The organism is Actinoplanes sp. NPDC051537 (assembly GCF_055586105.1).
Genome location: NZ_JBVJIU010000005.1, coordinates 293,617 through 346,813 on the forward strand (window position 1 = coordinate 293,617; position 53,197 = coordinate 346,813).

Consider the following 53,197-nt stretch of genomic DNA (forward strand, 5'->3'; position numbering starts at 1 on the left):
CCGGCCGGAAGGTACGCGCCCGGCCGGAAGGAACACCCCCGGCCGGAAGGAACACGCCCGGCCGCGCGGATCAGGTGTGCGGCACCCGCCCGGCGGGGATCACGCCGAGCCGGCCCTTCTGGAAGTCCTCGAACGCCTGCTTCAGCTCGGCCTGGGTGTTCATGACGAACGGCCCGTAGTGCGCCACCGGCTCGCGGATCGGCCGGCCGCCCATGATGAACAGCTCCATGGCCGGGATGTTCGAGTCCTGGGTCGCGTCCGCCTCGACCCGGATGGCGTCGCCGGCCCCGTGCGCCGCCAGCTGGCCGACGTGCAGCGGGCGCTTCTCGACGCCGACCGTGCCGCGGCCGGCCAGCACGTAGACCAGCGCGTTGTAGTCGGGCTGCCACGGCAGATCGAGCCGCGCCCCGGGCTGGAGCGTCACGTGCGCGAGGTTGATCGGGGTGAACGTCGAACCCGGACCCGCATGACCGTCCACCGACCCGGCGATGACCCGGATCAGGCTGCCGCCGTCGGGCGAGGTCAGCAGCGCCGCCTGCCGGCCCCGGATGTCCTGGTACTTCGGCTCGATCATCTTCGCGGCCCGGGGCAGGTTGACCCACAGCTGCAGGCCGTGGAACAGCCCGCCGCTCGCCACCAGATGCTCGGGCGGCGCCTCGATGTGCAGGATGCCCTGCCCGGCGGTCATCCACTGGGTGTCGCCGTCGGTGATCGTGCCGCCGCCGCCCAGCGAGTCCTGGTGGTCCATGATCCCGTCGATCATGTAGGTCACCGTCTCGAAGCCGCGGTGCGGGTGCCAGGGCGTGCCCTTGGGCTCACCCGGCGCGTAGTCGACCTCGCCCATCTGGTCGAGGTGGATGAACGGGTCGAGTTCGTTGACCGGCACCCCCGCGAAGGCGCGCCGGACCGGAAAGCCCTCGCCCTCGTAACCCGAGGGCGCGGTGGTGAGCCGGCGAACCGGCCGAAACGCAACATCGGCCGCCAGAAGCGGCAGGCGGGGCAGAACCAGGACGTCGTCGACGGTGATGGCGGGCATCTCAGGCCTTTCTGACTTTGTCGAAAACCCGGTGGATGACCTCGAGCTCGTCGGGGTCGAGACGATCGATGAAGCGATCCCGCACGGTGACCAGGTGCAGCGGCGCCGCGTTCACGAGGGCGGCCATGCCCTCGTCGGTGAGGATCGCCTCCTGGCCGCGCCCGTCCTCGGGACACGGCTGCTTGCGCACGAACCCGCGCTTGACCATCGAATTGATCTGGTACGTGATGCGGCTGGGCGAGAACACCAGCCGACCGGCCAGCTCGCCCATCCGAAGCCGCCGCTCGGGCGCCTCGCTGAGCACGACGAGAACGTGGTAGTCGTTCATGCTGAGCCCGGTCTGCGCGCGCAACTCGTCCTCGAGGTGCGTGTGCAGAGCCCAGGAGCTCTCGATGAACGTGCGCCAGGCGACCTGCTCGTCGTCGGTCAGCGGTTCGGCCATGACCGAACTCTAACTCTTTCAAATCTTAAATAACAAGGTGCCGCCGGTCACGTCGGGTCGGGCGCGGCGGCGGGGCCTGGCGGCGGGTTGGGCACGGCGGCGGTTGGGAGCGGCGGCGGTTGGGTGCGGCGGGCCGGGTGCGGCGGCGAGGGCGGGGTGCGGCGGCAAGGGTGGGGTGCGGCGGTGAGGGTGGGGTGCGGCGGCAGGGTGGGGTGCGGCGGCGAGGGTGGGGTGCGGCGGCGGGGCCTGGCGCGGGTTGGGCACGGCGGCGGTTGGGTGCGGCGGGCCGGGTGCGGCGGCGAGGGCGGGGTGCGGCGGCAGGGTGGGGTGCGGCGGTGACGGTGGGCTGGGCGGGCCGGTCACGGTGTGCTGCCCGCGGCGGTCTCGGTTCGGACTCGGGCCAGCACGGCGGCGAACGCGGCCGGCTGGTCGAACATCGACCGATGGCCCGCGTTCCTGAGCGTCACTATCTCTTTGTGGGGCGCCGTCAGCACCGCGAACCAGGCGTTCTGGTCGCGCACGCGGGCGGGCACCTCGCGGTCGCCGGCCACGAGGTAGACCGGCACCGCCAGCGCCGGGACCTGCGACACCAGGTCGACCGTGCGCAAGCGGGGATAGAGGGCGTCGAAGGAATCGAGGACGCTCGAGATCGCGTGGACCTGGTCGAGGGGCGACAGCTCGGGAGCCCGGGCATTGGCGAACAGGGCCTCGACGTTGCCCGAGCCGTAGATCCGGTCCTCGCCGGCCAGCATGGGCTCGTATCCGTAAATATTGGTGTAAGGCGGGCGGCCCACCGCCGTGAGGCGCGCCAGGAGGCGGGCGTCGTTGTGGTCGCGCGCCCAGGCCAGCATGTCGTCGTACTGCGCGCGGTCGCTCGCGGTCGGGTTCGCCACCTGCGCCACGCCGACATAAGCGGCATAAAGGGCAGGCTCATCCTGTACGGCGAGAGCCGCGCCGATGGTGCCGGTGGCGTGTGCCATCAGGTAGATCTTGTCGCGGCGGAACCGGGTTCGCAGGTAGTCGGTGGCGTTCAGGACGTTGCGCTTCTCGTCGTCGACCGTGAACGTCGGCGTCGGGTCGAGCGCGCCGAACGACCGGCCGCCGCCGCGCCCGTCCATGGTCACGACCACGAAGCGCTGCTCGAGGGCGCCGAGCCGCTGCCGCATGGCGGCGAGCTCGGTGCCGCCGGGTGTGCCGGGGACGAACAGCAGGATGGGGAGATCGGTCCGGGCGCCTCGGATCATCAGGCCGAGCTTCCCGGCGTACGCGAGCTCGGAAATGCCCCCGGGAATCGGCGCGACGCGCCCCGGGAGAGCGACCACCACCGCGATCGCGAGAACCACAACGGCCAGGACGCCGGTCAGGAAGCGCCCCACCCACCGGAAGGGGTTGCGGCTGTGCCGACGGGAGCCGGCGCCGTACGCCGCGGCGACGCCCATCGGCAGCAGCGTGAGCAGCGCCAGGACGCCCCGCCCGGCGATCAGCGCGAGCAGGCCGAGATCGGTCGGGCGCGGATAGTCGACGGTGGGGCCGGTGAAGCCGACCCGGGTGACCTCGGCCGCCACCGCGAACAGCAGCGGCGCCAGGAAGATCGCCGCGCGGGAACGGTAGACGCGACCGGCCATCGCGCCGACCGCGACACTGGCCGCCATGATGATGAGGGCCTCGTAGCCGAAGATCGGCCCGCGCGGGCGCCAGAAGGCCGCGAGCACACCCCAGACCAGCGCCGGAAGCAACCCCACGCCGCGGACCATGCTGGGACGCTAATGGAAAATCGATGCCGGGCGCTGCCCCCGGGCGGTTAACGTCCGTGCCATGATTGCGCGCGCCGCCGGCCCCGATGACGCTGATGAGTTGGTCCGCCTACGGGCCGTGATGCTCGGGAGCCTGACCCGCGAGACCTGGAGCGACGACTGGCGCGAGCCGTCCCGGCAGATCCTGGCCGAGCGGCTCGGCGATCCGTCGCCGTCGATGGTGGCGTTCGTGGTCGACCGGCCGGACGGCGCGGGGCTCGCCTCCTGCGCGCTCGGCACGGTCGAGCAGCGGCTGGGCCTCCCGGGCGACCCGTCGGGCCGGGGCGGTTACATCTTCAGCGTCGCCACCGACCCCGACATGCGCCGGCGCGGCTATTCGCGGCAGTGCATGACCGCGTTGCTCGACTGGTTCCGCGGCGCCGGGATTCACAAGATCGACCTGCGCGCCTCGCGGGACGGGGAGTCGCTCTACGAGTCGCTGGGCTTCAAACGAACCCCCGACCCGGCGATGCGGCTGCGGCTCTGACTCTGGGCGCCGCCCCTCCCGGCCCGCGGCCCGCTCTCCGGCCGCGGCCCGCCATCTCCGGCCGCACCTCACCGGCCAGCCGCACCTCGCCCGGCCGGCCCCTGGCACCTTCCGCGGTTTGCCACGCCCCCGCGTACCGGAAAAATCAGCCTTTCGCCCGTTTTATACGGAGAGCCTTCCCCGATTGAATAAGGCCGCTGACCTGGGACCTTGGGGGATGTGTGCGAGGGCGTAACAGTTGGCGGTCGCGGCTTGCGGCCAGCGCGGTGCTATCGGTGCTCGTCGGAACGGCGATCGTGCTCCATCAGCGATCGGCCCCGGCAACGGACGACGCCGCCGCCGACCCGCATGCCGGACACGTCATGCCCAGCGCGATCCCGGTCGCCGTCACGCAGGCCGCGCCGCTGCCGACCACCGGCTGGACGGTCACGGCCGACAGCAACAGCGCGACCGCCGCCAACGTGCTCGACGGCAAGACGACGACGCTCTGGCGCACCGCGAACACCGCCATGCCGCACCTGCTGACGATCGACACGCACAACCGGATCGCGTTCAGCGGTTTGACCTATCTGCCGCCGGCCGACTCGGCCAACGGGCGGATCGGCCGGTACGAGGTGCTGGTCAGCGACGACGGGACGACCTTCAAATCGGTCGCCACCGGGACGTTCGCCGACGACGCGACGCAGAAGTCGGTGACGACCGCGACGGTGGTCACCCGCTATGTCCGGTTGCGGGCGCTCACCGAGGCCGGCAAGCGGGGACTCTGGAGCGCGGCCGCGGAGATCAACCTGCTCGGTGGCACGGACCCGGCTCTTTCGCGTACGGGATGGACCGCCGTCGCCGACAGCCAGGAGACCGCGGACGAGGACGGCAAGGCCCAGAACGTGCTCGACGGCGACACCAACTCGATCTGGCACACGGCGTACAGCGCCGCCGAGCCGGATCTGCCGCACACGCTGACGATCGACATGAAGAAGGCGTACCTCGTGTCGGGGCTGAGCTACCTGCCGCGGCCGGCCGACAGCGCCAACGGGCGGATCGGCCGGTACACGATCTCGACCAGCTTCGACGGTAAGAACTGGGGCGACCCGATCACGGCCGGCGCGTTCGAGGACACCGGGGTCGTGCAGTCGGCGACCTTCGCCCCGCAGGTGGCCCGTTTCGTCCGGCTGACCGCGTTGTCCGAGGCCGGCGACCGGGGTCCGTGGTCGTCGGCGGCCGAGATCAACGTGCTCGGGCGCACCGACCCGTCGCTGGTCCGCACCGGCTGGACGGCGACCGCCGACAGCCAGGAGACGGCGGGCGAGAACGGCAAGGCGCAGAACGTGCTCGACGGCAACGCCGCCACGATCTGGCATACGGCGTGGAGCACGACCAACGCCGCCCTGCCGCACACGCTGACGATCGACATGAAGACGACCCAGGCGATCGGCGGCCTCACCTACCTGCCGCGCCCGGACGACTCGTGGAACGGTCACATCGGCCGCTACTCGCTCGCGATCTCGGCCGACGGCAAGACCTGGACCAGCAAGATCGGTGATGCGGCGTTCCCGGACACGACCACCGTCCAGACCGTGGTCTTCCCGGCGGTCACGGCCCGGTACGTACGGCTGACCGCTCTCTCCGAAGCCGGCGGCCGTGGGCAGTGGTCCTCCGCCGCCGAGATCAACCTTCTCGGCCCGAGCGGCTCGGTCGTCGCCGGGCGCGGCAGCTTCAGCGCGCCGGTCGGCTTCCCGCTCGTGCCGGTGGCCGCGGCCCAGCTGCCCAACGGCAAGATCCTGACGTGGTCGGCGTTCCAGACCGACGACTACGTGGGCGGGTACGGCCGGACGGTCACCGCCACCTACGACCCGGCCACCGGCGTCGTCACCCAGCGGACGATCACCAACACCGGGCACGACATGTTCTGCCCCGGCATCTCCACCCTGCCCGACGGCCGCATCCTGGTCACCGGCGGCAACGACAGCGAGAAGACCAGCATCTACGACCCGGCCACCGACGCGTGGACCAGCGGGCCGGACATGACGGTCGGTCGCGGCTACCAGGCGAGCACGACGCTCTCGGACGGGCGGGTCTTCACCATCGGCGGCTCGTGGAGCGGCGGCTACGGCGGCCAGAACGGCACCCCGCACAAGAACGGCGAGGTGTGGTCGGCGACGGCCGGGTGGACGGCGCTGCCGGGCACGAACGTGGTGCCGATGCTCACCGCCGACGCCAACCCCAACGGCGACTACCGCAAGGACAACCACGCGTGGCTCTTCGCGTGGACCGGCGGGTCGGTGCTGCAGGCCGGACCTTCCAAGGCGATGAACTGGTACGGGACGACGGGCACCGGAACGACGACGGCGGCCGGCACGCGGGGCGACGCGGGCGACCAGATGAACGGCAACGCGGTCATGTACGACACGGGGAAGATCCTCGCGGTCGGCGGGTCGCCCAGCTACGAGCAGAGCTATGCGACCGCGGACGCGTACGTGCTGACCATCAACGGGGTCAACAAGGCGGTCACCACCAAGAAGGTCGGCTCGATGGCCAGCACCCGGGCGTTCGGCAACGCGGTGGCGCTGCCGGACGGCACCGTCGCGGTCTTCGGCGGGCAGAACTACGCGGTGCCGTTCTCGGACAACACCTCGGTGCTCAACGCCGAGCTGTACGACCCGGCGACCGAGAAGTTCACGACGATGGCCACGGCCACGGTTCCCCGCAACTACCACTCGGTCGCACTGCTCATGCCGGACGGCCGCGTCTTCACCGGCGGCGGCGGCCTCTGCGGCACCGGGTGCGCCACGAACCACTTCGACGGCCAGGTCTTCACCCCGCCGTACCTGCTCAACGAGGACGGGTCGGCCGCCACCCGCCCGGTCATCACGTCGGCCCCGGCCACGGCCGCGAACGGCGCGAAGATCACGGTGAAGACCGGCAGCGCGGTCACGCAGTTCGCGATCATCCGGATGGGCACCGCGACCCACACGGTCGACACCGACCAGCGCCGCCTGTCCCTGACCCCGGCCGCGGTCGCCGGCGGCTACCAGCTGACGATCCCGGCCGACGCGGGCGTGGCGCTGCCGGGGTACTGGATGCTCTTCGCGATGAACGACAAGGGTGTTCCCAGCGTCGCGAAGACCATCAAGATCGGCTGAGGGGCCGTCAGGCGGCGTGCTCGAAGGAGCGGCCGGCGATCGGCTCGGCCGGCGGCTCGGCGACGGCGAGCCGGGCGACGACGGGCGGCTCCTCCGGGATCGGGATCGCGGCCGCGCCGGCGCCGGCCGGGCGGGGCTTGGGCTTCGGGGCCCGCGCCGAGGAGCTGCCGCCGCGGCCCGGGTAGACGTAGAGCCCGTTGACCGGGTCGGGCGTCGCGTCGAGGGCGGCCTGCACCACCGGCAGCGCGCGGAAGCGGTCCCAGTCGTCGGTCTCCTTGAACGCCACCTCGAGCACCACGCCGCCGGGCATCAGCGTCCACTCCCAGCGCTTGGCGCCATTGGTCACGGCGGCCTCGAGAAGCGCCTCGCCGTAGCCGTCCTTCCACCGCTGCGCCGGCAGGACACCGTCGCGCACCTCGATCGTCCACCACCGCATGCTCATGAATCGAAGGTACGCCCCTCCGGCGAGCGCTAGGGGGCCTCGATCGCGCCGTCGGGCCGGCGGACCGTGCCGGCCCAGCGCTCGTGGTTGCCGGTCACCGGCGGATGGGCGGCGGCCAGCTTCTCGTTCAGCTCGATGCCCCAGCCCGGCGCGGCCGACGGCTGGGCGTAACCGGCCTGCACCACGGGCGTGCCGGGGAAGATCTCGTGCACCAGCCCGGGATAGACGTGGCCCTCCTGGATGCCGAACGCGGCACTGGTCAGGTCGAGCGCCAGGTTGGCGGCGGCGCCGACGGGGGAGACGTCGGCGGGCGCGTGCCAGGCGGTCTGCACGCCGCTCAGCTCGCACAGGCCGGCCAGCTTGCGCGCGGGGGTCAGCCCGCCGATCGCGGAGACGTGGCAGCGCAGCAGATCGACACCGCCCCCGCTCACCAGGCGGGCGGCCTCGGGCACCGAAACCGCTAATTCACCACAGGCGATGGGTACGGGCGAGGCCGCGCGCACCTCGGGCAGGCGGTCGTAGTGCTCGGGCGCGACCGGGTCCTCGAGGAAGAAGAGGCGGTGGGGCTCGAGCGATCGGGCCAGCACCACGGCCTGTTTCGGGGTCAGCCGGCTGTGCACGTCGTGCAGCAACTCGACGTCGTCGCCGAACCGGTCGCGGGCGGCGGCGAACAGCTTCGGCGTCCGGGACAGGTAGTGCTGCACGCTCCAGCCGTCGGGGTAGGGCGCCAGCGGGTAGCCGCCCGGGCGGCCGGGGGCGCCGTAGGTGCCGAGCCCGGGCTGGCCGGTCTGCAGCCGTACGTGCGAGAAGCCCGCCGAGATCAGCGACTCCGCGTGGTCGAGCGTCTCGGCGATGGTCGCCCCCGAGGCGTGCAGATAGACCGGCACGTCCCCGCGCAGCCGCCCGCCCAGCAGCTCGTACACCGGCATGCCGGCCCGTTTGCCGGCGATGTCCCACAACGCCATGTCCACTCCGGACAGCGCGCTGTTCAGAACCGGCCCGCCCCGCCAGTACGCCGAGAAATGCAACAGCCGGCCGATTTCCGAGATGTCGGAAACGTTGCGCCCGACGACCAGGTCCGCGATGTGCGTCGTCAGCGCGGCCACGACCGCCGCATGGCGCTGGTGGAAGGTGGCGCAGCCCAGCCCGTACAAACCCGGGACCGAGGTGTCGAGACGGACGACGACCAGGTTCACGCCCTCGGGCGCGGTCACGATCACCCGGAGGGCGGTGATCCGCACGTCCTCCCGGGCCGGCCACGGCGTCACGCCCGTACCTCATAGGGATGGTGGGCTTGGAATCCGAGCAGGTCCACGGCCGGCCGCAGATCGATGGGCACGCTTCGCCCGGGAAACGCCGGCCGCGGCACCCCGGGATGGAACGTCTCCACCAGCCACTCCGTCGGTTGCGGCGCCAGCGTCTCGGGCGCCGCCACGTAGACGACGTGACAGCCGGGCGCCTTCGGCCGCAGCGCCGCGACCAGCGCCGACGCCGCGTCCCGGTCGTCGAGGTAGCTCCACACGTCGGCCGCGCCCACCTCCGGCGACTCCGCGAACCGGGCCGCCTGCGCCGGCAGCCGGTCGGCGGCCGTTCCCACGAAGGGCAGCCGCAGCGCGACGACGCTCATCCCGTACTGCCGATGGACCATCGCCGCCGTCGCCTCGTCGACCTGCTTCGACAACGCGTACGGGTCGCTGATCTGCAGTGGCAGTTCGGTGTCGATCGGCAGGTAGGGCATCCGCACCGGGGTCCGCGCGAACGGCAGCCCACAGATCGCGTAGCTGCTCGCGATGGCCGCGCGCTCGATGCCGGCCTGCCCGGCCCGGTCCAGCACCGTGAACGTCGCCAGCGTGTTGCGCCCGAAGACCACCTCGCCCGGATCGTTCGCCGGGTTCGGGATCGCGGCCAGGTGGATCACGTCGGTCACGTCCCGCAGCGCCTCGTCGACCACCGCCGGATCGCCCGCGTCCCCGATCACCACGCGGTCGGCGGTCAGCGACGCCGGCGCCAGCGCGAGGGCCGTGACCGGCACCCCGCGCGTGGCGAGCAGATCGAGGACGGCCGTGCCGATCAGGCCGGCCGCGCCGGTCACGAGCACACGCATGCCCGCAACCTACTACCGAGATCACCATCGCGGGATTGCCATTATCATCGAGCGGGATTCGGCTGGCTGGAGCGGCGCCATGGCGTACCGGGTGGAGTACAACGGCGAGAACATCGAACTCGCCACCCTGGATGACGCCCTGGACTGTGCCCGGACGGCGATCGCCAACGACCTGGACCGCTTCGACGGGTGGTCGGTCGAGCGCGACGAGCGCCACGACGACTGGTTCGTCCAGGCCGTGCGCAACGGCCGCCGGGTCGGCCCGACCGCGCTGATCACCGGGCCGCGGGCGGGCGTCGTCGAGGACTGGGAGCGGCGGGTCGCGTTCGTGGGCCGCACCCCGGCCGAGGCGTTCGCGATGGCGGCCGACTGGCTGGAGCGGCGCCCCGACATCGAGGTGCTCGGCGACGTCGGGTGGCACCACACCGCCAGCGGCCACCAGCTGCGCATCTATTACAAGGGCTAGGCCGCCTCCGTCTTCAGCGACGCGGTCAGGTCGGCCCGCAGCTTCGCGAAGTCGACCTGGTGGTCGGCCAGCACCCGCGCGCCCAGGCCCTCGCCCTCGCGCAGCATGCCGAGCATGACGTGCTCGGGCGCGATGTAGTTGTGGTGCAGGTGCAGCGCCTCGCGCAGGGACAGCTCCAGCAGCTTCTTGGCCCGCGGCGAGAACGGGATGTGCCCGCTCTGCGCGTAGAAGCGGCCGAACAGGCCCTTCTTCTTCGGCGCCGGCTTGGGCAGCCGCAGCGAGCCGGCCCCGAAGCTCTCCTCGATCGCGGCCCGCACCTTCTCGAGGTCGATGCCGATCGCCTTCAGCGCGGCCGCGTCCTCCTCGTCGGCCTCGGCGAACGACAGGTCGGGCTCGACGTCGCCGACGTGCCGCAGGATGTCGTCGGTGGCGGTCTCGGTGTCGATCCCGTACTCGCCGAGCAGCCGGGCGACGTTGCCGTCGCCGGCCAGCAGCGCCAGCAGCACGTGCTCGGTGCCGATCAGTGGATGGCCCAGATCTCGCGCCTGCTCCTGCGCGTCGACCACGACCGCCCGCGCGGCGGTGGTGAACCGTTCGAACATGTCAGTCCTCCCGTGGGTCGCGCGCCGGCATCAGGTGCGCGTGCTTCTTGTGGACGCCCTGGCGAGTCACGTCGAGCGCGTCGGCGATCTCCTGCCAGGACCAGCCCTTGCGGCGGGCGTTGCTCACCTGGAGGTGCTCGAGCCCCTCCAGCAGGCGGCGCAGCGCCACGACCGCGCGCAGGCCGACCCGTGGATCGGTGCTGCCGGCGGCGGCGGCGAGGTCGGTTGCTTCAGTCATGCTGTCAACTTACGTTGACACTGACCCGATCGTCAACCCCGGTTGACACGCCGGGCGCGAAAAAAGGGGGGCCATCGTCTGGCCCCCCTTTCCAAAACCGATCAGCCGCCGTACGTGAGCTCCAGCCCCGTGATGTCGTTGTACGCGACGGAGAGCTCCACGGCCCGCGGCACCGGCGCGGTGATCGCGAACGGCGCGCCCATCGGGTCGAGGATCTCGACGTACCGGCCCAGGCCCATCTCGACCGGCCCGGCCGTGACCCGCCCGCCCAGCCGGCCGACGTGGCCGGCCGGGTCCGGGCCGTCGGCCACCTGGAACGACGGCTGCCAGCGACGGTCGTACCGCCCGGTGATCAGCCCGGCCACCGAGTCGTGCGCCTCGGTCAGCCACTCGCCGCTGCCGAACTCGTGGGTCAGCGTCCAGCCGAACACCGAGCCGTAGAACGCGGTCGCCCCGGCCGCGTCGTCGGTCAGCAGATCGGCCCACGCCATCGTGCCCGGCTCGCCCCGCAGCTGGGCGCCGCCGAAACCGGCCGCCTGCCACAGGCCGAACATCGCGCCGTCGGCGTCCGCGACGATCACGCTGCGCCCGCCGGGCCGTTCCTCGGGCCGGGTCAGCACCCGGCCGTACGCCGATCGCACCCGTTCCGCCGTCGCCTCGAGATCGGGCGCCGCCAGGTAGGTCAGCCAGCCCTCGGGCCGGTCCGGACGGCTGCGGATGATGCCCGCGACCGCGCGTCCGTCCACCATGAACCGTTCACCGTCGACGTCCCAGCCGAACAGGCTCGCATAGAACGCTGCCGCTCGCGCCGGATCGTCGGTCGCCAGCTCCACCCAGCAGGGTGTCGATGGCGCAAAGCCCCGAATTCTCATGTGCCGCTCCCACATGGATGTCCCCGAATTGCTGAACACCTTACGGCACCCAATACGCTTCGTCACTAGTCGAGGGTTCAATGTCCGTTTTAACGCGTGTTGCCGCTACGGAAAGTAATCGACCGAGGGGGCGAATGTAACGTGATAGTTAAACAGTTGATCAGTCGCAAATAGACTCGCGGCCGCCCGGGATCAGCAGCTCGAACCACACGGTCGTGCCCCGCACGGACGGATCGGTGCCCCACGAGTCGCTCAGCTCGTCGATCAGCCCGAGCCCCCGGCCGCGGCTGCTGAGGCTGCCCATCGACTCGGCGCGGGTGCGGATCACGCCGCCCCGGGTGCCGGTGTCGGAGACCGCCACGAGCAGCCGTTCGGCGTTCAGATCCACATCTACCTGGGCCGGAGTGCCCGCGTGCAGCAACGCGTTGGTGGTGAGCTCGCTCGTGCACAGGACGGCCGACGAGATGACCGCCTCGGGCACCGACCAGTCCCGCAGCCGCGCCGTCATCCAGTGCCGCACCCGGCTCGGCCCGGACGGATCGGCCGCCACCCGCATCGTGTCCGACCGGCTGCGGGTCACCGCCCGCTCGACCGCGAGCACCGCCACGTCGTCGTCGGTCGGCGGGCCGGGCACGGCCGCGGTCGCCAGCGAGCACAGGTTGCGCGGGTCGCCGCTGTGCGCCGCCGCGGCCGCCGCCACCAGCGCGTCCAGCCCGTCGTTCAGCGGCCGCCCGCGCCGCTCGACCATGCCGTCGGAGAACATCAGGATCGTGTCGCCCGGCTCGAGCCGCACCAGCCCGGTCTGCCACCGGCCGCTCAGCCCGAGCGGCGCGCCCGGCGGCACCTTGACCAGCTCGGCCGTCGGCGGCCCGCCGGCCAGGCCGGCGCGGCGCAGCACCGGCGGCGGGTGCCCGGCGCTGGCCAGCGTGATCGTGCCGTCGGCGGGGTCGAGCACCCCGTACACCACGGTCACGAAGATCTCCTCGTTGCGCGACTCGGCGCCGAGCGAGCCGACCAGCCGGTCGAGCCCGGCCAGCACCGCCGGCGGCTCGGGATCGGTCAGCGCCATCGCCCGCAGCGCGGCCCGCACCTGGCCCATCACCGCGGCCGCCCGCACGTCGTGCCCGGCGACGTCGCCGAGCACGATGGCCAGCCGCCCGTCGCCGAGCCGGAACGCGTCGTAGAAGTCGCCGCCGGCCGCGTTGCCGTCCACACCCGGCTGGTAGCGCGCCGCAATCCGGAAGTTGTCCAGCTCGGGCAGGTGCTCCGGGAGCATGCTGCGCTGCAGCAGCTGGGCGGTGCCGTGCTGGGCCTCGAACCGGCGGGCCCGCTCGGCGGCCTGCGCGACCAGCTGGGCCGCCGCGTTCAGCAGGGCGCGCTCGGCCGGCAGCCAGGTGTGCGGGTCGCGGTAACCGATGCTCAGCCCGCCGGTCAGCGACGGCGTGTCGAGGGGGAGGACGGCCAGCGCGCGGATCCGCCGCTCGTGCCGGTCGGTGGCGACGGCCTGAAGCGGCTCGCCGTCGGGCACGAACGAGGCCCGGGCCGACCGGGCGGCCGCCACCAGCGGCGCGCGGTCGTCGTCGGGCAGGCGCCTCCAGACCGGGGGCAGCCGCTCGTCGGCCTCGTCGAGCACGTCGCCCCGGATGCGGCGGACCATGCGGAACGCGTTGCCGTCGTCGACCGCGAAGACGCAGTGGTCGGCGTCGAACGAGGCCAGCGCGTAGCCGAGGACGACCCGGGCCACGTCGTCGATGGTGAGGGCGATGGCGAGCCGGGACGTCAGCTCGCCCAGGCTCTGCAGGCGGCGGGTCACCTGGGTGGTCTCGGCGGCCACGGTCAGCACCCCGGCCACGGCGCCGCCCGAGTCGCGGACCGCCGAGTGGCCGCGGGTGAAGAAGGCCTGCTCGGGGTGGGCGCCCTCGGCCCGCACCACGGTCAGCTGGGTCTCCGGCTCGAGGAACGGCCGCCCGTCGGCGTAGACGTCGGCCACCACGTCGCCGATGCCGGAGCTGGTCCAGATGTCGCCGAACGCCTCGCGGGCCGGGCGGCCGAGCGCCGTCGGATGCAGGGTGCCGATCAGATCCGCGTACGCGTCGTTGTAGATCTGAATGAAACTCGGCCCGAAGCCGAGCGCCATCGGCATCGGGGACGCCAGAACGAGTTCGACGGTGGCGGTGATGACCGGGTCCCAGCGGTGGCGCGACCCGAGCGGCGTGGCCGACCAGTTCAGATTTTGCACGAGATCGGCGCATTTTTCCGAGGGCAGGGTGGATACCTGACTCACCCCGCGCGTCCCGGACATGAACAAAAGCGTAGCCCGACTCGGTCGTTCGGACGATGCCGCGCCAACCATACGTCCGATTCTTGACGGTACGCGTTTACGACAGCACGCTCCGCGCTCGACGGGCGGGCTCGCTCGTTTGCTCCTAGGGTCGCAAGGGACCGGATTGACGACAGGGAGTGGCGATGACCGGGAACGGGTTGGGACAGGGACTCAGCGACATGTGGCGGTCGGTGTTGTTGTTCCTGCCGGCCGCGCTCGCCTTCATCGCGATCCTCGTGGTCGGCTACGTGGTGGCGCGTCTGCTGCGCACGCTGGTGACCAAGGGGCTGCGCCGGGCCGGCTTCGACCAGGCCGTCGAGCGCGGCCCGGTGGGTCGCGCCCTCAGCGGGCAGGTCAGCGCCACCGACCTGTGCGCGAAGATCGTCTTCTACGGCGTGCTGCTGTTCGCCCTGCAGCTGGCGTTCGGCATCTGGGGGCCGAACCCGGTCAGCGACCTGCTCACCGACCTGATCGCCTGGCTGCCCCGGCTGCTCGTGGCGATCGTGATCGTGGTGGTGGCGTCGGCGATCGCCGGGGCGGTGCACGACCTGATCGCGAGCGCGCTCGGCGGTCTCCCGTACGGGCGGGTGCTCGCCCGGGTGGCGGCCGTCGTGATCGTGGTGCTGGGCGTGATCGCCGCGCTCGACCAGGTGCGCATCGCCACGTCGGTCACCCGGCCGCTGCTGATCGCGGTGCTCGCCATGGTCGCCGGGGTGGTGATCGTCGGCGTGGGCGGGGGACTGATCCGGCCGATGCAGCACCGCTGGGAGACGTGGCTCGAGCGGGCGTCGACCGAGTCGTCGAACATCCGGGAGCATGCGAAGGCGTACGCGGACGAGCGCCGCGCGGCGGCGGCCGAGGTTCCTCCCTCGCCCTCCGGCCCTGATTCGCACAACCCCGAGGAAACCCAGGTCATCGCGCCGCGCCAGACCCGCCCGCGGCGCGCGACCGACGTGGCCTTCGACACCGACGACCCGGAGGCCACCACCGTGATCCGCACCGACACGGCCGACACCACGATCATCAACCCCGGGCGCGACGAGACGCTGGTCATCGGCAGCGGCACCGAGACCACCGGCTCGATCCCGGCCGCCGACGACGACGAGCCCAGGAAATAGAAGGGGCCGGCACCAGGAAGATCCTGGTACCGGCCCCGAATGGTCGTCAGCCTGGGTGGGAAGGGGTCAGCTGGGGTCCGGAAGCGTACGCGCGAGCGAGCACACCCCGAGCAGGCGCAGCATCACCCAGTCGTTCTCCGACCAGTCGATGCCGACCGGCGGGCGCCAGCCGTGGGTGAACGCGGCGTCGCGCACCCCCTCGGCGTACGCGGCGAGGATGACCGCGGTCAGCGGGCGGACATCGACCGAGAGGCTGTCGCGAATGCCGGCGGCGTGCTGGTCGACGACGGCCATCAGACCCGGGTTGACGTCGGCGGCGGCGAGGCCGCTGACTCCCACGGTGTCGTGAAGCTCGGCGAGGCAGGCGTAGGCGGAACGGAGGGCAGCACGGGCGGCGGCGCCGCTGAACAGGCCATTCATGTGGAGAAAAGTTACGGACGGCGGGGTATGGAATGGTTCTCCGTCCAGGTGCAGGACGGTTGACTTCGGAAAGGTGCGGGCGTGACCAACGAGAACGATGTGCCGGACGAGCTGACCATCCGGGCGCTGGGCAAGCTCAGCGAGGCCCTGGAGACCACCGAGCGGGCTCGCGGCCACCTCTACGAGATGCATCAGCTGACCGGCACCGCCGACTTCCAGCTCGACGAGGCGGTCTCGCTGTTCATGCAGGCCGGCCACGAGAAGATGGCCGAGCGCATCCAGCGGGAGCTGATCGGGCGCAACGTCACCCCCGGCCACTGGACGTTCCAGCTGATCGAGGAGTACGACGACGGTTACTGGTCGGAGTTCCGGGCGCTGGAGAAGACGGCCCGCGACGAGCTCGCCGGCGGTCGCCGCCACCTCCACGAGGCCCGGCTCAAGGAGCTCCGCCGCACCCACGGGCGGCCCGGCCACGAGGCCCGTTAGGGGCTATTCCGCTATTTCCGGGCGCCGGCGATGAGCGTCGTCCGCGAGGATCACGGTGGCCACGCACATGGCCACCACCACGGCGAAGAGCCAGGAGGCGTCGTCGATGACCTTGGCGGCAATCGGGGCCTGGCAGGCGGCCAGAAGGAAGCCGAGCCAGGCGAAACGGCGCTGGCGCTCGGACAGGAAACCGGCAGATCGCATTCGGACAGTTTTGCTCGATCGGGACGGATCGCCGTCACCCGTTCGGCCGATTCTCCGTTGTCCGATGGTGCCTCCAGAATTGCGTCGATGTGGCTCAACGATGCGCGTAATGGCCGCATTCGCGCTGGTCGGCTGCTTGATCGGCTGCGGCCCCGCGGCGAGCCCGGCCGAGCCGCCGCCGACCACCCCGCATGATCATGTCGCCGCCGGCCCACTACTCGGACGCACCGGAGGATTCCTCACGGTGACCGACGCGGCCTCCCGGGTCCGGGTCGTGCTCGCCGCGCTGCCCGGCCTCCTCTACCGGATCACCACCCCAGCCGGCTCGGGCCTGGCACCACGCGTCACCGACGAGAACGGCCGCATCCGCGCCGCCCTGCTGCCGACCGGCGCCGACGGTCCGGACGAGGTGCTGATCGTGCTCAACCGCGACGTCCGCTGGGACATCCGCCTCCCGCTCGGCGCCGGCGAACAACAGCTCGACCTGCAGCGGGGCCGCGTCACCCGGGTCGACCTGGGCGCCTCCGGCCTGGTCGAGATGCGCTTGCCGACCCCGGCGGGCACGGTGCCGGTCACCCTCGCGGGCCCGGTCGGCAGCGTGGTGCTCGACACCGACCCGGCAATCCCGCTGCGCTTGTCCCTGACGGCGGGCGCCGGCGCCGTGACAACCCCGTGGGGCGCAAGCTTGGTGGCCGCCCCCGGCACCGTCGTGGAGGCGCCGGGGTGGCGCGAATCCCCGCGCCGGTACGCGGTGACCAGCCGCGCCGCGGTCGGCAAGGTGCTCGTCCAGAGCTAGCCGTTACTGTTCCCCACCCCGGAACTGGGTGGGGCGAGAGTACGGCCCGCCTACGACATTTCCGGGCGGTCATCCACAGACTCCGGCCCGGCATTCGACAATGCCGGTCCGGATTCGATTCATGCGTTACGTGTGGTCAGAGGCCGGGGCGGTCCACTTCCCCGCGCCAGGCGCCGGTCTCGACGCCGCCCTGGTTCTCGATGAACTCCTTGAAGCGGTGCAGGTCGCCCTTCACGCGGTGGTCGACCACGCCGAGCACGGCGCCGGCCTTCTCGACCGGGCCCTGGGGCTCGAAGTCCATCTGCACGGTCACGCGGGTGTGCGCGTCGTCCAGGCGGTGGAACGTGACGACGCCGGCCTGCTTCTCGCCCTCGGTCGCCTTCCACGCCACGCGCTCGTCGGGGAGCTGCTCGGTGATCTCGGCGTCGAACTCGCGCTTCACGCCCGCGATCTCGGTACGCCAATGGAGGTGCGTCTCGTCGAGCTGGCGGATCTCCTGCACGCCGTCCATGAACCGCGGGAACTCCTCGAACTGGGTCCACTGGTTGTAGGCGGTCCGCACAGGCACGTCGACGTCAACGGACTCGGTAACGGTACTCACGGTGTGTATCCCTCCCATGGTCGCGTGTTATGCAGAGACGTGCCCGGGCAATGGAGGGCCAAACGTGGCGAGAGGAACAGATGGACACCGCGGACGCGATCGTCATCGGCGCCGGCCACAACGGTCTGGTCGCCGCCAACCTGCTGGCCGACGCGGGCTGGGAGGTGCTCGTCCTCGAGGCGACACCCCAACCCGGCGGCGCCGTACGCTCGGGTTTTGTCACCGCGTCGGGGTATATGTCGGATCTATTTAGCTCGTTCTACCCCCTCGGCATCGCCTCGCCGGTACTCCGGAGCCTCGACCTCGGACTGGACTGGAAGCACGCCCCGGCCGTCTTCACCCACCTCCTGCCGGACGGCCGCGCCGCGACCGTGAGCCGCGACCTCGAGACCACGATGGCGTCGATGGAACAGTTCGCCCCCGGCGACGGAGAGCGATGGCGCGACACGTACGCAGAGTGGTCCACGATCTCCGAGCAGTTACTCGACGTGATCCTGACCCCGTTCCCGCCGGTGCGCGCCGGCCTGAGCCTGGTCGCCCGGCTCAAGACCGCGGGCGCGCTGCGGATGGCGCGGCGGCTGCTGCTGCCGGTCCGTCAGCTGGGCGCGGAGCTGTTCCGCGGCGAGGGCGCGACGCTGGCCCTGGCCGGCTGCGCGCTGCACACCGACCTCGGCCCCGAGGACGCGGCCGGCGGCGTCTACGGCTGGCTGCTCGCGATGCTCGGGCAGGAGATGGGCTGGCCGGTGCCGGCCGGCGGCGCCCAGCGGATCACCGACGCGCTCGTCTCGCGGCTGCGCGCCCGCGGCGGCGAGATCGTCTATCGGGCCCCGGTCGAGAAGGTCCTGATCGCCCGCGGCCGGGCGATGGGCGTGCGCGACGCCGGCGGCCGCGACTACCGGGCCGGCCGGGCCGTGCTCGCCGACGTGCCGGCGCCGGGCCTCTTCCTCGACCTGGTCGGCGAGCGCTGGCTGCCGCCGATGATGCGCGAGGACCTGCGGCATTTCCGCTGGGACGGCGCCACCGTGAAGATCGACTGGGCCGTGGCCGGGAAGATCCCGTGGCGGACGCCGGTCGAGGCCGGCACCGTGCACCTCGGCGCCGACCTCGACGACCTCACCCGCTACTCCGGCGATCTCGCCACCGACCAGGTCCCGCGCAAGCCGTTCCTGCTGTTCGGCCAGATGACCACGGCCGACGCCGGGCACTCCCCGCCGGGCACCGAGTCGGCCTGGGCGTACACCCACCTGCCGCACCGGCCGAGCTGGTCGGCGGGGGAGATCGAGGAGCACGTCGCGCGGATGGAGGCGGTCGTCGAGGAGCACGCGCCCGGTTTCGGCAAGCTCGTCGCCGGCCGGCACGTCTTCTCCCCGGCCGGCCTCGAGCGGGACGACCCGTCGCTGGTCGGCGGCGCGCTCGGCGGAGGCACCGCGGCCGCGTTCCAGCAGCTGTTCCTGCGCCCGATCCCGGGCCTGGGCCGGGCCGACACGCCGGTCGACCGTCTCTTTCTCGCGAGCTCCTCGGCCCATCCCGGCGGCGGCGTGCACGGCGCGCCCGGCGCCAACGCGGCGCGGGCCGCGCTCGCCCGCGACCGTTTGCTCTCCGGCAACCTCTATCGCGCGGTTGTCGGTGCAGCTCAGAGCGCCGTCTACGGGTCCGCGAGCGGGTAGCCTGACATCGGTGATGTTTACCGATTTGGGCGTCGGGCATCAGGCAGCGCGTACCGTCGTCCGACCGGAGGGACCCCGTGCGCATCGCGATGATCTCTGAGCACGCCAGCCCCCTGGGCGATGGCGGCCAGCAAGCCCATGTCGCCGACCTGTCCGCGGCCCTGGCCGACCTCGGCCATGAGGTCCGCGTCTACACCCGCCGGGACGACCCGGCGGTGGCCCAGGAAGTGACCAGCCCCGACGGCATCCGGGTGGTGCACGTGCCGGCCGGTCCACCCCACGTCGTGCCGCCCGACCTGCTGCTTCCCTACATGGGCGAGTTCGCCCGGTGGCTGGAGGACCAGTGGCGCGCGGGGTGGCAGCCCGAGGTCGTCCACGCCCACTTCTGGACCAGCGGCCTGGCCGCCGTGACCGTGGCCCGCCAGCTCGGCGTTCCCGTGGTGCAGTCCTTCCACGAGCTCGGCGAGATCCAGGCGGGCGACGGCAAGCCGTCGCGCTCCGGCTACGAGCGGGCGCTCGGCCGGGCGGTCGACCGGGTGGTGGTGCAAACCCAGGACGAGGTACGCGGCCTGGTCCGCATCGGTGTTCCCCGGGCCCAGCTGACGGTCGTCCCGGCCGGCGTCGACTCGGAGCGCTACACGCCCGACGGCCCGGCCGTCGAGCGCGACCCCGAGCGTCCCCGCATCCTCTCGGTCGGCGACCGGCTCGTCGAGCGCAAGGGCTTCGGCGACGTCATCCAGGCCATGCGCTGGGTGCCCGGCGCCGAGGTGGTCGTGGTCGGTGGTCCGCACCCCGACCAGCTGCCGGCCGACCCGGGCGCCCGCAAGCTGCGCGCCCTGGCCGAGAAGCTGCAGGTCGCCGACCGGTTCCGGCTGGTCGGCCGGGTGCCGCAGGCGGACATGCCGCGGTGGTACCGGTCGGCCGACCTGCTCGTGGCCGCGCCCTGGCAGGACGAGTTCGAGCCGTCGACGCTCGAGGCGATGGCCTGCGGCGTGCCGATCGTGGGCACGGCGGTGGGCGGGCTCAACGAGACGATCGTCGACGGGCTGACCGGTGACCTGGTGCCGGCCCGCGACCCGCGCGCGCTCGGCGGCGCGCTGCGGCGGCTGGTCAACGACAAGGTGCGGCGGTTCGCGTACGCGACGGCTGCTCTTGATCGTGCTCGTCAGGCCTATTCGTGGAAGCGCGTGGCCGCCCAGGTCGGCTCCGTCTACAACGTCGTCACCGGCGCCCGCCGCAAGGACAGCGAGGCCGTGGCGTAGGACCGCATCCACCAACTGGTTGATCGGAAGGCTCGCTCGCCGGTCGATTCGCCGCCCCCGTTCCGCTGCGACGCTCGATTCATGGCAGTCATCGAGGTCCAGAATCTGCGGAAGCGCTACGGGGACACGGTGGCGGTGAAGGACGTCTCCTTCACCGTCGACCGTGGCGAGATCTTCGGCATCCTCGGCCCGAACGGCGCGGGCAAGACCACCACCGTCGAGTGCGTGTCCGGCCTGCGCACCCCCGATGCCGGCACGATCCGCGTGCTCGGCCGCGAGCCCCGGGACCCCGAGCTGCGCAAGCTCGTCGGGGTGCAGCTCCAGGAGAGTCAGCTCCCGGAGAAGATGACCGTGCGCGAGGCGCTCGAGCTCTACAGCGCCTTCTACCCCGAGCCGGCCGACTGGCGGAAGCTCGCCGCCGGCCTCGGCCTCGACGACCAGCTGCGCACCCGGTACGCGAAGCTGTCCGGCGGCCGCAAGCAGCGGCTGTCGATCGCGCTCGCCCTGATCGGCAACCCGCGCCTCGCGATCCTCGACGAGCTCACCACCGGGCTCGACCCGCAGGCCCGCCGCGACACCTGGGACCTGATCGAGTCGATCCGGGACAACGGCGTCACGATCGTGCTGGTCACCCACTTCATGGAGGAGGCCGAGCGCCTCTGCGACCGGGTCGCCGTCATCGACAAGGGCGAGGTCGCCGCCCTCGACACGCCGACCGGGCTGGTCAACGCGATCGCCACCGAGCAGCGCATCCGGTTCCGGCCGTCGGCGCCGCTCGACGACGCGCTGCTGCTGGCCGCCCCCGAGGTCGCCGCCGTGCACCGGCACGGCTCCCAGATCGAGGTCGTCGGCGCCGGCAACCTGCTGCACGCGGTCACCTCGGTGCTGGCCGCCCACCAGATCATCGCCAACGACCTGCGGGTCGAGCAGGCCAGCCTGGACGACGCGTTCGTCCGGCTGGTGGGAAAGGACTGACCATGTTCGTCAAGCTGACCGTGAGCGAGCTCAAGCTGCTGGCCCGCGAGCCCGTGCCGGCCTTCTTCTCGCTGTTCTTCCCGACCCTCCTGGTGGTCATCCTCGGGTGCATCCCGGCCTTCCGGGAGCCGCAGGAGAGCCTCGGCGGCGGGCGGGTCATCGACCTGTACGTGGGCATCGCCGTCGCGCTGACCCTCGCCATGCTGGGCCTGCAGGTCACGCCCGCGGTGCTCGCCTCGTACCGGGAAAAGGGGATCCTGCGCCGGCTCGCCACCACCCCGGCCCGCCCCGCCCTGCTGCTCGCCGCGCAGATGGCCGCGGCTCTGCTCACCGCGATCGTCTCCAGCGCCCTCGCCATCGCGGTCGGCCGGATCGCGTTCGACGTGCCGCTGCCCGACAACTTCCCGGCGTTCGTGCTGGCCTTCCTGCTGGCGGCGCTCGGCGTCTTCGCGATCGGGCTGTTCATCTCGGCCGTCGCGCCCACCGGCAAGGCCGGCAACGCGATCGGGACGCTGCTGTTCTTCCCCTCGATGTTCTTCGCCGGGCTGTGGACGCCGCGCGAGGTCTTCCCGGAGGCGCTGCAGCGGGTCGGCGACTTCACGCCGCTCGGCGCGGGGGAGCGGGCTCTGCACGACGCGATGACGGGCCATTGGCCGAGCCTGCTCTCGGCTACGGTTCTGGTGGGATACCTGGTGGTGTTCGGGTTCGCGTCGGCCCGGCTGTTCCGCTGGTCCTGAGGGGGTTGGTCATGTCGGAAGTCGCGCGGTTGGAGACGTGGCGCCAGCGGCTCGACGGCTGGATGATGTACGTGCCGTTCGGCGCGCTCGTCGCCTCCTCGGCCCTCGTCCCGATCGCCGCGGCGGCCGGCCTGCCCCACCTGCCGTTCCCGGTGACCGCCGTCGTCGTGGTGGTCACCGCCGCGTGGCTGCTCTGGTGGGTCAACCTGCATCCGGAGTGGAAGAACGACCGGCTCAAGATGGCGGTCTTCTTCACCGGGCTGGTCGCGCTGATCTTCATGCTGGTGTGGTGCAGCTCGTTCTACGGGTTCTTCGCCTGGACCGGTTATCTCTACGCCGGGTATGCGCTGCAGGGCCGCCTCACCCGGCTGGCCGGCGTCAGCGTGGTGGCGGTGGGAACCGCCCTCTCCCAGGCGGGCGGCTTCTCCGCGCTGGCCGAGTCGTCGTCGCGGAGCTTCTTCGCGGTGCTGCTGTTCTTCAACCTGGTCGTCGCCAACGCCCTGACGCTGATCGGCGCGATGAACGACGAGCAGTCGGCCAAGCGGGTCGTGATGATCAGCGACCTGGCCGCGGCGAACGCCGCGCTCGAGGAGGCGATGAAGGAGAACGCCGGCCTGCACGCCCAGCTGCTGGTGCAGGCGCGCGAGGCGGGCGTGCACGACGAGCGGCAGCGGATGGCGGGGGAGATCCACGACGTGCTGGCCCAGGGCCTGACCGGCATCGTCACCCAGCTCGAGGCGGCGTCGGCGGTGCCGGGGGCGTCCGAGCGGCACATCGAGGCGGCGAAGAAGCTGGCCCGGGAGAGCCTGGCCGAGGCCCGGCGGTCGGTGCAGGCGTTGCGGCCGCAGCCACTGGACTCGGCCGCCCTGACCGAGGCTCTCGAGGAGGTCGTGACGGGTTGGTCCGCCCTGCACGGGGTGACGGCCTCACTGATCACGACGGGCGCGCCACGGCCGCTGTTGCCCGAGATCGAGACGATTCTGCTGCGTACGGCTCAGGAAGCCCTGGCCAACGTGGCGCGCCATGCCGCCGCCGGGCGAGTTTTCCTGACTTTGTCGTATATGGAGGATCTGGTGACGCTCGATGTCCGGGACGATGGCACGGGCTTCGATGTCGGCGCCGTTCCAGATATTTCCGAGAAAGGCGGATTCGGGCTGGTCGGGATGCGGGAGCGGCTGCAGCGCATCGCGGGCACGCTCGTGGTCGAGTCGGAGCCGGGCGCGGGGACGGCGCTGTCGGCCGCGGTGCCCGCCATCGCGATCGGGGCGGCGGCATGATCGGGCTGCTCATCGTCGACGATCACCCGGTGGTACGCGACGGGCTGCGCGGCATGTTCGCCGGCGACGACCGCTTCGAGGTGCTGGGCGAGGCCGGCAACGGCAAGGAGGCGCTGGCGGTGGCCGCCGCGGTGTCGCCCGACGTGGTGCTGATGGACCTGAGGATGCCCGAGATGGACGGAGTCACCGCGATCCGGGCGCTGCGCGACCAGGGCTCGCGGGCCCGGGTGCTGGTGCTGACGACGTACGACACCGACCGCGACGTGCTGCCCGCGATCAAGGCCGGCGCCACCGGCTACCTGCTCAAGGACACCCCGCGCGAGGACCTGTTCCGGGCGGTCACGGCGGCGCACCGGGGCGAGTCGGTGCTCTCGCCGGCCGTGGCCGGCCGTCTCATGGGCTCGTTGCGCTCGCCGGTCAAGGAGCCGCTGAGCCAGCGCGAGATCGAGGTGCTCACGCTCATCGCGCGCGGCAACAGCAACCGGGAGGCGGCCTCGCGGCTTTACATCAGCGAGGCGACGGTCAAAACACACCTCCTGCACGCGTACGCGAAACTGGGCGTCCGCGATCGGGCGGCGGCCGTGGCGGCCGCGCTCGAGCAGGGACTCATACCTGGGTCGTATTCGTAAGTACGACCGTGGTCCGATGTCCTCCCCGCGCGGTTCCGGAAGGATCCCTCGCATGGCCACCGACACGAGCCCACGCCCGATCGAGCGCGCGTGCTACCAGTTAGGCGCCGTTCTGATCGCGAGCGGCCTCTTCCACGCCGCCGTCCTGATCACCTCCGGCGGCACCTGGGAGGGCCCGGTCTCCTGGCGAAAACCGACGACGTTCGGCCTGTCCTTCGGCCTCACCCTGATCGCCCTGGCCTGGGTCGCGTCCTACCTGCCGCTGCGCGACCGCACGCGCCGCCTGCTGCTCGGCGTGTTCGCCCTGGCCTGCCTCACCGAGGTCACCCTGATCACCGTCCAGGCCTGGCGGCACGTCCCGTCCCACTTCGACATGGAGACCCCGCTCGACACCGCCATCTCCCGGGTGCTGGCCGCCGGCGGGGGAGTCCTGATCCTGGTCGTGGTCGCCCTCGCCGTCGTCGCGTTCCGCCCGCTCCCGTCCGTGGCGCCGTCCATGCGCCTGGCCCTGCGGGCGGGCTTGGGGTCCCTCGTCGTCGCCATGGCGATCGGCGCCGTCATGGTCGTCATCGCGGTCCTCGACGTGGTCCACGGCGACCAGCTCGCGGCCTACGCGGTGGGCGCCCGCTGGAAACCGGCCCACTTCGTCCCGATGCACGGCGTCCTGGCCCTCCCGCTGCTGGCCTGGCTCCTTGCGCACACCTCGTTGCCGGAACGGTCCCGGGTTCAGACCGTCGCCGTGGCCGCGGCCGGCTACGGGATCCTTTGTGCGCTGGCCGTGGTCGAGTCCGTCTCGCGCATCGATCCGCTCCAGGCCCCGCTCCTGGCCGACGCCGTCACCGCGATCGCCTCGGCCGCCATCATCGCCGCCGCCGCGCGGGCGCTGGCCCTCTGGCGCCGAAAACCCGCCGACGCTGGTAATTTGCGGACGACTTCGGGGTAAGAAGCGACCCGTACCCGATTGCCGAGACATAAGGACTGACTCGTGACCGACGATCCGCTGTACTCGACGCTGGGCTTCACCGACTCCGAGTGGGGCCTGCTGGTCGGCCTGCCGCAGTCGGTGCTGACGGCGGCGAGCGCCGCCACGCCCGACAGCGCCCGCAAGACCCGGGCCGAGAGCGAGGCCGGCCTCGACGTGATCTCCGACGCGCGCACGTCGGCGAGCCCGATGGTCGCGGCCGTCGCGGCGGCGCTGGTCGCCGAGGTGGGCGACCCCGAGCTCGGCGAGGAGGCGCCGGTCATCGAGCCGGGGGATCCCATCGCGTACGCCGAAGATGTCCTGCTGCGCGCCGCCGAGGCGAACGCCCTGCTCACCGCCAAGGCCGAGCAGGCCGACGCCGAGACCTACAAGCACTGGCTGGTCGAGATCGCCGAGAGCGTGGTCGGCGCGGCCTCGACCGGCGGCGTCCTCGGCATCGGCGGCGAGACGGTGACCGACACCGAGCGTGCGTTCCGCGACGACCTGGCCAAGGCCCTGGCCGACTGACTCGTGCGACGCTGGTGAGGTGGCCGGTGAGGTGGCAGTCGACGAGTACGCGCAGGCGCGGCCGTCCGCCGCGTTACGGCCGTTCGTCGGGTTCTACTCCGGCTACCGGCAGGCGGGCGTCGCGCCCGCGCGGCATCGTGGGCTGCCCTCGCCGTACCTCACCCTGATCTTCACCCTCGACGACCCGCTGGAGGTCGTCGCCCACCCCGACCCCCGCCAGCGGCCCGGCCGTTACGACGCGCTGATCGGCGGGCTGCACCTCACGCCCGCGCTGATCACCCATCCGGGCCGGCAGTCCGGGGTGCAGGTGGCGCTGCGCCCGCTCGGCTGCCGGGCGCTGTTCGGCCTGCCCGCCGCCGAGCTGGCCCATCTCGACATCGACGCCGCCGCCGTGCTGGGCGCCGTCCTGGTCGACGAGGTCCGCGACCGCCTGCGCGCCGCGGGCGACTGGCCGTCCCGGTTCGCCGCCCTCGACGGCGTGCTCGCGCGCCACCTGCGGGCCGACCCGGCCGGGGTGTCCGGCGAGGTCGGATACGCGGTGCGCCGCCTGCTCGGGCCGGGCGACCCGGTCGCCGTCGCCGACGTCGCGGCCGAGGTCGGCTGGAGCGCCCGCCACCTGACCGACCGGTTCCGCGCCGAGGTCGGCCTGCGTCCCAAGGAGGCCGCGCGCGTGGCCCGCTTCGACCGCGCGCGCCGCGCCCTGACCCCCGATTCCCGCCTGGCCGACCTGGCCGCCGCCCACCACTTCGCCGACCAGTCCCACCTTGTCCGGGAATTTCGTGCGTTAGCGGGATGCACGCCGACGCGCTGGCTGGCCGACGAGTTCGGTTTTGTCCAAGACCCGGCCGCCCGGTCCCCGCAATGATCGGCGCATGACCGATGACAGGCAACCGCCACCGCAGGTGTGGCCCACCCTCCGGGCGACCGACGCCCGTGCTCTGATCAAGTTCCTGGTCGACGCGTTCGGTTTCGAGGAGACGGCCGTCTACGGCGACGGCGACCGCGTCGACCACGCCCAGCTATCCTGGCCCCTCGGCGGCGGCATCATGCTCGGCTCGGCCAACCGCGGCCCCGACGACCCGTGGTCACTGCCGCCCGGCACGTTCGGCGCCTACGTCGTGACCGACGACGTCGACGGTTTGCACGGCCGAGCCATGCGGGCCGGCGCCACAATCATCCGCGAGCCGCAGACCACCGACTACGGCTCGCACGAGTTCGCGGCCCAGGACCCCGAGGGCAACTTGTGGTCGTTCGGGACGTACCGCGGGGAGCCCCGCGCCACGGCCTAGTGGTGCGTCGGCCGCGCCCCCGTCATTCGGCCGTGAGCAGCTGGTTCTCCAGGACGACGGGCACCGACAGGGTCTTGTAGCCGAGCTCGTCGAAGAGCACGGTCATCCGATCCTCCTCGTAGCCCATCACCATCCCGCTGCCCCACTCCTGGTGACGCACCTTGCTGTGGATCGCGAAGGGCCCATCCGCAGGCGAAGGAGTGACGCCGTCCACGCAGTTGTCGCAGTGCCCGCACGGATGCTTCAGCTCCTCGCCGAAGTACGCGAGCAGCACCTGGCTCCGGCAGCCCCGGCTCTCGGCAAAGCCCCGCATCATGTCCGTCCGCGACCGCATCACGACCTGTTGCCGCTCGAAGTCCTTCACCGCCGCCGACGCCGCCGCGGCCGGCAGCGGCGCGAACGTCGGCACCGTCATCTTGCTGCCGGTCCCGGAGACGGCCGCCCCGACCTGCTCCAGCAGCCCCAGATATTGGCCGAGCTTCCGCGGCCCGAGGCCGGTTTTCTCGCGGAGAGCCGTTTTGGTCAGCGGTCCCGATCGGAGGGCGGCGGCCACCGCACGCAGCTCGTCCTCGTCCGGCGACCCGCCGGTGAAGAACCGCTGGATGGCCTCGTCCTCGGCGCGCCACAGCAGCATGGCGTGCGCCGGCGAGCCGTCCCGGCCCGACCGCCCGATCTCCTGGAAGTAGCTGTCCGGCGAGTCGGGCAGCGCCACGTGCGCGACCCAGCGGATGTTCGCCTTGTCGATGCCCATCCCGAACGCCGAGGTCGCCACCATGATGTCGATCTTGTCGTTCGCGAAGTCCTCCTGGCGCTGCTCGCGCGGGCCGCCGGCCATGCCGCCGTGGTAGAAGGCCGCGTTGTAGCCGGCGTCCACCAGCCGCTCCGACAGTTCCTCGGCCGCCCGCCGGGTGGCGACGTAGACGATCCCGGGCGGTTCCGCCGCGTCGATCAGCGCGGTCAGCCGCCGCCACCGGTAGGCCTCGTCCGGGCAGTACGCCACCTCGAGGAACAGGTTGCGCCGGTCCAGCCCCGAGACGTGGATCTCCGGCCCGCGCAGTCGCAGCCGCGCGACGATGTCCTCCCGTACGGGCGGGGAGGCCGTCGCCGTCAGCGCGAGCACCGGCGGCCGTCCCATCTGCTCGATCATGTCGCCGAGCGCCAGGTAGTCGGGCCGGAAGTCGTGCCCCCACGCCGAGATGCAGTGCGCCTCGTCGATCGCCACCAGGCCCGGCTTCAACGACCTGATCTCGGCGAGCCGGTCCGGGTCGCTGAGCTGCTCGGGCGTGATGAACAGGAACTCGGCCCGCCCCGACCGGATCTCCTCGATCGCCTCGCGCTGCTGGTTCGGCGTCTCGGCCGAGCTCACCCGCACCGCGCGGATCTTGGGGTCGTCCCGTTCGTTGAGCGCGGCGATCTGGTCCTGCTGGAGCGCCAGCAGCGGCGAGATCACGATGGTCGGCCCGGGCAGCAGCACGGCCGGGATCTGGTAGATCGCCGACTTGCCGCCGCCGGTCGGCAGCACGACCAGGGCGTCGCGGCGCCGCAGCACCGCGCGCATCGGCTTGAACTGGCCCGGGCGCAGCGAGGGCCACCCGAACTGCTGCCGGGCGACCCGGCGGAGACGTGGTCCGTACACGGGAAGCTTCATCGAGCCGCCATTGTGCCCCAGCATGGTCACCGGCAAACGGCGCTACTTCTTCCCGCCGAACATCCGGCGAATCGCCCAGAGAAGAAAAATCACGGCAAGAGCCACACCGAGCAGGCGTACGGCGTGAACCTGCGACCAATCGACGCCCGATCCAGCGGCCAGCGTCGTGCGGGGGATCGACACCCCGGCATCGTATCGGCTCCCGGGTGAGTCTCATTAAATAGAAAGGTTTGTTGACTAAATCCGGGAACGGGTGTGACCATAGGGCAGCAATGCGGGGGGCGCGCTCCCACGAGCGCGCGCGACGACGTCACCGGAGGTACGGGGGCCCATGCCCAACCACGATTTGCCGGAGCTGGCCGCGACCGTGCTCCAGCCCGGGTTCGTCGGCACCAGCGCACCGGACTGGGTCCGCCGCTGGCTCGGCGAGGGTCTCGGCGGGGTGGCGTTGTTCGCCCGCAATGTCGAGTCGCCGGCGCAATTGGCCGCGCTCACCGCGCAGCTGCGGGCCGAGCGCCCCGACGTGATCGTCGCGATCGACGAGGAGGCCGGGGACGTCACCCGCTTCGAGTCGCGCAGCGGAAGCTCCCGGCCGGGCAACCTGGCGCTGGGCGCGATCGACGATCCGGCGCTGACCGAGGCCGTGGCCCGTGACCTGGGCGCCGACCTCGCGAACGCCGGCATCACGCTGGACTACGCGCCCGACACCGACGTCAACAGCAACCCCGACAACCCGGTCATCGGCGTACGCGCGTTCGGCGCCGAGCCGCTGCTGGTGGCGCGCCACTCGGCCGCCTTCGTCCGCGGCCTCCAGGACGCCGGCGTCGCCGCCTGTGCGAAGCACTTCCCCGGCCACGGCGACACCAGCGTGGACTCGCACCACGACGTCCCGCTGATCGCCCGTAGCCGGGCCGAGCTGGACGCCGTGGAGCTGCTGCCCTTTCGGGCCGCGATCGAGGCCGGCGTCCAGGTCGTGATGACCGGCCACCTGCTCGTCCCCGCCTACGACGACGTGCTGCCGGCGACCCTGAGCCGCCGCATCATGACCGACCTGCTCCGCGGCGAGCTCGGCTTCGACGGCCTGATCGTCACCGACGGCATCGAGATGCAGGGCGTGCGCCGCAAGTACGGCCTGGCCGGCGCGACCGTGCTGGCGCTGGCGGCCGGCGTCGACGCGATCTGCGTGGGCGGCGACCACGCCGACGAGCAGACCGCGACCGAGCTGCGCGACGCGATCGTGGCCGCCGTCCGCTCCGGTGAGCTGCCCGAGGAGCGGCTGGCAGACGCGGCCGCCCGGGTCCGCGCCCTGGGCGCCTGGACCACCCGGGTGCAGACGGAGACCGGCGCCCGCGCCGCCGTCCGCCCGGCCGGCAACGGTTCCCAGGTCGGCTTCGACGCCGCCCGCCGCGCGATCCGGGTGACCGTCTCCGACACCGCCGCCCGCCTGCCCATCGACCGTCCCGCCCACGTGGTCGAGTTCGCCCCGCCGCGCAACATCGCGATCGGCGCCGAGACCCCGTGGGGCGTCGGCGCGCCCCTGGACGACCTGCTCCCCGGCACCACGTCGCTCCGCCTGACGGCCGACGACCTGGAGGGCCTGGCCGACCCCGCGGCCCCCGTGCTGGCCGGCGCCGAGGGCCGGGCCCTGGTGCTGGTGGCCCGCGACGTCCACCGCCACCCATGGCTGGCCACGGCCCTGACGCGGGTGCTCGAGTCCCGCCCCGACGCGATCGTCGTCGAGATGGGCGTCCCGGTGACCGTGCTGGGCGGCGTGCACATCGCCACCTACGGCGCGACCCGCGCCCTGGGCCTGGCCGCCGCCGAGCTCATCGCCGGCAGCCCGGTCCCGGCCCCGCTGGCCGCCTGAGCTTCAGAAAATCGGCCGAGTCAGGGCTCGACGACGATGTCGTCCCACTCGCGGTGGTCCTGGACGTAGCGGGCGAAGAACGGGCACAGGGTGATGACCTTCTCGCCCCGGGAGCGGATCAGGCCGAGGGTGCGGCTCGCCAGCTCGTTGCCGTAGCCGCGGCCGCGGAACTCGGGGCTCACCTCGCTGTGGGTGATGACGATCGCGCCGTCGCGGAGGCGGTACATGGCCAGCCCGGCCACCTCGCCGTCGGCCAGCAGCTCGAAGCGGTGGTTCGCGGCGTTGTCCCGGACATCGAAGTCGCTCACACCTGCCACCTTAGGGTCGCGCGGCGCCCGTACCCTCGAAGGGTGCTCAAGCCCACCCGGCGCGTCGCCGCCGCTCTCAGCTCCGCCCTCCTCGGTCTCGCGCTCGCCGGATCGACCGCCGCCTGCAGCAGCGACAACGTCAATTGCGGCGTCGACCAGTGCACGGTGACCCTCGACCGCGAGACCAACGCGAGCGCCAGCTTCCTGGGGGTCGAGGCCAAGTTCGTCAGCGCCGACGCGAACACGGTGACCCTCGACGTCGCCGGCAAGCAGGTCACGCTCACCAAGGGGCAGCAGGCCGTGCAGGTCGCGGGGCTGAACGTGGCACTCGACAGCGTCACCGGAGACACCGTCAGTTTCCAGGTGTCACGTAACTGAGGTTTGTCGAACGACGGCACGGGTCAATGAGGGGGACATGTCCTCCGCGACCTCGAACGTCAAATACACCGCATCACGAGCGGCCGACAGCAAGCCGCTGGAGTACGTCGCCCGGGCCGGCTTCGTCGGCTACGGCGTCATGCATCTTCTCTTCGCCTGGATCGTCTTCCAGGTCGCCTTCGGCGGATCGAGCCAGGAGAGCGACCAGTCCGGCGCTCTGAAGACGCTGGCTGGCAACGGCTTCGGCAAGGTGCTGCTGGTCCTGATCGCGATCGGCATGGTCGGGCTCGCGCTGTGGCAGGCCTTCGAGGCCGTGATCGGCGAGAGCGGCCCGCGCGACAAGTCGGCGATGGCCGAGCGCGTCGTCTCCGGCGTGCGCGCGGTCCTCTACCTGATGCTGGCCTGGTACGCGGTCAACATCCTGCGCGGCGCCAACGCGTCGATGGCGCAGAGCCAGGAGAACAAGTCGGCCGGCATCATGACCCACTCCGGCGGACGCTGGCTGATCGGCTTCGTCGGCCTCGTGGTGATCGGCGTCGGGGTCGGCATCTTCGTGTACGGGCTGCGGAAGAAGTTCCTGAAGCACCTGAACACTTCTGAGATGGCCGCCTCGGTGCGAAAGTCGACGACGCGCCTCGGCATGGCCGGATACATCGCCAAGGGCGTCGCGTACGCCATCGCCGGCATCCTGGTCGTGGCCGCCGCCGTGACCTACGACCCGGACAAGGCCCGCGGTCTGGACGCCGCGCTCAAGACGCTGGCCGGCCACCCGTGGGGCGTCTGGCTGCTCGCCCTGATCGGTGTCGGGATCGCCGCGTTCGGCATCTACTGCTTCGCCCAGGCCCGGTATCGGAAAGTGTGAGCCTCGCCCAATCTCCGCGCGAGAGGGTTGCGGAGACCGGGGACCCGGGCAAGCTGGGTCGCTGGTCTCCGTTTCAACCATCTTAGGAGAGGAACGTGCACGACCTGATGCTCGCCCTTCTCGCGGTCGTGGTGTCCGCGGGCGCCGCGATCGTGCTCGTGGAGATCCTGCATTGGCTGGTCGGACGCCTCGGCCGCCGCTCGGATCTGGCGGCCGACCTGGCCCGCACCGCGCACCACCCGTTCCTGGCCACGCTCACGCTGTTCGCGGTTCAGCAGGCGATCCGCTGGCGGGCCGGCGACTTCCCGGGCCGCGACGCCCTGCTGCACCTGCTCGTGGTGCTGTTCATCGCCGCCTTCGCCTGGCTGGTCGGCGCCCTGGTGCTGGTCCTCGAGGACGCGGCGCTGTCCCACTGGCGTACCGACGTGCCGGACAACCTGAAGCGCCGCCGGTTCAAGACCCAGCTGGTGATCCTGCGCCGCCTCACGGTGGCGACGATCGTGGTGCTCGCGCTCGGCGTGGTGCTGATGACCTTCCCCGGCATCCGGGCGCTCGGCGCCAGCGTGCTCGCCTCGGCCGGCCTGGTCAGCGTCATCGCGGCGCTGGCCGCGCAGAGCACGCTGGGCAATGTCTTCGCCGGCCTCCAGCTCGCGTTCAGCGATGCCGTCCGCGTCGACGACGTGGTCGTGGTCGAGAACGAGTGGGGCCGGATCGAGGAGCTCACCCTCACCTACGTGGCCGTGCAGATCTGGGACGACCGCCGGCTGTTGCTGCCGACGTCGTACTTCACCAGCAAGCCGTTCCAGAACTGGACCCGGACGAACTCGGCCGTCCTCGGCACCGCCGAGCTCGATGTGGACTTCTCGACCGAGATCGAGCCGCTGCGGGCCGAGCTGCGCGCCGTCTGCGAGGGGTCGCCGCTCTGGGACGGCCGGGTCTGCGTGCTCCAGGTGACCGACGCCGTGGGCGGCAACGTGCGGCTGCGGGCCCTGGTCAGTGCCGCCGACGCGCCGGCCCTGTGGGACCTGCGCTGCCTGGTGCGCGAGCGCCTGGTGACGTTCGTGTGGCAGCACCAGCGCGACTCGCTCCCCCGGGTGCGCGCCGACCTGGTGTCCGAGCGCGTTCCGGCCGGTCTCGCCCCGCGAACGCCCGCGGCGGGCGATGCTGACGAGGACAGCCGCGTGTTCTCCGGCGGCCGCGACGGCGAGGAGCGCGGCGCCCGATTCGCCGGTCCCGACGGGGATGACGCCGGACGCCTGGTCGATGCCCGTCTGCCGGGTTTTGCGCCGGAGGATTGACGACCAGTTGATCAGGGCATAAACCGGTGTAGGGGAAAGGGGGCGAACATGGCCGATGTCCTGAACGGCAAAGAGACTCGTCCGGTGGCGGAGCAGTCCACGGCCGAGCTGGTGCAGCGGGCCAGCGAACAGATATCCCGGCTGGTCAAGGACGAGCTGGCGCTGGCCAAGGCGGAGCTCGCGGAAAAGGGCAAGCACGCCGGCATCGGGATCGGCCTGTTCGGCACGAGCGGCGTCCTGGGCCTGTACGGCATCGGGGCCGCGATCGCCACGCTGATCATCGTCTTCGACATCTTCCTGCCGCTCTGGCTCGCGGCCCTGATCTGGACGGCCGCGCTGTTCCTGGTCGCCGGCGTGCTGGCACTGATCGGCAAGAATCAGGTGACCAAGGCGGTGCCACCGGAGCCGGTGGCCGCGATCGAAAGCGTCAAGGCCGACGTGGACGAGGTCAAGCAGGCGGTCAAGGGAGCCCGTTCATGAGCGATCAGACAAAGGATCAGCCGGTCCCGAAACCGACGGTCGAGGAGTTGCGAGCCGGCATCCGGCAAACGCGCGCCGAGCTCGGTGAGACCGTTTCGGCGTTGGCGGCGAAGGCCGATGTGAAGGCCCGCGCCCGCGACGAGGTCGAAAAGGCGAAGGTGCGTGCCCGCGGCGAGGTCGAGAAGGCGACGACGCGCGCCCGCGACGCGGTGCGGTCCTCGCCGGTGCCGGTCCCGCTGGTGGTGGCCGGCGTCGCGGCGGTCGTCGGAGTCTTCCTGGTGATGCGCGGGAGGCGGCGTTGAGCAAGGCCGGGAAGATCGCGTACAAGCCGGTCGGCATGCTGCTCGGCGTGGCCGCCGGCGCCATCGCGGGCTTCGCCTTCAAGGAGGTCTGGAAGGCGGTGGCCGGCGACGACGATGCGCCGAACGCGACCGATGAGGACCGTGGATGGGGCGAGATCCTCGCGGCCGCCGCGCTGCAGGGTGCGATCTTCGCGCTCGTGAAGGCGGCCGTCGATCGAGGCGGCGCCACGAGCGTGCGCAAACTGACTGGTCATTGGCCGGAGTAGTTCGCCGAGAGCAAGGTCGGCCTCCCACATCGCGAGAGCGAAGTGGGGGGCCTTTTCCGCATCAGCGAACGTTTATTCGATTCGGGTCGGGGGCAGCTTTCCGCGCCGCTTTTCGGGTACAGTGTGGCCAGTTTTTGCGTAAGTGGTTCGCTGCTTCCGCCAAGACCACGGGATGCCGCCCGATAGAGAGTCGGTTGGCGTCACCGGGTGGTGGCGGATGGGACGTCCTCTGGAAGGGCCGCCTCACGGCGCCGCTGCTCGAAAACGGTCATCGGCCCGGGCTCAGCAGGGCTGGCATTTTCAGAGGGAGAGTTCAGTATGGCGCAAGGAACCGTGAAGTGGTTCAACGCGGACAAGGGCTTCGGCTTCATCACCGTCGATGGCGGGGGTGCTGACGTGTTCGTCCACTTCTCGGCCATCCAGATGAGCGGTTACCGCAGTCTGGAAGAGAACCAGCGGGTCGAGTTCGAGATCGCCCAGGGCCAGAAGGGCCCGCAGGCGGAGCAGGTTCGCCCGCTCTGAGACACCATGCCGGTCATCGACCGGCTGCCGATCGCCTGGCGGAGGTCGGCTTCCGATCAACACAAGCCCCGCACTCTCGTCGCGCCCGTCTATGGGATCGGCGTGAGTGCGGGGCTTTTCTTTTGTTTCCGCGTATTTATCTTTTGGATCGAGATCGGACACGCTCGCCGATCACTACCAAGATCAGGCCGAACACGGCAACGGCGCCGCCGATGATTGCCCAGGTTTCTTTACCGCTCATCTTGCTGTCGGTCAGAATGTCGAGTCCCTGCAGTGTCCACAGAGCACCGAGCACGATCGCGAGTAAGCCGATCGTCATGGGCAACCAGCCCTTGAGCCGCGGGGGCGATGCCGGATCGTTCACCATTTGTCATGCACCATCGGACGGATCAACTCGTCGTAGACCTCGGTGACGGCGGAAAGGGTCTCGGCCGGCAGCGGCGCGAGGCCGGCGGCGGCCGCGTTGGCCCGCGCCTGCTCGCCGTTGCGGGCGCCGGGGATGACCACGGTGACGGCCGGCTGGTCGACGATCCAGCGCAGCGCGAACTGGGCCATGGTGGCGCCGGCCGGGATGAGCGGCCGCAGCCGCCGGACCGCCTCGAGCCCGGTCTCGAAGTCGACACCGGCGAAGGTCTCGCCGACGTCGAACGCCTCGCCGTGCCGGTTGTAGTTGCGGTGGTCGTTGGCCGGGAACGTGGTGTGCTCGTCGTAACGGCCGGAGAGCAGCCCGCTGGCCAGCGGCACCCGCGCGATGATCCCCACGCCGGCGGCGGCCGCGGCCGGCAGCACCCGCTCGAGCGGCTTGAGCCGGAAGGCGTTGAGGATGATCTGCACGCTCGCGGTGCCCGGGCGGGCGATGGCCGCGAGCGCCTCGTCGACCTTCTCGACGCTCACGCCGTACGCCCGGATGCGCTTTTCCTCGACGAGGGTGTCGAGCGCGTCGTAGACCTCGCCGGAGGAGAAGACCGGCGTGGGCGGGCAGTGCAGCTGCACCAGGTCGAGCGTCTCGACGCCGAGGTTGGCGCGGGAGCGGTCGGTCCAGGCCCGGAAGTTGTCGAGCGTGTAGTTCGCCACCAGCTGCGGCATCCGCCGTCCCATCTTGGTGGCGACAGTGAGCTGGGGCTTGTCCTTGATGAACGAGCCGACGATCTGCTCGCTGCGACCGTCGCCGTAGACGTCGGCGGTGTCGATGAAGGTGACCCCGGTGTCGACCGCGGCCTGCAGGGTCGCGTGCGCGTCGGCCTCGCTCACGTCGCCCCAGTCGGCGCCCAGCTGCCAGGCGCCCAGGCCGATCACGCCGACGGTGCGGCCCATCCTCGAGAAGCTGCGATTTTCCACGGGCCGACCTTACCGCCGGCGGTGGTATCTTCTTGCAAGACGTACGTACGGTTTGGAGGCTGACCATGTGGGATCCGGCCATTTACCGCCGCTTCGGCGCCGAGCGCTCGCGCCCGTTCTTCGACCTGACCGGCCGGATCGGCGCCGTGCGCCCGCGCGCCGTCGTCGACCTCGGCTGCGGTCCCGGCGAGCTGACCCTGACCCTCGCCGAGCGCTGGCCGGGGACCCGCCTGACCGGCGTCGACTCGTCGCCTGAGATGATCGACAAGGCGGTCGCGCACGGCGGGCCGGCCTGGTTCCAGCTCGGCGACGTGCGCGACTGGAAGCCCGGGCCGGACGTCGACGTGCTGGTCACCAACGCGACCCTGCAATGGGTGGACGGCCATCGCGAGCTGCTCACCCGCTGGGCGGCCGAGCTGCCGGCCGGGGCGTGGCTGGCCATGCAGGTGCCGGGCAACTTCGACGCGCCCTCGCACCGGCTGCTGCGCGCGGTGGCCGGCCGGTACGGGGTGGCGCACGCGACCCGGGAGGCGCCGGTGGACGATCCGACCGGCTACGCCGGCCTGCTGATGGGCGCGGGCGCGACCGTCGACGCCTGGGAGACGACCTATCTCCATCTGCTGCCGGCCGAGGGAGACGTGCATCCGGTGCTGCGGTGGATGGAAGGGACGGCATTGCGGCCCGTCAAGGCCGCCCTCGACGAGAATGCGTGGGAGTCCTTCCGCGCCGACCTGGGGCGGGAGCTGACCGCCGCCTATCCGGCGGCACACGGGCACGTCGCGTTCCCGTTCCGCCGCGTCTTCGTGGTGGCGCGGACCGCGTCATAGACCGCCACACAGAGGGGATTTCCGTGAGCGACCTGACCTCGTTCATCGCCGAGCTGCCGAAGGCCGAGCTGCACGTCCACCACGTGGGCTCGGCGTCGCCGCGGATCGTCGCCGAGCTCGCGGCCCGGCACGAGGGCCGGTCGCCGGTCCCGGCCGACCCCGCCGCGCTCGCCGACTACTTCGCGTTCCGCGACTTCGCGCACTTCATCGAGGTCTACCTGACCGTGGTCGACCTGATCCGCGACGACCAGGACGTCCGCACGCTGACCTACGAGGTGGCCCGCGAGCTGGCCCGCCAGCAGGTGCGCTACGCCGAGCTGACGATCACGCCGTTCTCCAGCGTGAAGCGCGGCATCCCGGCGCCGGCGTTCTGCGAGGCGATCGAGGACGCCCGGCGCGGCGCCGCCGCCGACTTCGGCATCGACCTCGCCTGGTGCTTCGACATCCCGGGCGAGGCCGGGCTGGCGGCGGCCGAGGAAACGCTGCGGATCGCGCTCGAGGAGCAGCCCGGCGGGCTGATCAGTTTCGGCCTCGGCGGCCCCGAGGTCGGGGTGCCGCGACCGCAGTTCAAACCGTACTTCGACCGGGCGCGGGCGGCCGGGCTGCACAGCGTGCCGCACGCCGGCGAGACGACCGGGCCGGAGACGATCTGGTCGGCGATTCACGATCTCGGCGCCGAGCGGATAGGGCACGGCATCACCGCGGCGCGGGACCCGGAATTGGTGGCCCATCTGGCCGGGCACGGCATTCCGCTGGAGATCTCACCGACCTCCAACGTGCGTACGCGCGCGGTCGCCTCGCTGGACGAGCACCCGTTGCCGGCGCTGGTCGCCGCGGGCGTGCCGGTCAGCATCAACTCGGACGACCCGCCGATGTTCGGGACGACCCTCGAGGAGGAGTACGCGGTGGCCGCCCGCCTGCTCGGCCTCGACGCGCACGGGGTGGCCGGCCTGGCCCGCGGCGCGGTGACGCAGAGCTTCCTCTCCCCGGCCGGGAAGGAAGCCCTGCTGGCCGAGATCGACGTCTACGCTCAGAAACGCGCGTAAAGAGGTTCTTGCCAGACCGCAAGGACCACGATGATGCCGATCGTCAGGATCGCGATCCAGCGGATCAGACGGCGTTTGTTGAACCGGGCCGGGCCCTCCTCGGGCTCGGCCAGGTGTTCAGTCAGCGTTTCGGGCACAGCATTCGCCTCCCGTTAGTCGGGTACCGCTGTCCAGCTCTGATGGCGCTGACCGTTGCCGTTCTGAAGCACCAGCACCCGGTGTGCGCCGAACCGTTGTTCGCCTACGCCGGCGACCAGGTCGCCGACCGTGGTACGCAGGGTGAATCCGTAGTCCGAGGCCTGCAACTGCCAGCGGGCCCCGTCGTCGGTGCCGCAGTCGCCCTGCACCAGGGGCGTGCCCGCGACCGGGTTGCCGTCGAGCGGCACCACGCACTTGCCGGTGGCCCGCGAGACCAGCGAGTAGCTCTTGCCGTTCCCGGCCGGAACGAGCTGCCACTGCTGCTGGGCGTTGCCGTCGGTCTCGCTCAGGGTCAGCGGCGTGCCGTTCGCGGTCCGGGCCGCGTACAGGTCGGCGGCGCCGCCGGTCAGCGCGTTGGTCAGGGTGAACCACGTGTTCTGCGCCGGCCGGGCGGCCGGCGCGGTCTCGGCGGTGGCCTTCGCCGCGTACGTCTTGCCGGACTTGATGGTCACGGCGTACTTCGCGTCGGGCTTGAGGCCGATCAGCCGGGCCCGGGTCGCCTTCGTGGTGGCGATCGGCGAGTTGCCGACCCACACCTCGTAGGTCGCCGTCGGGGAGGCCGCGCTCCAGGTGAGCCGGACCGAGCTGCTGGTGGCGTCGCGGATCTCGAGCACGGCCTGGACCGGCTGGGCCGCCACGGTCTGGGTGACGATCGGCTTCACCTTGCCGTGCACCGGTTCCTCGGAGACCGGCGCCGACGCCGGCGGCGGCGCGGTCGTGGCCGTGACCTCGGGGCTCGGCGGGGCGTCGCCGCCACCGTCGGCGGCGCCGGCGTCGTAGGACACCTCGGCGCTCGGCGCGGTCGTCGGCGTCACGGTCGCCGGGGCGGTGGCCGGCGGCGTGGTCGGCTCGGCCGGGACCGCGGGCGCCGGGCCCGCGTCCGGGATGTCGTCGCCACCGTCGCTGCGCAGCAGGAACTCGCTGGTCGCCATGTTCCAGTTGGTGGCCAGGTAGCTGCCCGGCTTGGGGTTGGTGCTGAAGTAGTCGTCGTGCCCGCAGTCGAGGCGGTTCTCGTGCTTCTTCGGGCAGACGGTGCGCACCGCCTTGCCGGCCCGGTCCTCGCCGCAGAGCAGGTCGTACTCGTCGAGACAGCCGCCGGCGCCGCTCGCGTTCGGCGTGTCGATCAGCACGGCGCCCAGCGTCTGGGTCAGCTCGCGGGCGGCCATCACCGAGCTCCAGCAGCCGGCGTCGACCCGGCCGTACGACGGGCCGCCGTTGTTGCGGTTGCCCAGGCCGGCCCGGCGGTCGGCGATGTAGGTCGCGATGCCGCAGTAGACGTTGGCGTCGGCGAACATCATGTACTTGCGGTCGGTGCGGTTGTAGCCCAGCGTCTGCAGCGCCCGGACGCTCTTGGCGAACGAGCTCAGCGCCTCGGGCGGCAGCTGCACCTCGGCCACGTCGACCCGGCACTGCGGGGTGGTGACGAAGCGGATGTGCCGCGAGCCGCCGGTCTCGCCGGCACTCTCGTCGAAGATCTGGTCGACCCCGGCCGTCCAGGTGCGGATCGAGCCGAGGAAGTCGGTGTAGCGCGACGGCGTGCCGAACTCGTGCAGGTAGAGGACCTGCACCCGCTTGCCGCCGCGGCCGTCGGACTCGCAGGCCACGCCCTGGGTGCCCATCACGAAGTCGGCCTCGCCCGGCGCCGCGTCGGGGACCAGCGCCGGCGCGTCCGCGGTCAGCGCGCTGCCGCCCTCGTCGCGGGCGATCTCGGCGTCGCTCGGCACGGTGGCCGACTCCTGGGTCGGCTGGACCGGCTCGGGCGCCTTGGAGGTGACCGGGGCGACGTCGCGGCGCACCGAGAGACCGGCCGGGGCCGGATCGGGGCCGTGCGTGCAGGTCTGATCGTCCAATTGGTACGTACCGGCGCAGATCGCATCGGCCTTGGCCGCCGACAGCCCCTCGTAGACCAGGCCCTGGCCCGGGTTGTCCTTGGGCATCGCGGTCAGCTCGAGCTGCTGCGAGCCGCCGCCGGAGACCTCCTCGACCACGCTCGGGCCGACGACCCCGCCGACGCCGAGCACCGCGAGTCCGAGCCCGACCGGCAGCAGCCGATGGCTCCAGGGGCGACGTGTCCACGAACGATCGCCGCGCGGCATCTCCACCCGGCGATGCGCGCGCGGCGCGATCACCGGCCGGCGGTGGGTGGACAAATCCTCTCCTTGCCTGGCGGGGGCGCGGTGAGAGGTGACCCCGAAGTGGTCACCCCGCACCGCGTCGGGGCTTCGCCGGTTCGCTTCGCGGGGACGATTTGCGGGCTCCGAACCGGGAAGCCGGATGGGATCGGAGCCAAAGATTCCACCCCGGCCGAGCCGGGGAAACCTCTTTAATACAGACCTAAGCAACTCTTGCACCGCTCACTCGGCCCGGCCCGGCCGGCTCGTGCGCTCCCGCGCCAGCCGTCCGACCAGCCCGAACCGGCTCGCCTGCTTGGGGGTGGCCTCGGCGTCGGCGAGCAGCATCACGACGCTGGCGCCGCCCATCGCGGCCCGGTCGAGGCTCACCGAGCCACCCGCCGCCTGCGCCGCGCGACGGGCGATGTCGAGACCGAGGCCCGTCGAGCCCTGGTTGCTCTGGCCACGCTGCATCGCCTTCTCCGGATCGGGAATCCCGGGGCCCGCGTCGTCGACACGGACGGCCACCCAGCCGTCACGCCGGGAGATGCCGACCTCGAAGGCGGTGCCCTGGGGTGTGTAGCGGAACACATTACCCAAAACGGCATCGAGCGCGGCAGCCAGCTCGACCCGGGCCACCGGAACGGGGATGCGGAGATGGGCGCCGATCACCCGGTACTGCCGGTTCTGATCGCCGGCCAGCGCCGACCAGAACATCATCCGTTCGCGTACGACCTCGCTGGCGTCGCACAACCCGTCCTCGGGGGCCTCCGCGACCTGTGCCGCGACGGCCTGCCGGGTGGTGTTGATGAGCTGGTTGACCTCGCCCTCCAGGGTCGCGATCGCCTGCCGGATTCGCCGGATCCCGCGCCTTCTGTCCAATTCGGCCTGATCGAACATGCCGACCTGGGTGTCGTCCGGATCGAGGGCCTCGGCGTCCAGCCGCAGCGCGGTCAGCGGGGTGCGCAGCCGGTGCGACAGGTCGGCGACCAGCTCGCGCTCGTCGGTGCGCGAGCTGACCAGGCGGTCGGCCATCCGGTTGAACGCATAGCCGGCCTCGGCCAGCTCGCGCGGGCCCGACGGCTCGATGCGCACGTCGAGGTCGCCGCCGCCGACCGCCATCGCGGCGTCGACCAGGTTGCGGGCCGAGCTCACCGCGCCCCGGGCCAGCCGGTCGACCACGAACACCGAGCCGCCGACCAGGCCGAGCGCGATGCCGAGCAGGAGCAGCCAGTTGCGGGTGGTGTCGCCGCCCAGGTCGGCGGCGGGCACGAACACCTCGACCACGGACGTCCTGCCGCCGACGGTCACCGGCTCCAGGCGTACGAGACCGTCGGAGACCGGCACCTCGCGGATCTCGCCGCTCTCGGCCGTCTTCCGCACCTCGCCCGCGTCGGCCCGGCCCTTCGCCGCGCCGCCGGCCGGATGCACCACCGTCTGGCCGCCCGCCGCCGAGACCGCGGCGGCCAGGCCCTTCTTGTCGGCGCCCGCGGCGATCGCGCCCGCGATCGTGGCGCTGCGCCGCTGGGCCACGGACATGACCTGGTCACGGTGGTCGGAGCGCAACTCCCAGCCGAGCGGGACGAGGAACGCGAGGGCGGCGATGACGGTGGTGGCGGCCGTGATGATCGCCAGCCGGGACCTCAGTCCGGCGCCACCAACCGGAATCCGACCCCCCGCACGGTGCGCAGGTAGCGAGGCTTCGCCGCGGACTCGCCCAGTTTCCGGCGGAGCCAGTACAGGTGGACGTCGATCGTCTGGTCCTCGCCGACCGATGGCTGTCGCCATACCTCCTCCAACAGCTCACGACGGGAGACCACCCGGCCCGGGCGGGCTGCCAGGTACGCCAGCAGATCGAACTCTTTACGGGTGAGGGCCAGCGACTGGTCGCCCAGGCTGGCGCTGCGCTCGCCGATGTCCACCCGCAGCTCGCCGACCTCGTGCACGGCGGGCTGGGCGGTGCGGCTCGCGCGGCCCACCCGGCGCAGCACCGTGGCGATGCGCGCGTCGAGGTGGGCGCCGGTGAACGGCTTGACCATGTAGTCGTCGGCGCCGGCTCGCAGCAGCCGGACGACGGTCTGCTCGTCGTCGCGCGCGGTGGCGATGATGATCGGCACGTCGGTGATGCCACGCAGCATGCGCAACGCGTCCGAACCGTCCAGATCGGGCAGTCCGAGGTCGAGCACCACGAGGTCGGGGGTCTCGGCGGCGACCCGGCGCAACGCGTCCAGCGCGGTGCCGACCGCGTGCACGGCGTGCCCCCGGTCGGTGAGCGATCGGAGCATGGCGCCACGCACGACGTGATCGTCCTCGACGAGCAACACCGTGGCCATGCGAAGACCGTACAGCCGACGGCAAGCGGCGCCTAACTCGTGATTCAGGGACACCCTTCGATCACGCCGAGTGATGGAATACCATCCGATGTGCCGATGTCATTCACGCTTTTCCCCGGTACGCGACTGGCCCTGGCCCTGGAGAGCCTGGCCGGTCTGAGCGTCGGTGACGCGCTGGGCGCCCGGAGCTTCGCGGCTCCTCTCGACTTCGGTGACCTGCCGCCGGCCCCGTGGGAGTGGACCGACGACACCGAGGAGGCGTGCTGCCTCGTCGCCGTCCTCGCCGAGGGCGATCTGGACCGCGACGCGCTCGCCGACCTGCTCGGGCGGCATCACGATCCGTATCGGGGGTACGGCCCCGGCGCGGTCACCATGCTGCGGGCGATCCGGGAGGGTCTGCCGTGGCCGATCGCGGCGGCGTCGGCCTTCGACGGGCAGGGCTCGGCCGGCAACGGGGCGGCCATGCGGGCGGCTCCGCTCGGCGCCTGGCACGCCGACTCACTCGCGCGCGCGGCCACGCAGGGCGCCCGGGCGGCCGAGGTGACGCACGCGCACGCCGACGGCATCGCGGGCGGGGTGGCGGTCGCGGTGGCGGCGGCGCTCGCGTCGGCCGGGCGGCTCGACGGGCACCGGCCCGGGCTGCTGCGGGCGGTGGCGGCGCACACCCCGGACGGCCCGGTCCGCGACGGTCTGCTCGCGGCCGTCCGCTTCCGGCGTCCCGGCGCGGTGGCGTACGAGCTGGGCAGCGGCGACCGGGCGCTGGCGCGCGACACGGTGCCGTTCGCGATCTGGGTCGCCGACCGGTTCCTCGACGACTACCCGGCGGCGATCCGGGCGTGCGTCGCGGCCGGCGGCGACGTGGACACGACCTGCGCGATCGCGGGCGGGATCGTGGCCGCGCACACCGGCGTCGACGGCATCCCGCCGGCCTGGCTGTCGGCCCGCGAGGCGCTACCGCCGTGGCTCGCCGCCACCTTGGCATAGGCTGCTCATCGTGGCGGAGGATTTCGAGCCGGACGGCCTGGAGCGGCTCTGGACCCCGCACCGGATGGCCTACATCTCCGGCGAGGACGCGCCGCCCGAGGGGTACGCCAAGCCGTCGGGCTGCCCGTTCTGCCGCCAGCCGGTCTCACCCGACGAGGAGAGCCTGGTGGTGGCCCGCGGCGAGCTGGTCTACGCGGTGCTCAACCTTTACCCGTACAACCCGGGTCATCTTTTGATCTGTCCCTACCGGCACGTCGCCGACTACACCGACCTCACCGCCGCCGAGACGGTCGAGCTGGGCGAGTTCACCCAGCAGGCGATGCGCGTGGTGCGGGCCGTCTCGTCGCCGCACGGCTTCAACCTGGGCATGAACCAGGGCGCGGTGGCCGGCGCCGGCATCGCCGCCCACCTGCACCAGCACGTGGTGCCGCGGTGGGGTGGCGACGTCAACTTCATCTCGGTGATCGGCCGCACCAAGGTGCTGCCGCAGGTGCTCACCGACACCCGGGTCATGCTGGCGAAGGCGTGGCCAGCGCTCTGATCCCGGCGACGATCTCCTCCGCGGTGGGCGCGGTGCCCGGGTCGGCCAGCCACTGGGTGAGCACGCCGGAGAGAAGCGCCATCTGGATCGAGCCGACGGTGCGGACCGCCCGCTCGTCGAGCTGATCCTCCGGCGTGCCGGTGACCAGCGTGGCCATGCCGCGGCGGCCCTGGTCGATGCCCCACGCGAGCTGCTCGCGCAGCTGGGCGTTGTGCTCGGCCTGGATCATCACCTCGATGCTGGCCAGCCAGAGCGGCCGATCCTCGGTGATCGAGTCGATCACCCGCCGCCAGAAGCCGATCATCGGGTCCTCGCCGTCGTCGCCGGCCGGCCCGGCCAGCGCGGCGCCGACCGCCTCGCCCCACTCCTGCATGGCGCTGAGCATCGCCGCCGTCATCAGCGCCTCGGTCGAGCCGTAGTGGTAGCCGATCGAGCCGAGGTTGGTGCCGGAGAGGAACACGATGTCGCGGGCCGTGGTGCGCGCGTAGCCCTTGTCGAGGAGCGCCTTCTTGGCTCCGACCAGCAGATCTTCCTTGTGACCCACAGTGGCGATCCTAGTCTCTATACAAACGTGTAAGACGTTTGTATAGTACTCCCATGAGCAACTCACGGGTACTGATCTCGGGCGCCGGCGTGGCCGGCCCCGCCCTGGCGCTGGGCCTGAGCCGTCGCGGCTTCGACGTCACCGTCGTGGAGAAGGCGGCCGTGCCGCGCACCGGCGGTTACAAGGTGGATGTGCGCGGCGCCGGCACCGAGGCGCTCAAGCGGCTGGGCGTCTACGAGCGGGCCGCGGCCCTCGACGTCGGGATGAAGCAGATCACCTACGTGCGACGCGACGGCCGCCCGCTCGCCCAGCTGCCGGCCGACCTGCTGATGGGCCGGCGCGGCGACGACATCGAGGTCATGCGGGGGGATCTCGGCGCGTTGCTGCACGAGGAGAGCAAGGCCGGCGTGGAGTACGTGTTCGGCGACTCGATCGCCGGGCTGGTCGACGGGGAGGACGGCGTCGACGTCACCTTCGAAAAGGGCGCGCCGCGCCGCTTCGACTACGTGGTCGGCGCCGACGGCCTGCACTCGGTGACCCGGCGGCTGGTGTTCGGCGAGGTGACCCCCAACCATCTGGGCGCCTACATCTCGATCTTCTCGGCGCCGAACCACCTGGGCATCGATCGCGAGGAGCTGATGTATTTCCGGCCCGGGCGGCTGGTCTTCGCCTACGCGATGGGCCCGGGCGAGCCGGCCAAGGTCGGTCTCACCTTCGCCTCGCCGCCGGTCGGCTACGACCGGCGCGACCAGGCCGCGCAGAAGGCGCTGGTCAAGGAGCAGTTCGCGGGGCTGGGCTGGGAGACCGACCGGTTCCTGGCCTCGATCGACGGGGCCGACGACTTCTACTTCGACTCGCTCGGCCAGATCGAGCTGCCGCGCTGGTCCTCCGGGCGCGTGGTGCTGCTCGGCGACGCCGCGCACTGCCCGGCGCCGTCCTCCGGGCAGGGCACCAGCCTGGCGCTGGTCGGCGCGCACGTGCTGGCCGAGCAGCTGGGCAAGCCCGGCGGCCTCGAGGAGTACGAGCGCGTCCTCCGGCCGTACGTGGAGAAGAACATGGCCTTCGGCCGCAAGATGGCCAAGGACATGGTGCCGGGCGGCCGCCTCGCGATCGCCTTCCGCAGCTACGGCATGCGGACCCTGAAGTACCACCCCCGCAAGGAGCAGGTGATCGACAAGATCCTCGCGCCGATGCACGAGGCGGCCAACGCCATCACTCTCTAGTCATGCGGCGGGCTACTTGGCGGCGTGCTCCTTGCGCACGGCGTCGGCGAGGTGGGCCGGCATCGGCTCGTGACGGATGTAGGTGCGGGTGAAGGTGCCCGCGCCGGAGGAGAGCGCACGCAGCTCCACCGCATACCGGATGAGCTCGGTCGCCGGCACCTCGGCCCGCACGACGCTGTGCGCGCCGTCCGCCTCCGACTCGGAACCCAGCGGGCGGCCCCGGCGGCCGGAGAGGTCGCTCATCACGGCGCCGACATACATCTCCGGCACCCGGACGGCGATCTCGTCGATCGGCTCGAGGAGGGTGAGCTGGCCGGCGGCCGCCGCCTCGCGCAGGGCCAGCGAACCGGCGGTCTGGAAGGCGGCGTCCGACGAGTCGACGCTGTGCGCCTTGCCGTCGAAGAGCGTCACCCGCAGGTCGACCACCGGATAACCGGCGACCAGGCCGCGGTCGAGCTGGGACCGCACGCCCTTCTCGACCGAGGGGATGTAGTTGTGCGGAACGGCGCCGCCCACCACCTTGTCGACGAACTCGAAGCCGGAACCGCGGGGGAGGGGCTCGACGGTGATGTCGCAGACCGCGTACTGCCCGTGGCCGCCGGACTGCTTGACGTGCCGCCCGTGCCCCTTGGCCGTCGCGCCGAAGGTCTCCCGCAGCGGGACCTTGACCGGCTCGGTGTCGAGGTCGACCCCGCCCGAGCGGAGCCGGTCGAGCACCACGTCGGCGTGCGACTCGCCCATGGTCCAGAGCACCAGCTGGTGGGTCTCGACGTTGCGCTCGAGGCGCATGGTCGGGTCGCCGGCCACGAGCCGGGCCAGGTTCTTGGCCAGCGCGTCCTCGTCCGAGCGGGTCTTGGCGACGACGGCGATCGGCAGCAGCGGCTCCGGCATGCTCCACGGCGCCATCAGCATCGGGTCGTCCTTGGTCGACAGCGTGTCGCCGGTCTCGGCGCTGCCCGACTTGGTGATCGCGCAGAGGTCGCCGGCCACGCAGTACGCCACCTCGCGGAGCTGGGCGCCGAGCGGGGAGTAGACGTGCGCGACCCGCTCGTCGGCGTCGTGGTCGGGGTGGCCGCGCTCGGCCATGCCGTGCCCGGAGACGTGCAGGACCTGCTCGGGGCGCAGCGTGCCGGAGAAGACCCGGACCAGCGAGACCCGGCCCACGTGCCGGTCGATCGTGGTCTTGACCACCTCGGCCACGAGCGGGCCGGCGGGGTCGCAGGTCAGCGGCGGGCGCGGCGCGCCGTCCACGCCGGTGACCACCGGCAGGTCGTGCTCGAGCGGCGACGGCGCGCCGCTGACCAGGCCGTCGAGCAGCGCGTCGAGCCCGACGCCGGTGGCCGAGCAGACCGGGATGACCGGGTAGAAGTTTCCCTTGGCCACCGCCATCTCGAGGTCGGCCACGAGCGTCTCGCTGGTGATCTCCTCGCCGCCCAGGTAGCGGTCCATGAGGGTCTCGTCCTCGCTCTCGGCGATGATCCCCTCGATGAGCGTGTTGCGGTCGTCGGCGATCGGGTTGAGGTGCTCGGCCTCGGCCGCGCCCTCCTGCGGCGGGTAGCCCTCGGAGTAGTCGAGCACGCGCAGCGTGACCAGGCCGATGAGGCCGGCGACGGACTGGCCGTCGTCGCCGAGCATCGGCTGGTAGATCGGCATGACGTTCTCCCCGAACGCCTCCTGGCAGGCCTCGAGGGTGCCGTCGTAGTCGGCGCGCGGGTGGTCGAGTCGCGTGATCACCACGGCCCGGGGCATGCCGACCGCGGCGCACTCCTCCCACAGGGCGGTGGTCGCGTCGTCGACGCCGTCGACCGCCGAGACCACGAAGACGGCCGCGTCCGCGGCCCGCAGGCCGGCGCGGAGCTCGCCCACGAAGTCGGCGTAGCCCGGGGTGTCGAGCAGGTTGATCTTCACGTCCTGGTGCATCAGTGGGGCACAGGCCAGCGACACCGAGCGCTGCTGGCGCACGGCCGCCGGGTCGTGGTCGGACACCGTGGTGCCGTCGGTCACCGTCCCCGCCCGCGGAATCGTTCCGGTGGCGGCGAGCAGGGCCTCGACCAGAGTGGTCTTGCCCGAACCCGAATGGCCCACCAGCACCACGTTGCGTACTCTGCCGGGCTCGGTCACCACCGGCGCCGCCGCGCCGTTGAGCCCCTTCTCCGAGGTCTTCTGCGCCATGGCGGCCGCTCCTGTCGTTTCGTGACTGTTACGACGCTGTTCCTGAATCCCACACCCGCTGCTGTGGCGCTCGCAACCCTTTGTAGTCGGCAAAAGGGCGCAGAGATGACGATACGGCTACCCCACGGCCCGGGACGTGCCTACCGCGGGGGTGCGCCGATAAGGTGGGACGGCCATGGCAAAGATCGTCCAAGTCTCCGCCCGTGCCGTCGTGTCGTACGGCGTCAACCCGACCGCGCGCTTCCTGCTGCGGATCGGGGTCACTCCCAATGCCGTCACCATCGCCGGCACCGTCGGCGTGCTGATCGGCGCCTGGTTCGGCGCGACCGGCCATCTCTTCGTGGGCACGGTGGTGGTCACGGCGTGCGCGCTGACCGACGTGCTCGACGGGACGATGGCCCGGATGCGCGGCGGCTCGAGCAAGTTCGGCGCCCTGCTCGACTCGTCGATGGACCGCATCGCCGACGGCGCGGTCTTCGGCGCGGTCGTCTTCTACATGGCGACCGAGGGCAATCCGTACGGCGGGACCGCCGCCGCGCTGATCAGCCTGACCGCCGGGCAGGTGGTCTCCTACGTGAAGGCGCGCGCCCAGAGCCTCGGCCTGAACGCCGACGTCGGCATCGCCGAGCGCCTCGAGCGCCTGCTGATCCTGGGCGTGGGCGGCCTGCTCGGCTCGGCCGGCCTCGAGTGGGGCCTGCCGGCGGCGCTGTGGGTGCTCGCCCTGCTCGCCACGGTCACCGCCTTCCAGCGCCTGATCCACGCGGCCCGCACCGAGCCCGCCCCGCCCGCTGAGCCCGCCCCGCCCGCTGAGCCCGCCCCGCCCGCTGAGCCCGCCCCGCCCGCTGAGCCCGCCCCGCCCGTCGAGCCGGCGCCGGCCGCCTCCCCGGAGACTTCGTGAAGGACCGGCTGACCGAGATCGGGTTCGCCGCCGGGTGGCGGCTGGTGCGCACGCTGCCGCTGCCGGTCGCCCGGTCGTTGTTCAACGCGGCGGCCGATCGGGCGTACCGGAAGAATGGCCCGGGAACCCAGCGCCTGCGGCGGAATCTCACCCAGGTCTTGGGCCGCGAGGCCCCCGATGAGCTCGTGCGGGACGGGCTGCGGTCCTACGCGCGGTACTGGCTCGAGGCGTTCCGGCTGCCCTCGCTGAACCGGCGGCAGTTCCTCGACGGGTTCGGCATCTCCCCGGAGCACTACGACTACCTCAAGACCGCGATGTCCGACGGCAAGGGCGTGGTGCTCGCGCTTCCGCACCTGGCCAACTGGGACGCGGCGGCGGCCTGGGTCGCCTCCAACGACTGGCCGATGGTCACGGTCGCCGAGCGGCTCAAGCCCGAGGCGGTGTACCGGCAGTTCGTGGCCTACCGCGAGAAGCTCGGCATGCAGGTGGTCCCGCTGACCGGCGGCGAGCGTCCCCCGCTGGACCTGCTCGCCGAGCGGCTTCAGCAGGGCTGGATGGTGTGCCTGCTGGGCGACCGCGATCTCTCCCGCAACGGTGTGGAGGTCGAGTTCTTCGGCGGCCGCACGCGCATGCCGGCCGGTCCGGCGATCCTGGCCATCCGCACGGGCGCGCCCCTCTACGCCGTAGATCTTTCATTCACACCAACGCAGACGTACGCGGTGCTGCGGCCGATCACGCCACCGACGGCGGGCCCGCTCGACCAGCGGGTGAAGGCCACCACGCAGATGCTGGCCGACGCCTATGCGGCCGGGATCGCCGAACATCCGCAGGACTGGCACATGCTCCAGAGACTGTGGCTGTAGGGGGAGCGACGTGCGCATCGGGATCGTCTCGCCCTACTCGTTCGACGTGCCCGGCGGTGTGCAGAACCACATCATGGATCTCTCCGAGGCCCTGATCGGGCTCGGGCACTCGGTCAGCGTGCTGGCGCCGGCCGATGAGGACGCCTCCCTGCCGCCGTACGTGGTGCCGGCGGGGCGTGCGCTGCCGCTGCCCTACAACGGGTCGGTGGCGCGGATCGCGTTCGGGCCGGTGTCGACGGCCCGGGTGCGGCGCTGGCTCAGCCGCGGGAACTTCGACGTGCTGCACGTGCACGAGCCGATGACGCTCTCGCTCTCCATGCTGGCGGTGCTGTCGGCGCGCGGGCCGGTGGTGGCGACGTTCCACACGGCGATGACCCGGTCGCGGGCGCTGGCGGCGGCCCAGGGGCTGCTCCAGCTCGTGTACGAGAAGATCACGGCCCGGATCGCGGTCAGCGAGCTGGCCCGGAAGGTGCAGGTCGAGCACCTCGGCGGGGGAGCGGTGGAGATCCCGAACGGGGTGGCGGTGGCCAAGTTCGCCTCCGCCTCGCCGTTGCCGGGGTGGCCGGGGACGGGTGGGGCGCTCGGCTTCCTGGGGCGGTTCACCGAGCCGCGGAAGGGGTTCGACCTGTTGCGGGCGGCGTTCGTGCCGCTCGCCCGGGAACGGCCCGGTCTCCGCCTGCTGGTCGCCGGCCCGGGGGTGGCCGACGACCTCTACCGAAACATTCCCGACTTCTTGCGCGAAAGAGTGAAATTTCTGGGTTTAGTGTCTGAAGCGGATAAAGCTCGCATGTTGCGCAGTGTCGACGTGTACGTGGCGCCGAACACGGGCGGCGAGAGCTTCGGCATGATCCTGACCGAGGCGATGGCGGCCGGCACCGCGATCGCGGCCAGCGACCTGGACGCCTTCCGGCGGGTGCTCGACGGCGGCAAGGCCGGGGCGCTCTTCCCGACCGGCTCGGCGGCCGAGCTCGCGGTGCTGCTCGGGGCCCTGCTCGACGATCCGGCGCGGCGGGCGGGCCTGTCCGCGGCGGCCCGCACCACGGTCGCGGCCTACGACTGGCCGAGCGTGGCGCTGCGCGTGCTCGAGGTCTACGCGGCCGCGATCGAGGCGACCGACGGCCGGGTCATCGACGAAGAGTGGGCAGAGCCACGGCCGGGGGCGTGACTCCGGCGCCGGAAAGGGCACTACGATGCCCGGCATGTGGTGGGTGCTGGGGGTTGTCGCGCTTGTCGCGCTGCTCTTCGCCTACCTCGGGTGGACGGCGCACCGGGTCGAGCGGGTGCACGTGCGCGCGCAGTCGGCCGAGCGTGCCCTCGACGCGCACCTGCTGCGCCGGGCCGCGGCCGTCGCGGTCGTCGCCGAGCGGCAGGACAACGACGAGCTCTACGCCGCGGCGCGGCTCGCGCTGGACGCCGACCCCGACGAGCGCGAGTCGGCCGAGAACGATCTGACCCGCCACCTGCGGGCGACGTCGCTCGACGGCGCCGATCCGGCCACGCGGCAGCTGATCGCGACCTCCCGGCGGGTGATGCTGGCCCGGCAGGTGCACACCGACCAGGTGCGCGACGCCCTGATCGCCCGGCACCGGCCGCTCGTGCGGGCGCTGCGGATGGCCCGGCGCTATCCCCGGCCGCAGTATTTCGACATCGAGGACCCGGGTCTGTCCGCGGTCGGGGTGCCGCAGCCGGCGTCGCCGCCCACGGCACCCCTCGAAGCGGTCTGACTTTTTGAGCTCTACCAGCCGCGCTCGGCCCTCACCAGCCGCGCTCGGCCCTCACCAGCCGCGCTCGGCCAGGCGGTGCGGCACCGGGATGTCGTCGACGTTGATGCCGACCATGGCCTCGCCCAGGCCCCGGGAGACCTTCGCGATCACGTCGGGGTCGTCGTGGAACGTGGTCGCCTTCACGATCGCGGACGCGCGCTGGGCCGGGTTGCCCGACTTGAAGATGCCGGAGCCGACGAACACGCCCTCGGCGCCGAGCTGCATCATCATGGCGGCGTCGGCCGGGGTGGCGATGCCACCCGCGGTGAACAGCACCACCGGGAGCTTGCCGGCCTCGGCGACCTCCTTGACCAGCTCGTACGGCGCCTGCAGCTCCTTGGCCGCGACGAAGAGCTCGTCCTCGGGCAGCGTCTGGAGGCGGCGGATCTCCTGGCGGATCTTGCGCATGTGCGTCGTCGCGTTCGAGACGTCACCGGTGCCGGCCTCGCCCTTCGACCGGATCATCGCGGCGCCCTCGGTGATGCGGCGCAGCGCCTCGCCCAGGTTGGTCGCGCCGCACACGAACGGCACGGTGAACTGCCACTTGTCGATGTGGTTGGCGTAGTCGGCCGGGGTCAGCACCTCGGACTCGTCGACGTAGTCGACGCCGAGCGACTGCAGCACCTGGGCCTCGACGAAGTGCCCGATGCGGGCCTTGGCCATGACCGGGATCGACACCGCGTTGATGATCCCGTCGATCATGTCCGGGTCGGACATGCGCGACACGCCACCCTGGGCGCGGATGTCGGCGGGCACCCGCTCCAGCGCCATGACGGCCACGGCCCCCGCGTCCTCGGCGATCTTCGCCTGCTCCGACGTGACCACATCCATGATCACGCCGCCCTTGAGCATCTCCGCCATACCGCGCTTGACCCGCGCGGTCCCAACGGCGGGCTGGTTCTCAGACATGGTGAATCGGCTCCTCAAGCAGGGTTTTCGGTACACAAATCGTACTCACGAAGACCCCCTCGACCGATGGCCAATCGACCCCCCGGTGGCCTTCTTGCCGCCGGCCGCTCGTTTTCCGGCCTACTTGAGGGTTTTCGGGGTGCGAACCGAATGGCAACCCGGCTGCGACCGTTTTGCACTCCGCGGGCCGCGGAACGCTCCGAACGGAAGGGCATGACCGACACGATGATTGTTGAGCTGGGCCTGCAGGCGATGACCATCGCGGCCAAAATGGCCGCACCGGTGCTGCTCACCGCCCTGGTGGTGGGCTTCGCGATCTCCCTGTTCCAGTCGGTCACCCAGATCCAGGAGGCGACGCTGGCGTTCGTCCCGAAGGCCGCGGCCTGCGGCGCGGCGCTGCTCTTCTCGGGGAACTGGATGCTGCACGAGATGGTCACGTACACCACACAGCTGTTCGAGCGCATCCCGCAGCTCATCGGTAGCTGAGGAGCGCTTCGCGAGGGCCGGCCCGATTCGGGCCGGCCTTTCGTGCTTTCGCCGCCGAAGAAGCTTGTCGATTGCGCCGGCCGCGTCGGGTTGTCCCCGTGCCGGGCGGTGTCGGGTTGTCCCCGTGCCGGGCGG

At 71.8% G+C, this 53,197-nt stretch carries 58 protein-coding genes and 2 pseudogenes; 34 read left to right on the top strand and 26 right to left on the bottom strand.

Going from position 1 to position 53,197, the window contains the following annotated elements:
- Window positions 1-70: 70 nt before the first annotated feature.
- The 3 genes from ACZ6TB_RS13925 to ACZ6TB_RS13935 form a co-directional block, all read right to left on the bottom strand.
- Complete coding sequence (locus ACZ6TB_RS13925; protein ID WP_465554162.1) at window positions 71-1,036, bottom strand: pirin family protein; 966 nt, start codon at window positions 1,034-1,036, stop codon at window positions 71-73.
- A gap of 1 nt (window position 1,037) precedes the next feature.
- Entirely contained in the window at window positions 1,038-1,478 is a 441-nt protein-coding gene (locus tag ACZ6TB_RS13930) for a MarR family winged helix-turn-helix transcriptional regulator (RefSeq protein ID WP_465554164.1), read from the bottom strand.
- 359 nt (window positions 1,479-1,837) lie between these two features.
- Window positions 1,838-3,232 (bottom strand): alpha/beta fold hydrolase, encoded by a 1,395-nt coding sequence (locus tag ACZ6TB_RS13935; protein ID WP_465554166.1) that lies wholly within the window; start codon window positions 3,230-3,232, stop codon window positions 1,838-1,840.
- 61 nt (window positions 3,233-3,293) lie between these two features.
- Between ACZ6TB_RS13935 and ACZ6TB_RS13940 the strand changes: the two genes are divergently transcribed.
- Both ACZ6TB_RS13940 and ACZ6TB_RS13945 read left to right on the top strand, forming a co-directional pair.
- Window positions 3,294-3,758 (top strand): GNAT family N-acetyltransferase, encoded by a 465-nt coding sequence (locus ACZ6TB_RS13940; RefSeq protein WP_465554168.1) that lies wholly within the window; start codon window positions 3,294-3,296, stop codon window positions 3,756-3,758.
- A gap of 275 nt (window positions 3,759-4,033) precedes the next feature.
- Window positions 4,034-6,898, top strand: coding sequence for a discoidin domain-containing protein (locus tag ACZ6TB_RS13945; protein WP_465554170.1), 2,865 nt, complete (start codon window positions 4,034-4,036; stop codon window positions 6,896-6,898).
- A 7-nt stretch (window positions 6,899-6,905) separates the two neighbouring features.
- On the opposite strand, the gene ACZ6TB_RS13950 is transcribed toward ACZ6TB_RS13945, so the two are convergent.
- The 3 genes from ACZ6TB_RS13950 to ACZ6TB_RS13960 are packed head-to-tail and all read right to left on the bottom strand — an operon-like array spanning window position 6,906 to window position 9,444.
- Window positions 6,906-7,340: a hypothetical protein gene (locus tag ACZ6TB_RS13950; RefSeq protein WP_465554172.1), complete on the bottom strand. Its 435-nt coding sequence runs from the start codon at window positions 7,338-7,340 to the stop codon at window positions 6,906-6,908.
- A gap of 29 nt (window positions 7,341-7,369) precedes the next feature.
- Window positions 7,370-8,608 (bottom strand): enolase C-terminal domain-like protein, encoded by a 1,239-nt coding sequence (locus ACZ6TB_RS13955; protein ID WP_465554174.1) that lies wholly within the window; start codon window positions 8,606-8,608, stop codon window positions 7,370-7,372.
- Entirely contained in the window at window positions 8,605-9,444 is an 840-nt protein-coding gene (locus ACZ6TB_RS13960) for an NAD-dependent epimerase/dehydratase family protein (RefSeq protein ID WP_465554176.1), read from the bottom strand. Before ACZ6TB_RS13960 ends, ACZ6TB_RS13955 begins: the two co-directional genes overlap by 4 nt.
- Before the next feature lie 79 nt (window positions 9,445-9,523).
- On the opposite strand from ACZ6TB_RS13960, the gene ACZ6TB_RS13965 reads away from it, so the two are divergent.
- A complete protein-coding gene (locus ACZ6TB_RS13965) occupies window positions 9,524-9,910 on the top strand; it encodes a hypothetical protein (RefSeq protein ID WP_465554178.1) in 387 nt (128 codons plus the stop codon).
- Here ACZ6TB_RS13965 and ACZ6TB_RS13970 read toward each other — a convergent pair.
- The 5 genes and pseudogenes from ACZ6TB_RS13970 to ACZ6TB_RS13990 form a co-directional block, all read right to left on the bottom strand.
- Window positions 9,907-10,134 (bottom strand): annotated as a pseudogene (locus ACZ6TB_RS13970) (Clp protease N-terminal domain-containing protein); the annotation flags it as partial. The gene ACZ6TB_RS13965 and the pseudogene ACZ6TB_RS13970 sit on opposite strands and share 4 nt — an antisense overlap.
- 186 nt (window positions 10,135-10,320) lie before the next feature.
- Window positions 10,321-10,512: pseudogene (locus tag ACZ6TB_RS13975) on the bottom strand (Clp protease N-terminal domain-containing protein); the annotation flags it as partial.
- A gap of 1 nt (window position 10,513) precedes the next feature.
- Window positions 10,514-10,750, bottom strand: a complete 237-nt coding sequence (locus ACZ6TB_RS13980) for a helix-turn-helix domain-containing protein (RefSeq protein WP_465554180.1) — start codon at window positions 10,748-10,750, stop codon at window positions 10,514-10,516.
- Between the two features lie 101 nt (window positions 10,751-10,851).
- Window positions 10,852-11,583, bottom strand: a complete 732-nt coding sequence (locus ACZ6TB_RS13985) for a VOC family protein (RefSeq protein ID WP_465554182.1) — start codon at window positions 11,581-11,583, stop codon at window positions 10,852-10,854.
- Window positions 11,584-11,782: 199 nt separating this feature from the next.
- Window positions 11,783-13,924: an ATP-binding SpoIIE family protein phosphatase gene (locus ACZ6TB_RS13990; RefSeq protein WP_465554184.1), complete on the bottom strand. Its 2,142-nt coding sequence runs from the start codon at window positions 13,922-13,924 to the stop codon at window positions 11,783-11,785.
- A 164-nt stretch (window positions 13,925-14,088) separates the two neighbouring features.
- Between ACZ6TB_RS13990 and ACZ6TB_RS13995 the strand changes: the two genes are divergently transcribed.
- Entirely contained in the window at window positions 14,089-15,063 is a 975-nt protein-coding gene (locus tag ACZ6TB_RS13995; protein ID WP_465554186.1) for a membrane protein, read from the top strand.
- Between the two features lie 66 nt (window positions 15,064-15,129).
- On the opposite strand, the gene ACZ6TB_RS14000 is transcribed toward ACZ6TB_RS13995, so the two are convergent.
- On the bottom strand, window positions 15,130-15,483 hold the full coding sequence (locus ACZ6TB_RS14000) for a DUF6401 family natural product biosynthesis protein (RefSeq protein ID WP_465554188.1): 354 nt from the start codon (window positions 15,481-15,483) through the stop codon (window positions 15,130-15,132).
- A gap of 81 nt (window positions 15,484-15,564) precedes the next feature.
- Between ACZ6TB_RS14000 and ACZ6TB_RS14005 the strand changes: the two genes are divergently transcribed.
- Complete coding sequence (locus tag ACZ6TB_RS14005) at window positions 15,565-15,969, top strand: hypothetical protein (RefSeq protein ID WP_465554190.1); 405 nt, start codon at window positions 15,565-15,567, stop codon at window positions 15,967-15,969.
- 3 nt (window positions 15,970-15,972) lie between these two features.
- Here ACZ6TB_RS14005 and ACZ6TB_RS14010 read toward each other — a convergent pair whose 3' ends face one another.
- Complete coding sequence (locus ACZ6TB_RS14010) at window positions 15,973-16,173, bottom strand: hypothetical protein (RefSeq protein ID WP_465554192.1); 201 nt, start codon at window positions 16,171-16,173, stop codon at window positions 15,973-15,975.
- A gap of 109 nt (window positions 16,174-16,282) precedes the next feature.
- On the opposite strand from ACZ6TB_RS14010, the gene ACZ6TB_RS14015 reads away from it, so the two are divergent.
- On the top strand, window positions 16,283-16,969 hold the full coding sequence (locus ACZ6TB_RS14015) for a hypothetical protein (protein ID WP_465554194.1): 687 nt from the start codon (window positions 16,283-16,285) through the stop codon (window positions 16,967-16,969).
- Between the two features lie 136 nt (window positions 16,970-17,105).
- Here ACZ6TB_RS14015 and ACZ6TB_RS14020 read toward each other — a convergent pair whose 3' ends face one another.
- Window positions 17,106-17,570 carry an SRPBCC family protein gene (locus tag ACZ6TB_RS14020; RefSeq protein WP_465554196.1) on the bottom strand — a complete coding sequence of 155 codons (465 nt, stop codon included), beginning with the start codon at window positions 17,568-17,570 and terminating at the stop codon, window positions 17,106-17,108.
- Window positions 17,571-17,650: 80 nt separating this feature from the next.
- Here ACZ6TB_RS14020 and ACZ6TB_RS14025 point away from each other — a divergent pair, with 80 nt between their 5' ends.
- From ACZ6TB_RS14025 to ACZ6TB_RS14070, 10 genes are all read left to right on the top strand, one after another.
- Entirely contained in the window at window positions 17,651-19,237 is a 1,587-nt protein-coding gene (locus ACZ6TB_RS14025) for a phytoene desaturase family protein (protein WP_465554198.1), read from the top strand.
- Between the two features lie 77 nt (window positions 19,238-19,314).
- Entirely contained in the window at window positions 19,315-20,499 is a 1,185-nt protein-coding gene (locus tag ACZ6TB_RS14030) for a glycosyltransferase (RefSeq protein ID WP_465554200.1), read from the top strand.
- Between the two features lie 81 nt (window positions 20,500-20,580).
- Window positions 20,581-21,474 (top strand): ABC transporter ATP-binding protein, encoded by an 894-nt coding sequence (locus ACZ6TB_RS14035; RefSeq protein ID WP_465554202.1) that lies wholly within the window; start codon window positions 20,581-20,583, stop codon window positions 21,472-21,474.
- A gap of 2 nt (window positions 21,475-21,476) precedes the next feature.
- Window positions 21,477-22,211 (top strand): ABC transporter permease, encoded by a 735-nt coding sequence (locus ACZ6TB_RS14040; RefSeq protein ID WP_465554204.1) that lies wholly within the window; start codon window positions 21,477-21,479, stop codon window positions 22,209-22,211.
- An 11-nt stretch (window positions 22,212-22,222) separates the two neighbouring features.
- A complete protein-coding gene (locus ACZ6TB_RS14045) occupies window positions 22,223-23,488 on the top strand; it encodes a sensor histidine kinase (RefSeq protein ID WP_465554206.1) in 1,266 nt (421 codons plus the stop codon).
- Window positions 23,485-24,117, top strand: coding sequence for a response regulator (locus ACZ6TB_RS14050; protein WP_465554208.1), 633 nt, complete (start codon window positions 23,485-23,487; stop codon window positions 24,115-24,117). The genes ACZ6TB_RS14045 and ACZ6TB_RS14050 overlap by 4 nt, the downstream gene beginning before the upstream one ends.
- A gap of 52 nt (window positions 24,118-24,169) precedes the next feature.
- Complete coding sequence (locus ACZ6TB_RS14055; RefSeq protein WP_465554210.1) at window positions 24,170-25,060, top strand: hypothetical protein; 891 nt, start codon at window positions 24,170-24,172, stop codon at window positions 25,058-25,060.
- 42 nt (window positions 25,061-25,102) lie between these two features.
- Window positions 25,103-25,606 (top strand): hypothetical protein, encoded by a 504-nt coding sequence (locus ACZ6TB_RS14060; RefSeq protein WP_465554212.1) that lies wholly within the window; start codon window positions 25,103-25,105, stop codon window positions 25,604-25,606.
- A gap of 31 nt (window positions 25,607-25,637) precedes the next feature.
- Window positions 25,638-26,471: a helix-turn-helix domain-containing protein gene (locus ACZ6TB_RS14065; RefSeq protein ID WP_465554214.1), complete on the top strand. Its 834-nt coding sequence runs from the start codon at window positions 25,638-25,640 to the stop codon at window positions 26,469-26,471.
- A 7-nt stretch (window positions 26,472-26,478) separates the two neighbouring features.
- Entirely contained in the window at window positions 26,479-26,895 is a 417-nt protein-coding gene (locus ACZ6TB_RS14070; protein ID WP_465554216.1) for a VOC family protein, read from the top strand.
- A 22-nt stretch (window positions 26,896-26,917) separates the two neighbouring features.
- Here the strand turns inward: ACZ6TB_RS14070 and ACZ6TB_RS14075 are convergent, their stop codons facing one another.
- Both ACZ6TB_RS14075 and ACZ6TB_RS14080 read right to left on the bottom strand, forming a co-directional pair.
- Window positions 26,918-28,543, bottom strand: coding sequence for a RecQ family ATP-dependent DNA helicase (locus ACZ6TB_RS14075; protein WP_465554218.1), 1,626 nt, complete (start codon window positions 28,541-28,543; stop codon window positions 26,918-26,920).
- Window positions 28,544-28,585: 42 nt separating this feature from the next.
- Window positions 28,586-28,726 carry a hypothetical protein gene (locus ACZ6TB_RS14080; protein WP_465554220.1) on the bottom strand — a complete coding sequence of 47 codons (141 nt, stop codon included), beginning with the start codon at window positions 28,724-28,726 and terminating at the stop codon, window positions 28,586-28,588.
- Between the two features lie 148 nt (window positions 28,727-28,874).
- Between ACZ6TB_RS14080 and ACZ6TB_RS14085 the strand changes: the two genes are divergently transcribed.
- Entirely contained in the window at window positions 28,875-30,410 is a 1,536-nt protein-coding gene (locus ACZ6TB_RS14085) for a glycoside hydrolase family 3 protein (protein ID WP_465554222.1), read from the top strand.
- A gap of 20 nt (window positions 30,411-30,430) precedes the next feature.
- Here the strand turns inward: ACZ6TB_RS14085 and ACZ6TB_RS14090 are convergent, their stop codons facing one another.
- Complete coding sequence (locus ACZ6TB_RS14090) at window positions 30,431-30,718, bottom strand: GNAT family N-acetyltransferase (protein WP_465554224.1); 288 nt, start codon at window positions 30,716-30,718, stop codon at window positions 30,431-30,433.
- Between the two features lie 42 nt (window positions 30,719-30,760).
- On the opposite strand from ACZ6TB_RS14090, the gene ACZ6TB_RS14095 reads away from it, so the two are divergent.
- From ACZ6TB_RS14095 to ACZ6TB_RS14125, 7 genes are all read left to right on the top strand, one after another.
- Entirely contained in the window at window positions 30,761-31,096 is a 336-nt protein-coding gene (locus ACZ6TB_RS14095) for a hypothetical protein (protein ID WP_465554226.1), read from the top strand.
- Between the two features lie 37 nt (window positions 31,097-31,133).
- The gene (locus ACZ6TB_RS14100; RefSeq protein ID WP_465554228.1) at window positions 31,134-31,958 is read left to right on the top strand and encodes a DUF1206 domain-containing protein; all 825 of its coding nucleotides are present in this window, start codon (window positions 31,134-31,136) and stop codon (window positions 31,956-31,958) included.
- A 107-nt stretch (window positions 31,959-32,065) separates the two neighbouring features.
- Complete coding sequence (locus ACZ6TB_RS14105) at window positions 32,066-33,256, top strand: mechanosensitive ion channel family protein (protein WP_465554617.1); 1,191 nt, start codon at window positions 32,066-32,068, stop codon at window positions 33,254-33,256.
- 48 nt (window positions 33,257-33,304) lie between these two features.
- Window positions 33,305-33,736, top strand: a complete 432-nt coding sequence (locus ACZ6TB_RS14110; protein ID WP_465554230.1) for a phage holin family protein — start codon at window positions 33,305-33,307, stop codon at window positions 33,734-33,736.
- Complete coding sequence (locus ACZ6TB_RS14115; RefSeq protein ID WP_465554231.1) at window positions 33,733-34,038, top strand: DUF3618 domain-containing protein; 306 nt, start codon at window positions 33,733-33,735, stop codon at window positions 34,036-34,038. Before ACZ6TB_RS14110 ends, ACZ6TB_RS14115 begins: the two co-directional genes overlap by 4 nt.
- Entirely contained in the window at window positions 34,035-34,304 is a 270-nt protein-coding gene (locus ACZ6TB_RS14120; RefSeq protein WP_465554233.1) for a DUF4235 domain-containing protein, read from the top strand. The genes ACZ6TB_RS14115 and ACZ6TB_RS14120 overlap by 4 nt, the downstream gene beginning before the upstream one ends.
- A gap of 318 nt (window positions 34,305-34,622) precedes the next feature.
- Window positions 34,623-34,826, top strand: a complete 204-nt coding sequence (locus ACZ6TB_RS14125) for a cold-shock protein (RefSeq protein ID WP_030440218.1) — start codon at window positions 34,623-34,625, stop codon at window positions 34,824-34,826.
- A 136-nt stretch (window positions 34,827-34,962) separates the two neighbouring features.
- Here ACZ6TB_RS14125 and ACZ6TB_RS14130 read toward each other — a convergent pair whose 3' ends face one another.
- Both ACZ6TB_RS14130 and ACZ6TB_RS14135 read right to left on the bottom strand, forming a co-directional pair.
- Entirely contained in the window at window positions 34,963-35,193 is a 231-nt protein-coding gene (locus tag ACZ6TB_RS14130) for a hypothetical protein (protein ID WP_465554236.1), read from the bottom strand.
- A complete protein-coding gene (locus ACZ6TB_RS14135) occupies window positions 35,187-36,164 on the bottom strand; it encodes an aldo/keto reductase (protein WP_465554238.1) in 978 nt (325 codons plus the stop codon). The genes ACZ6TB_RS14130 and ACZ6TB_RS14135 overlap by 7 nt, the downstream gene beginning before the upstream one ends.
- Window positions 36,165-36,229: 65 nt before the next feature.
- Here ACZ6TB_RS14135 and ACZ6TB_RS14140 point away from each other — a divergent pair, with 65 nt between their 5' ends.
- The gene (locus ACZ6TB_RS14140) at window positions 36,230-36,991 is read left to right on the top strand and encodes a trans-aconitate 2-methyltransferase (protein ID WP_465554240.1); all 762 of its coding nucleotides are present in this window, start codon (window positions 36,230-36,232) and stop codon (window positions 36,989-36,991) included.
- A 23-nt stretch (window positions 36,992-37,014) separates the two neighbouring features.
- Window positions 37,015-38,037, top strand: a complete 1,023-nt coding sequence (locus ACZ6TB_RS14145; RefSeq protein WP_465554241.1) for an adenosine deaminase — start codon at window positions 37,015-37,017, stop codon at window positions 38,035-38,037.
- Here the strand turns inward: ACZ6TB_RS14145 and ACZ6TB_RS14150 are convergent.
- The 4 genes from ACZ6TB_RS14150 to ACZ6TB_RS14165 all read right to left on the bottom strand — a co-directional run bounded on the left by ACZ6TB_RS14150 (window position 38,022) and on the right by ACZ6TB_RS14165 (window position 42,679).
- Window positions 38,022-38,174 carry a hypothetical protein gene (locus ACZ6TB_RS14150; protein WP_465554243.1) on the bottom strand — a complete coding sequence of 51 codons (153 nt, stop codon included), beginning with the start codon at window positions 38,172-38,174 and terminating at the stop codon, window positions 38,022-38,024. The genes ACZ6TB_RS14145 and ACZ6TB_RS14150 overlap by 16 nt on opposite strands.
- 15 nt (window positions 38,175-38,189) lie before the next feature.
- A complete protein-coding gene (locus ACZ6TB_RS14155) occupies window positions 38,190-40,385 on the bottom strand; it encodes an RICIN domain-containing protein (RefSeq protein WP_465554245.1) in 2,196 nt (731 codons plus the stop codon).
- 204 nt (window positions 40,386-40,589) lie between these two features.
- On the bottom strand, window positions 40,590-41,885 hold the full coding sequence (locus tag ACZ6TB_RS14160; RefSeq protein ID WP_465554247.1) for a HAMP domain-containing sensor histidine kinase: 1,296 nt from the start codon (window positions 41,883-41,885) through the stop codon (window positions 40,590-40,592).
- A gap of 104 nt (window positions 41,886-41,989) precedes the next feature.
- Window positions 41,990-42,679, bottom strand: coding sequence for a response regulator transcription factor (locus ACZ6TB_RS14165; protein WP_465554249.1), 690 nt, complete (start codon window positions 42,677-42,679; stop codon window positions 41,990-41,992).
- A gap of 96 nt (window positions 42,680-42,775) precedes the next feature.
- Here ACZ6TB_RS14165 and ACZ6TB_RS14170 point away from each other — a divergent pair, with 96 nt between their 5' ends.
- Together ACZ6TB_RS14170 and ACZ6TB_RS14175 are read left to right on the top strand one after the other, a co-directional pair.
- Entirely contained in the window at window positions 42,776-43,663 is an 888-nt protein-coding gene (locus ACZ6TB_RS14170; protein WP_465554251.1) for an ADP-ribosylglycohydrolase family protein, read from the top strand.
- 64 nt (window positions 43,664-43,727) lie between these two features.
- Entirely contained in the window at window positions 43,728-44,204 is a 477-nt protein-coding gene (locus ACZ6TB_RS14175) for an HIT family protein (protein ID WP_465554619.1), read from the top strand.
- Here the strand turns inward: ACZ6TB_RS14175 and ACZ6TB_RS14180 are convergent.
- A complete protein-coding gene (locus ACZ6TB_RS14180) occupies window positions 44,173-44,748 on the bottom strand; it encodes a TetR/AcrR family transcriptional regulator (protein ID WP_465554253.1) in 576 nt (191 codons plus the stop codon). The two genes, ACZ6TB_RS14175 and ACZ6TB_RS14180, sit on opposite strands and share 32 nt — an antisense overlap.
- A gap of 53 nt (window positions 44,749-44,801) precedes the next feature.
- On the opposite strand from ACZ6TB_RS14180, the gene ACZ6TB_RS14185 reads away from it, so the two are divergent.
- Window positions 44,802-45,971, top strand: coding sequence for an FAD-dependent monooxygenase (locus ACZ6TB_RS14185; RefSeq protein ID WP_465554255.1), 1,170 nt, complete (start codon window positions 44,802-44,804; stop codon window positions 45,969-45,971).
- A 12-nt stretch (window positions 45,972-45,983) separates the two neighbouring features.
- Here the strand turns inward: ACZ6TB_RS14185 and ACZ6TB_RS14190 are convergent, their stop codons facing one another.
- A complete protein-coding gene (locus ACZ6TB_RS14190; protein WP_465554257.1) occupies window positions 45,984-48,143 on the bottom strand; it encodes an elongation factor G-like protein EF-G2 in 2,160 nt (719 codons plus the stop codon).
- Between the two features lie 175 nt (window positions 48,144-48,318).
- Between ACZ6TB_RS14190 and pgsA the strand changes: the two genes are divergently transcribed.
- From pgsA to ACZ6TB_RS14210, 4 genes are read left to right on the top strand one after another with little or no spacing between them, the layout of a single operon-like run.
- Complete coding sequence (gene pgsA / locus ACZ6TB_RS14195) at window positions 48,319-49,041, top strand: phosphatidylinositol phosphate synthase (protein WP_465554259.1); 723 nt, start codon at window positions 48,319-48,321, stop codon at window positions 49,039-49,041.
- Window positions 49,038-49,904 carry a phosphatidylinositol mannoside acyltransferase gene (locus ACZ6TB_RS14200; protein ID WP_465554261.1) on the top strand — a complete coding sequence of 289 codons (867 nt, stop codon included), beginning with the start codon at window positions 49,038-49,040 and terminating at the stop codon, window positions 49,902-49,904. Before pgsA ends, ACZ6TB_RS14200 begins: the two co-directional genes overlap by 4 nt.
- Window positions 49,905-49,914: 10 nt before the next feature.
- Window positions 49,915-51,069: a glycosyltransferase family 4 protein gene (locus ACZ6TB_RS14205; protein ID WP_465554263.1), complete on the top strand. Its 1,155-nt coding sequence runs from the start codon at window positions 49,915-49,917 to the stop codon at window positions 51,067-51,069.
- A 25-nt stretch (window positions 51,070-51,094) separates the two neighbouring features.
- Window positions 51,095-51,628, top strand: a complete 534-nt coding sequence (locus tag ACZ6TB_RS14210; RefSeq protein ID WP_465554265.1) for a hypothetical protein — start codon at window positions 51,095-51,097, stop codon at window positions 51,626-51,628.
- A gap of 51 nt (window positions 51,629-51,679) precedes the next feature.
- On the opposite strand, the gene pdxS is transcribed toward ACZ6TB_RS14210, so the two are convergent.
- Complete coding sequence (gene pdxS, locus ACZ6TB_RS14215; protein WP_465554267.1) at window positions 51,680-52,576, bottom strand: pyridoxal 5'-phosphate synthase lyase subunit PdxS; 897 nt, start codon at window positions 52,574-52,576, stop codon at window positions 51,680-51,682.
- A 213-nt stretch (window positions 52,577-52,789) separates the two neighbouring features.
- Between pdxS and fliQ the strand changes: the two genes are divergently transcribed.
- Window positions 52,790-53,062, top strand: a complete 273-nt coding sequence (gene fliQ / locus ACZ6TB_RS14220; RefSeq protein ID WP_465554269.1) for a flagellar biosynthesis protein FliQ — start codon at window positions 52,790-52,792, stop codon at window positions 53,060-53,062.
- Window positions 53,063-53,197 lie beyond the last annotated feature (135 nt).

Excerpts from the sequence above, each read along its gene's own strand:
- ACZ6TB_RS14190 (WP_465554257.1), bottom strand. The coding sequence starts at position 48,143 with ATGGCGCAGAAGACCTCGGAGAAGGGGCTCAACGGCGCGGCGGCGCCG.
- ACZ6TB_RS13995 (WP_465554186.1), top strand. The coding sequence starts at position 14,089 with ATGACCGGGAACGGGTTGGGACAGGGACTCAGCGACATGTGGCGGTCG.
- ACZ6TB_RS14035 (WP_465554202.1), top strand. The coding sequence starts at position 20,581 with ATGGCAGTCATCGAGGTCCAGAATCTGCGGAAGCGCTACGGGGACACG.
- ACZ6TB_RS13930 (WP_465554164.1), bottom strand. The coding sequence starts at position 1,478 with ATGGCCGAACCGCTGACCGACGACGAGCAGGTCGCCTGGCGCACGTTC.
- ACZ6TB_RS14025 (WP_465554198.1), top strand. The coding sequence starts at position 17,651 with ATGGACACCGCGGACGCGATCGTCATCGGCGCCGGCCACAACGGTCTG.
- ACZ6TB_RS14055 (WP_465554210.1), top strand. The coding sequence starts at position 24,170 with ATGGCCACCGACACGAGCCCACGCCCGATCGAGCGCGCGTGCTACCAG.
- ACZ6TB_RS14185 (WP_465554255.1), top strand. The coding sequence starts at position 44,802 with ATGAGCAACTCACGGGTACTGATCTCGGGCGCCGGCGTGGCCGGCCCC.
- ACZ6TB_RS14075 (WP_465554218.1), bottom strand. The coding sequence starts at position 28,543 with ATGAAGCTTCCCGTGTACGGACCACGTCTCCGCCGGGTCGCCCGGCAG.
- ACZ6TB_RS14010 (WP_465554192.1), bottom strand. The coding sequence starts at position 16,173 with ATGCGATCTGCCGGTTTCCTGTCCGAGCGCCAGCGCCGTTTCGCCTGG.
- ACZ6TB_RS14165 (WP_465554249.1), bottom strand. The coding sequence starts at position 42,679 with ATGGCCACGGTGTTGCTCGTCGAGGACGATCACGTCGTGCGTGGCGCC.
- ACZ6TB_RS14140 (WP_465554240.1), top strand. The coding sequence starts at position 36,230 with ATGTGGGATCCGGCCATTTACCGCCGCTTCGGCGCCGAGCGCTCGCGC.
- ACZ6TB_RS13990 (WP_465554184.1), bottom strand. The coding sequence starts at position 13,924 with ATGTCCGGGACGCGCGGGGTGAGTCAGGTATCCACCCTGCCCTCGGAA.
- fliQ (WP_465554269.1), top strand. The coding sequence starts at position 52,790 with ATGACCGACACGATGATTGTTGAGCTGGGCCTGCAGGCGATGACCATC.
- ACZ6TB_RS13960 (WP_465554176.1), bottom strand. The coding sequence starts at position 9,444 with ATGCGTGTGCTCGTGACCGGCGCGGCCGGCCTGATCGGCACGGCCGTC.
- ACZ6TB_RS14160 (WP_465554247.1), bottom strand. The coding sequence starts at position 41,885 with ATGTCCGTGGCCCAGCGGCGCAGCGCCACGATCGCGGGCGCGATCGCC.
- ACZ6TB_RS14015 (WP_465554194.1), top strand. The coding sequence starts at position 16,283 with ATGGCCGCATTCGCGCTGGTCGGCTGCTTGATCGGCTGCGGCCCCGCG.
- ACZ6TB_RS14045 (WP_465554206.1), top strand. The coding sequence starts at position 22,223 with ATGTCGGAAGTCGCGCGGTTGGAGACGTGGCGCCAGCGGCTCGACGGC.
- pdxS (WP_465554267.1), bottom strand. The coding sequence starts at position 52,576 with ATGTCTGAGAACCAGCCCGCCGTTGGGACCGCGCGGGTCAAGCGCGGT.
- ACZ6TB_RS13980 (WP_465554180.1), bottom strand. The coding sequence starts at position 10,750 with ATGACTGAAGCAACCGACCTCGCCGCCGCCGCCGGCAGCACCGATCCA.
- ACZ6TB_RS13950 (WP_465554172.1), bottom strand. The coding sequence starts at position 7,340 with ATGAGCATGCGGTGGTGGACGATCGAGGTGCGCGACGGTGTCCTGCCG.
- ACZ6TB_RS14170 (WP_465554251.1), top strand. The coding sequence starts at position 42,776 with ATGTCATTCACGCTTTTCCCCGGTACGCGACTGGCCCTGGCCCTGGAG.
- ACZ6TB_RS14130 (WP_465554236.1), bottom strand. The coding sequence starts at position 35,193 with ATGGTGAACGATCCGGCATCGCCCCCGCGGCTCAAGGGCTGGTTGCCC.
- ACZ6TB_RS13965 (WP_465554178.1), top strand. The coding sequence starts at position 9,524 with ATGGCGTACCGGGTGGAGTACAACGGCGAGAACATCGAACTCGCCACC.
- ACZ6TB_RS14175 (WP_465554619.1), top strand. The coding sequence starts at position 43,728 with ATGGCCTACATCTCCGGCGAGGACGCGCCGCCCGAGGGGTACGCCAAG.
- ACZ6TB_RS13925 (WP_465554162.1), bottom strand. The coding sequence starts at position 1,036 with ATGCCCGCCATCACCGTCGACGACGTCCTGGTTCTGCCCCGCCTGCCG.
- ACZ6TB_RS14040 (WP_465554204.1), top strand. The coding sequence starts at position 21,477 with ATGTTCGTCAAGCTGACCGTGAGCGAGCTCAAGCTGCTGGCCCGCGAG.
- ACZ6TB_RS14110 (WP_465554230.1), top strand. The coding sequence starts at position 33,305 with ATGGCCGATGTCCTGAACGGCAAAGAGACTCGTCCGGTGGCGGAGCAG.
- ACZ6TB_RS14105 (WP_465554617.1), top strand. The coding sequence starts at position 32,066 with ATGCTCGCCCTTCTCGCGGTCGTGGTGTCCGCGGGCGCCGCGATCGTG.
- ACZ6TB_RS14000 (WP_465554188.1), bottom strand. The coding sequence starts at position 15,483 with ATGAATGGCCTGTTCAGCGGCGCCGCCGCCCGTGCTGCCCTCCGTTCC.
- ACZ6TB_RS13935 (WP_465554166.1), bottom strand. The coding sequence starts at position 3,232 with ATGGTCCGCGGCGTGGGGTTGCTTCCGGCGCTGGTCTGGGGTGTGCTC.
- ACZ6TB_RS14070 (WP_465554216.1), top strand. The coding sequence starts at position 26,479 with ATGACCGATGACAGGCAACCGCCACCGCAGGTGTGGCCCACCCTCCGG.
- ACZ6TB_RS14210 (WP_465554265.1), top strand. The coding sequence starts at position 51,095 with ATGCCCGGCATGTGGTGGGTGCTGGGGGTTGTCGCGCTTGTCGCGCTG.
- ACZ6TB_RS13940 (WP_465554168.1), top strand. The coding sequence starts at position 3,294 with ATGATTGCGCGCGCCGCCGGCCCCGATGACGCTGATGAGTTGGTCCGC.
- ACZ6TB_RS14115 (WP_465554231.1), top strand. The coding sequence starts at position 33,733 with ATGAGCGATCAGACAAAGGATCAGCCGGTCCCGAAACCGACGGTCGAG.
- ACZ6TB_RS14085 (WP_465554222.1), top strand. The coding sequence starts at position 28,875 with ATGCCCAACCACGATTTGCCGGAGCTGGCCGCGACCGTGCTCCAGCCC.
- ACZ6TB_RS14125 (WP_030440218.1), top strand. The coding sequence starts at position 34,623 with ATGGCGCAAGGAACCGTGAAGTGGTTCAACGCGGACAAGGGCTTCGGC.
- pgsA (WP_465554259.1), top strand. The coding sequence starts at position 48,319 with ATGGCAAAGATCGTCCAAGTCTCCGCCCGTGCCGTCGTGTCGTACGGC.
- ACZ6TB_RS14100 (WP_465554228.1), top strand. The coding sequence starts at position 31,134 with ATGTCCTCCGCGACCTCGAACGTCAAATACACCGCATCACGAGCGGCC.
- ACZ6TB_RS14050 (WP_465554208.1), top strand. The coding sequence starts at position 23,485 with ATGATCGGGCTGCTCATCGTCGACGATCACCCGGTGGTACGCGACGGG.